The following is a 55,801-nucleotide window of genomic DNA, read 5'->3' as shown; positions in this document are numbered from 1 at the left end:
GTGTGTCCGGCTGTGAGGGGCACGAGGCGTTTCCGGGCCCCGACGCGACCTGCCACACCAATTTTTGAACTAATCAGGTAGGAATTGCATACTTCACCGCGCGTGGCCATCGTCGAGCGAGCGGCGGCATCGCGGTTCGCCGAAGCCCCCGCCGGCGCAGCACGAGGAAGAGGCCCCGAATGCCGCCCACTCCCCTTCACATCAGCGCGGCCCTCGACGGTGCCGGCTGGCACCCCGCGGCGTGGCGCGACCCCGTCCGCCCGCCCGCGAGAGCTCTTCTCCGCCCGCTACTGGACCGATCTCGCCGTCGAGGCGGAGAGCGGCCTGCTCGACTTCGTGACGATCGAGGACTCCCTCGGTCCGCAGTCCTCCCGGTACGAGGGCCCCGACGACCGCACCGACCAGGTCCGCGGGCGGCTCGACGCCGTGCTCCTCGCGGCCAGGATCGCCCGCACTTCGGCCGCCGCGAGTTCCCGGTTCTACGGCCGGAGGACCACGACGCCCCCGAGCTGTCCCGGCACGTGAACGACCTGTTCGAGGAGGCGGCGGACGGGGTCGAGGTCGCGCGCCGCCTGTGGGACAGCTGGGAGGACGACGCCGTGATCCGGGACGTCGCCACCGGCCGCTTCGTCGACCGCGACAAGCTGCACTACGTCGACTTCCGGGGCCGGTGGTTCGGCGTCAAGGCCCGGCGATCACCCCTCGCCCTCCGCAGGGCCAGCCGCTCGTCACGGCGCTCGCGCACGCCTCACTGCCGTACCGCTTCGCCGCACGCGGCGCCGACGTGGTCTACGTCACCCCGCACTACAAGGACCAGGCGCGCGCCATCGTCGCGGAGGTGCGCGAGGCGGAGGCGGCCGTGGGCCGGGTGGGCGAGCCCCTGCGCGTCTTCGCCGACCTGGTGGTCCACCTCGACACCGACGCCCGGGCGGCGGCCGGCCGCAGGTCGCGGCTCGACTCGCTTGACGGGCCGAGCACGTCTCGGACGCGGCGGTGTTCGCCGGCACCCCCGGGGGGCTCGCCGAGCACCACTTCACCCCCGGGGTCGCGAGCTCGGCCCCGGCCGTGCTGATCGCGCTGGTGGCGGCGGCGACGAGCCGCATCCGGGTCGGCTCGGGAGCCGTGCAGCTGGGCCACCGGACCGCGGCGGCAGTGGTGGAGCAGTTCGGCACGATCGACGCCCTGTACCCTGGCCGGACCGACCTCGGTCTCGGCCGGTCGGGGCAGCGGCGGGCCGAGGCCCTCAAGGAGCTGAAGGAGGGCGAGCCCCGCCCCGGGGAGGCACGGCCCGAGGATGCGCGGCCCGCCCGCGAGACGCACGGCCTGCTCATCCCGCCGCCGTTCTCGTTCGCGCACCTGCTCACCTCGCCGCGTTTCGCGCTGTACGCGTCGCTGCTGCAGCAGCCGGGGGCCGAGTCCCCCGACTTCGCCGACAGGTGGACGACATCCTCGCCCTGGTGGCAGGCACCTACCTGTCGTCCAAGGGGCTCGACGCGCAATCCGCGCCGGGGAGGGGGCGATCGCCTTCCCGTCGCCGCGCGAGGCGGCCGCGCACTCCTGGAGCGAGGAGGAACGGCGGCTGGTGGCCGACCGGGTGGACACGCAGTTCGTCGGCGCGCCGGAGACCGTGGTGGAGAGACTGCGCGTGCTCAGGGACGCGACCGGGGCGGACGAGCTCCTGGTGACCACGATCGCCCACGACCACGCCGACCGCGTGCGCTCGTACGAACTGCTCGCCGAGGCCTGGGACCGGGCGGAGGCGGGGCGCACGGCGTGACCCGGGAAGCCCGGCGTGACCGCCGCTTCCCTCGCGGAGTTGGAAGACTGGGCCATGGTGGCGGCATCATGGCATCCAGCACCGACGACCGAGGAGCGGCACGTGACCAAGCGTCCCCTTGTACTGCTGGACGTGGACGGGGTGCTCAACCCGGCCCGGAGGCACTCGCTGTGGCTGAGGCGCCACGACTGCGTGCTCGACGGGCAGACGTACCGCATCCTGCTGAGCCGCAGGCACGGCCGCCGGCTCGCCGCGCTCGCCCGCGACGCGGACGCCGAGCTGGCGTGGGCCACCACCTGGGAGCAGCACGCCAACGACCACATATCGCCGCGCATCGGCCTGCCCTCCCTTCCGGTCATCAAGGTCAACAGCGACCCCGGCAGCCGCGCGGGCGAGCACTTCAAGACCCGGCACGTCGCGGAGTACGTCGCGGGCCGCCCGTTCGTCTGGTTCGACGACAGCCTCGGCACCCCCGACTGGCAGTACCTCAAGGACCATCCGGGCGTGGACGAGTTCCTGCTGGTGGAGGTGGACCCCAGGACCGGCCTGACGGACCGCCACCTCGCCCAGGCGCGTGAGTGGCTGGCCGGCAGGGCCACGCCCGATCTCGACGGCGCGGGCGCCCCGTGACGGCGGTCCGAGAGGTGGCGTACGCCCACCTTTGATCGTTAACTGCGTCGCCACCCCAGGTACAGCTCGTGAGACTTGCGGACGCACCGCCGGCACATCTCAGCCTGCGAATTCTGTTATGAGGGTAGATCGTATCGTTTGAGTCGAACGTCCCCTTTGGGCTTCATGTGGCGTAACGCCGGGTACGAGATGCTTAGTCAAACGCCGCAGTGATCGGAACTCGGAGGTCCGCAGGGCTCAGCCCATCCCACTGGCCGTTCGATCTCGCCGATGCCACCACCCAGGCCGGCGCTCCCGTACCCGCGAGGCCGGAGCCTCGCGCGGCTTCTCCTTCACCGGTCCTCGACTTCTCGCCGGCTGCTCCACGCCCTTTTCCGACCGGATCCCGTGAACGGGAGGTCTCCCAGAACTCTGCCGACCGTACACACCTCAGCGTAGGAGGGTCCATGATCGGTACGGAGTACAGCGACGCGCGAGTCCGCGACCTGGCGGACGTGGAAGAGTTCGCGCACCGGTGCTTTGGCGGCACACCAGGTGACAACATCGGCATCGAGCTGGAGTTCCTCGTCTACGACCGCGCCGATCCCTCCCGGCAGGTCCCGGTCGAGCGGATCGCCGAGGCCCTTCCCCTCCTGCCCGGCGGCAGCGCCGTCACCTTCGAACCCGGCGGCCAGCTGGAGCTCTCCGGCCCGCCGCGAACCCTGCCGGCAGCCGTCTCCGACGCCGCCGCCGACGTGGACGCGGTGCGCGGGGCGCTGCACGACGAGGGGCTCGTGCTCGCCGGGATGGGACTGGACCCGGTAAGGCCGCCGCTGCGCCAGCTCAGGGAGCCCAGGTACGACGCGATGGCCGAGCTGCTGGGCGTGCCGTACGGGCCGATGATGATGTGCCTGACCGCGTCCATCCAGGTCAACGTGGACTTCGGTAAGAACCCCGAAACCCGGTGGGAGCGCGCCACCCGCCTCGGCCCCGTACTCAACGCCGCGTTCGCCAACTCCCCGATGGTCTCCTCCCGGCCGTGCGGATGGATGTCGGGCCGCCAGGCCGTATGGCTGCACCTGGACCCCACCCGGACCCGCCCGCTCGTGTGGGACGGCGACCCGGCCGTGGCCTGGGCGAGGTACCTGATGGACGCCCGCCTCATGCTGGTCGGCGAGAAGTACGCGCGCCACCACACCCCGCCGAGCCGGGCCACCTTCGGCGACTGGATGAGCACCCCCGGCCTGGTCGGCCGCAAGCCCTGCGCGCGCGACCTCGCCTACCACGCGACCACGGTGTTCCCGCCGGTGCGTCCGCGCGGCTGGCTGGAGGTCCGCTACCTCGACGCGCAGCACCCGGGCTCCTGGCCCGCGTGCGTGGCGGTGACCTCGGCGCTCCTGCTGGACGACCGCGCCGCCGACGCCGCGCTCGCCTCCGCCGAGCCCTTCGCCGACCGCTGGTGGCAGGCGGCGCAGGTGGGGCTCGGGGACGCGCGGCTGCGCCGGGCCGCCGAGGACTGCTTCCGCGCCGCCATCGAGGCGCTCCCCCGCCTCGGCGCGGGCCCTGGCCTGGTCGCGGACGTGGACGCCTTCGCCGACCGTCACGTGACCACAGGACGCTCCCCCGCCGTCGACCTGCTGACGCGCGTGCGCGACCCCGGCCCGCACGGGAGCGCCTGGCTCGGCGAGGAGGTCACGGCATGACCGGCCTCAAGGAACGGATCGCCGCCGAGCTGGAGCGGGGCCGGAGCCGCTCGCTCTCCTACACCGACACCGACGACGAGGTGCTGGTCCGCCAGCACTCCACGCTGATGTCACCGCTGGTGTGGGACCTCGCGCACATCGGCAACTACGAGGAGCTGTGGGTGCTGCGCGAGGTCGGCGGCGCCACCCCGCTGCGCCCGGAGATCGACTCCATCTACGACGCCTTCGCGCACCCACGCGCGAACCGCCCGGGTCTGCCGCTGCTCGGCCCGGCCGAGGCCCGCGCGTACATCGCCGGCGTGCGCGGCCGCGTGCTCGACGTGCTGGACGCCGTCGACCTGCGCGATCCCGAGCCGCTCCGGTCGGACGGCTTCGTGTTCGGGCTCATCCTGCAGCACGAGCACCAGCACGACGAGACGATGCTCGCGACCCTCCAGCTGTCGGGGGAACCGGGCCTGGTCCGGGACGGCGAGCTTCCTGCCGGGCGCACCGGCGGCGGCGAGGTGCTCGTACCGGCCGGCCCGTTCGTCGCGGGGACCGGCACCCGGCCCTGGGCGTACGACAACGAGCGGCCCGCGCACCGGGTCGCCCTGCCCGCCTACTGGATCGACCGCTTCCCGGTGACCAACGGCGCGTACGCCGAGTTCGTCGAGGACGGCGGATACGACGACCCGCGCTGGTGGGACCCGGCGGGCTGGCGCTGGCGCGCGGGCAGGGCCGTGGACGCCCCGCTGTTCTGGACCCGCGACGGCGGCACGTGGTGGCGCACGCGCTTCGGGCGGCTGGAGCCGGTGCCCATGGCGGAGCCCGTGCAGCACGTCAGCTGGTACGAGGCGGACGCCTACGCACGCTGGGCGGGCAGGAGGCTGCCCAGCGAGGCCGAGTGGGAGAAGGCCTGCGGATGGGATCCGGCGACCGGGCGGGCGCGCGGCTACCCGTGGGGTGACGGGGACCCGCTGCCCGAGCACGCCAACCTCGGCCACCGGGCCTCGCGGCCCGCGCCGGTGGGCGCCTTCCCCGCCGGGGCGAGCGCGTACGGCGCCGAGCAGATGATCGGCGAGGTGTGGGAGTGGACCGGTTCGTGGTTCCTGCCCTACCCGGGCTTCCGGAGCTTCCCCTACCGCGAGTACAGCGAGGTGTTCTTCGGCGAGACCTACCGGGTGCTGCGCGGCGGATCGTGGGCCACGCATCCCACGGCGGTCCGCACGACCTTCCGCAACTGGGACCATCCGACCCGGCGGCAGATCTTCGCCGGGTTCCGATGCGCGCGCCCGGCCTCTCCGGAGGAGGCCTAAGGTGTGCCGGCACGCGGCGTGGCTCGGCGATCCCCACCCGCTCGCGTCGCTGCTCCAGGAGCCCGAGCACGGTCTGTTCAGGCAGTCCCACGCGCCGCGCCTCCAGCGGTGCGGCACCGTCAACGCCGACGGCTTCGGCATGGGATGGTACGACGCGCGGCGCGGGCAGCCGGTGCGCTACCGGCGCAGCGTCCCGATATGGACCGACGCGAACCTGCCCGGCCTCGCGGCCGTGGCCACCTCGGGGTGCCTGCTGGCGGCCGTGCGCTCCGCGAGCCCGGGCATGCCGATAGAGGAGTCCGCCACCGCGCCCTTCACCGAGGGCAGATGGCTGCTCAGCCACAACGGGAGGGTGGCGCGCAAGGCGGTCAGGCCGCTCGCCGACGGCCGCGACCCCGAGAGCACCTGCGACTCGGCGTGGCTGGCGGCGGCGGTGTTCGTACGGCTCGGCACGGGGATCTCGCTGGGCGACGCGGTCGCCGAGGTGGTGACCCACGCCGGCGTGGACGACCCCGGCGCCCGTCTCAACCTGCTGGTCACGGACGGGGACGCCGTGGCCGCCACCGCCTGGAACGAGACCCTGTTCCTGCGCCGCGGCGAAGGCGCGCCGTTCGCGGGGAGGCCGCACGGCCCGGCCCGGCGATCCACGGGCGAGCCGCGCGGTGAGGGCGTGCTTCTCGCGAGCGAGCCGCTGGACGACCGGCCGGGCTGGGACGCCGTCCCCGACCGCCACCTGGTGCTCGCGACCTCCGGTGGCGTGCGAGTCACCCCACTGTGACCCGCCTTCCGACCCAACACGGATGAACCTTCGACCCGACGACGAACCATTCCGACCCGACACCTCTCAGGAGCCACCGATCCACCGTCACACCAGGAGGCCCGCGTGTCCGTCACCCAGATTCCGCTGCCGTTCCTGTACACGGTCAACCACCTCGGCCCCGACCACCGCCGCAGGGCGCTGGCCGAGGATGTCCGTACCGGGCTGACCTCGGCGCCCAAGTGGCTGCCGCCGAAGTGGTTCTACGACGCCGCGGGAAGCGAGCTGTTCTCGCAGATCACCACGTTGCCCGAGTACTACCCCACGCGCCGCGAGCTCGCCATCCTGCGCGAGAACGCCGCCGAGATCGCCCGGCTCGCCGGCGCCGAGACGCTGGTCGAGCTCGGCTCGGGCACCAGCGAGAAGACCGTCGTACTGCTGGACGCGCTGACCGCGGCCGGGACGCTGAAGACGTACTCGCCGGTCGACGTCGACGCGACCACGCTGGACGCGGCGGCCCACCGGGTCGCCGACGCCTACCCCGGCCTCGCCATCTGGGCGGTCTGCGCCGACTTCGAGCAGCACCTGGCCCGGCTACCCCGGGTCGGCAGGCGCCTGGTCGCGTTCCTCGGCGGCACCATCGGCAACCTCGACCACCAGGCCAGGGAGTCCTTCCTCTCCGAGCTGCGGGCCACCCTGTCCCCGGGCGACAGCCTCCTGCTCGGGGTCGACCTCGTGAAGGACACCGGACGGCTGGTCGCGGCGTACGACGACGCCGCAGGGGTGACGGCCGCGTTCAACCGCAACGTCCTGACCGTCATGAACCGCGAGCTGGGCGCGGACTTCATGCCCCAGGCCTTCGACCACGTCGCCCTCTACGACGGGAAGCTGCACCGCATCGAGATGCGCCTGCGCGCCAGCCGTCCCATGCGCGTGCGCTTCCGCGAGCTGGACCTGACGGTCTCCTTCAAGGCCGGCGAGGAGATGCGCACCGAGATCAGCTCCAAGTTCTACCGGTACCGCCTGGAGGGCGAGCTGATGCGCTGCGGGTTCACGCTGGGCCGCTGGTACACCGACCCCGCGCGGGACTTCGCCCTGGTCCTGGCGTACATTCCCGAAATCCGGCGGCGGGATGGAGAGCGGGCCCACGAACCACGCCGCGTACGCAGGGGCGCACGTGGCAAGGGACCCGGCGACGCCGGATGACTCACGTCGTGGTGCCGCCACGTCAATGAGCGGAGCGCTGGGCCGCCAGGGGGGTGAACGCGTCCAGCGATGCCGGTTCGGCCAGGGTGTCGCGGCTCACGACCTCGGACGGCGCGGCGCCCAGCAGGATCTTCTTCGCCGGCAGTTCGAGTTTCCTGCCGGTGCGGTCGCGCGGGACGACCGGCACGGTGGTGATGCCGTCGGGCACATGGCGCGGGGAGAGGGCGTCTCGCAGGGCCGTCGTGATCGGCTCGCGGCTCCCCTCTGCCGTCCGGCCCCGGGGTCCTTCCCGCACCTGGAACCACCGTGAAGCCCGGCTTTTGACCTCGGGACTGTAGCCGGCACTCGCCTCTGGGCGACATTTCGACGATGCTCGCTCTATTGGGGAGGCTTCGCGCCTCTCCTTCACCCGGTGCGCGTCCCGGCACGGTCGCCGCCGGCCAGATCCGCGTCCCCGGCCGGCGGACGCGTCCCCGCGCGGGGCGACTGCCAGGTGGCGCGGACGGCGGCACGGCCGTTCCTCTCCCGCGTGAAGGCCCCGTGAATCGCGTGCGTCCGTCGAGCTCGCGCCACCCACAAACCAGGAAACACACGGCATTAGCGGAGAAATACGCCGAAAAGTGGAAATATAGTGACTTGGTGAGGGCCCGCCGCCACCGCGGCCGTCGCGCCCGTGAGCGGCCGAGCTCCGGCGTGGCGGACCTTCCCCGCACGGCCTGCCAGAGGGCATCTCAGATCTACTGGTTATTACCAAAAGGCCTATTCATCTGGGCGTTTCCGGGTCACATACCGGGCGCTTTCCGGACACGGCGAAACGTGAGAACCTCGTTCCGCCCCTCGTGGACGGGCCCTCGCCGGGCACCGGCCCCATGAAGCCCGCTACATGCCCGAGATATATGCTTTGGAGATCAATATGGCTTTTGCCGTTGATATCCCCTCACATGCGTGAACCGCGGCTCTGACGGAGGAGGTTTCCAGGTGTCGGCGCAGGAAAGACGGCTCTCGGCGATCGGGGAGGCCGCTGCGGGGGTCCTCCGCCACACCGACTACCACCTCGTCAGGGCCGAAGACGTCGCCTCGGCCGTGCGGCTCTCGCGGGAGGGCCAGAGCGGGCGCCGCAGCGCCGTCTGGCTCTACAACGAGGTCAAGAGCCGCAGGGTCCTGGTCGCCCTCGCCCTCCACCACGCCTTCGTCGAGTTCGCGGACCGCAACGGCCCGCCCGAGCGGCCGGCGACCCCCGGGAGCCTCGTCGAGGCGCGCGACCTGGTCACCCAGGCGCTGCTCCTGGTGGCCCGCTTCCACCGGGCGGAGGCGTTCCTCACCCAGCAGGTCCAGCTCGGCATCGGCGACATCGCGACGTCGGAGAAGCGCCAGTCCGGGCCGCAGGGGCCGCCGAGCTGGCCGGACAGCGCGATGGGGCGGGCCGCCGCCGCGGGCTGGGCCGGCCGCGTCGTCGCCTACGCCGACCACCTCGCCCCGGTGATCTCGGCGGCGGCGCACGCCGTGTGCCTCCCGCCCCTCGGCTGGGCGCGGGCCTGCGCCGAGAAGCTCTCCGACCTCGCCTTCGACGCCCTGACCGACGACCCGGACGGTCCCGTCGACCGGCAGGCGGCGGCCCTGAGCGCCCACTGGTACGAGAGGCATCTCATCCCGCTCGCCGGCACCTGGATCAACGACCTGGACGTGGCGGAGCGGGCCAGGGACGCGGCGCGCAGGGGCGGCGAGGGTACGTCCGCCGAGGCGGACGCCCAGGCCAACGTCCTGCGCTCGCTCCTCGACACCGGAATCCTGCTGGAACGGGCCGCCCGCGAGGCCGGGGAGCTGTCACGGCTGCTCTCGGGCTCCGAGGCCGGCACGGAGACCGGCCTGCGCTCCCGCTGCGACGTGCAGAGCCGCATGGGGCTCGCGCTGCTCAGGTACGGCGACCTGGACGCCGCCCGGGCCGGTTTCGAGTCCTCCCTGGAGATCGCCGAGACCGAGGTGAAGATCAACGACCCCGAGAGCGCGGCCTCCTACGCCGCCCGGGCCCGTCACAACCTCGGCGAGGTGCTCGTGGAGGAGGGCCGCCCCGTCGAGGGCGCGCGGCTCATCGAGGAGGCCCGCTCGGCGCGCGCGAAGGGCGCGGACGCCGCCACGGGAGTGTCGTCGGCGTGGCGGCGTTTCACCCTGACCGCCCAGGCCGCCGCCCGCGCGGCCACGCGCGCCGGCAGGGTGGCGGACGGCCTCGCCCAGGCCGAGGCCGTGGTCGCCGACCGGCAGGCGCGGCTCGGCGACCCCGGCGACATCAACGTGGTCGCGGCGCGGGTGTCCCTCGGCGAGGCCCTGCTGGAGGCCGGTCAGCCGATCGAGGCGCGTCACCTGCTCCAGGAGGCCGGGCGCCAGCGCGCGGACCTGCTCCAGCCGACGGCCTACTGGCCGAACCACGACACGGTGCGGATGGCGCAGGCCGAGCTCGCCCTGCGGGACCCGAGCGCCGTCCTGCGGCTGCTCGAACGCGCGCCGGTGCTCGACGACTGGTTCGCCGCGCACGTCTCCTTCCGCCTGTGGGCGGAGGCCCGCGTCGCGCACGCGCTCGCGACCGCGCTCGGGGAGGACCCCGGCGCCGCGCTGGACGCGCTTTCCGAGCTGGCGGTCCTTCTCGCGGCGGCGCCGCCCGACGCCCTGGTCCTGTCGGTGCGGCGCGCCCTGGCTGAGATCCAGCTCTGGAACGGGGACGCCGCGGCGGCCACCGCGACGCTGAAGGAGGTCCGCGCCGCGGAGACCGACCCCGGAGACCCGCCGGGACGCGCCCGTACGCTCTTGCTGGCCGCCCGCTGCGAGGACGCGCGCGGCGACGAGGGCGCCGCGCGAGGTCACCGCGCCGCGCTGGCCGGCCTGACCGCGAGCGGGCTGGACGCCGCGCACCCGCTGCTCCTCGAAGGGCGTTACGACGAGGCCGCCCACCGGTTCGAGACCGGCCGGTTCGACGGGCTCGACGACCTCCTCGCCCCCCTGCTCGACCGCGCGCCCCTCTCCCACGGCCGCCCGTCGCTCGGGGACGGGCACCCCCTGCTCCTCAGGGCCGCGACCCTGGCCGACCGCAGCGGGGCCGTACGCCTCCCCCGCCCCCCTCGGCAGGTCCTCTGGGAGGACGCCTGACCGGCGGGAACCCGCCGGAGTGCCCCAGAGGACCGCACCCACCGTCAGCGAGTGAAAGCGTGGGCCGTCACCGAAGGGGACCGTCCGCCCTCACCGGGCAGGGCCGGTGGGGCGGTCGCCGCGCAGGGTGATGCGGTGCATGACCCTGTGGGCGGAGCCGTAGTCGCGGTTGGCGTAGTGGGCGGTGGAGCGGTTGTCCCACATGGCCACGTCGCCGGCCCGCCACCGGTGGCGGATCACGTGTTCCGGCTTGGTCAGGTGCGCGTAGAGCAGGTCGAGGATGGCGGGGCTCTCGGCGTCCGACACCCCGGCGATGTGGGAGGTGAACCCCGGGTTGCCGAAGATCCCCTTGCGCCCGGTCTCCGGGTGCACGCGGATGACGGGGTGCTCCACCGGGTCGAGCCGGGTGACGGTCTCGCCCTCCCAGACGTTGCCCCTGCCGCCGCGTCGCTGGGCCAGGTAGTAGCCGAACTCACGGGTGCCGTCGTGCACCGCGGTCAGCTGGTCCACCATCTCCAGGACGGGCGCGGCCAGGGAGTCGTACGCGAGCTGGCTGTCCGCCCAGTTGGTGTCGCCGCCCGACACCGGCAGGCTGACGGCGCGCAGGATGGAGCCCATCGGCGGGCGGGGCATGAACGTGACGTCGGTGTGCCACACGTCGGCGAAACCGTCGTCCGCGCTGTCGGGTCGAGGGTCAGGCCGGTGATCGGCTGCTCGGACGTGTACGTCATCTCGGGTCCTCCGGTCTCGGATGGTTCCGGCCGGCCGGTGGCCGGCCTGCGGGTTCAGGCGGCGGCGCGCACGGCGTGGCCGATGGTGGCGCGCAGGGACGCGTACTCGGGAAGGGCGCGCAGCTCGTCGGGCTCCATTCCGGTCCTCGGCAGGCCGACCTCGACGTCGAGGGCGACCCGTCCCGGGCGGCGGGTCAGCACGACGACGCGGCTGCCGAGGAACACCGCCTCGTCGACGCTGTGGGTGACGAACACCGAGGTGCGGCCGGTGTCCGCGCTCACCTGGCGCAGGTCCTCCTGCAGCCGCTCGCGGGTGAGGGCGTCCAGCGCGGCGAACGGCTCGTCGAGCAGCAGCAGGGGGTTGTCCGCCGCCAGTGCCCTGGCGATGGCCACGCGCTGTTGCTGGCCTCCGGAGATCTGCCAGATCCTCCGGTCGGCCACATCGTGCAGGCCGACCTGTTCGAGCAGTTCGGGAACCCTGCGCAGGCGTTCCTGGCGGGGCACCCCCGCATAGCGCAGGGCCAGCTCGACGTCGCCGCCGACGCTCCTCCAGGGGAAGAGCCGAGGCTGCTGGAACACCAAACCGGCGCCCCTGCCAGGCACCGGCTCGACGCCGCCGATGCGCACCGATCCGGAGGTGGGCGGCTCGAACCCGGCGACGAGGCGCAGCAGGGTGCTCTTGCCGCAACCCGACGCCCCGACGAGCACCAGGAACGCGCCTCGCGGAACCGTGAGGGACACCGGTCCGAGCGCGGTGACGGCGGCCTGGCCCCGGCCGTACACGTGCTCGACCTCGCGCACGTCCACGGCGGCGGCCTCCGCGGTCCGCGCGGCCGGGTCCGCGATGTCAGGAGAGCGCACGCGGAAGCCCCTTGTTGTAGCTCGCCTTCTGTACGGTCGCGAGGTCGGGCACCGCGTCGATCTTCTGCTGCCGCTTGAGGAACTCCGCGGCGCTGACCAGGTTCCGCGCGAGCCCGCCGACCTGGTCCGGCGTGCCCAGCCACTCCTGGCTCGACAGGTCGGCAGGCGAGAGGAACACGCCCTGGCCGAGCTGGTTCGCGGCGTCCGCCGGGCTGATGTTGAGCTCCGCGCCGACGGCGGTGGCCGCGGCGTCCCTGTCGGTCGCGATCAGCGTGAGCGCCCGGGCCTCGGCCCTGCGCCAGGCGTCGACGGCGTCGGGGTGGGCCTCCGCGAAGGCTGTGGAGACCACGCCGAGGTCCAGCGTGGGGTTGCCCGCCGTGGCGAGCTCGCGGCTGCTGACGAGCACCTTGCCGTTCTTCTTGAGGGTGTCGAGCGCGGGCAGCCAGACGTACGCCGCGTCGATGTCGCCGCGCGTCCAGGCGGCCAGGATGTCCTGCGGCTCCAGGTCGACGACGGTCAGGGCCGACTCGGGGACCTTCGCCCTGTCCAGGGCCGCGAGCAGGCTGTAGTGGGCGGTGGAGGCGAACGGGGTGCCGACCTTCTTGCCGCGCAGGTCCCCGACCGACGAGATGCCCGCGCCGTCGCGGGCGACCAGCGCCTCGTTGTCCCCGGCCACGTCCAGGATGAACGCCACCTGGTAGGGGATGTTCAGCGGCGCCGACAGCCCGCGCGCCACCGGGCTGGAGCCGATGGCGGCGATGTCGCCCGGCGTGGTGCGGGAGGGAGGGAAGCGGCCGGCGGCTGGCGCCCTTTACCGGCCGGGGGACGCGGTCAGGAGCGGCAGGTCGTACCCCTGAGGCGGCACAGGTCGACGTGAAGCCGCCGGACCAGCGACGGACTCGTAAACATACCTATTTCCTACCGTAAATACAGGGATTATGCAAGCCCACCTCCCACCCCCAACCGTGCGCCCGTCCCCAGCGCCCTTCGCGGACGCTCAGTGCTCGTCGCAGTGGCCGTCGTGGACGCTGTGGCGGTGCCCGTCGTGGATGTAGTCCACGTGGTCGCCGTGCGGCACGGACACGTGCCCGCAGCCGCTCCCGTGCTGGTGCGTGTGGCCCTCGTGCACGACATGGCCCGCCGGTTCGCACTCGTAGGCTTCCATCCCCTCGACCCGGTGGATGCACCGGTCGTGGACGTAGTCGACGTGGTCTCCGTGCGGAATCGCCACATGGCCGCACCCGGCCTGGTGGACGTGGTCGTGGTCAGTGTGCCGGCGTCGCTCGGTGGACACTTTCACCCTGTCTCCCCCCGTTGATGTCCTCGGGGCACCATGCGCCTCACCCCCGATCACCTGCACATATACCCATGCGGGCGAGATCAACCCCGCCCCGGGAACCCGGATCGCCGATCATGGCCGATGCATCACCGACCCCTGGCATTCCCTCGGGGCATCCAGCGCCGGCACTGGGGAGGCGTCAGCGGGAGGGGGCTTCGGAGAGGGTGGCCCGGAGGCCGCGGAGGGCGCAGTCGACGCGTGCCAGGGCGTCGTCGCCTGCCGGTTCGGGCTGATCACCGGTCGGGCGGCCGGCGCGGACGCTGTCGGCGATGTCGTCCAGCGACTCGGCTGCTGCCTGAACCGCCTCCTTTGAGGGGGGCGGCGCACCGTGGTCGGTGCGGGCGACGGTGGCGGCGGTCGCGTCGGCCACGTGTTCCAGCGCGGTCATCGCCGGCATCCAGGTGGTGATGCGCCTGCTGACCATCGGGGGCTCGGTCAGGGCCCGCTGGAAGACCGTGCGCAGGTCCGCCAGGGCGTCGAACGCCTCGCGGTGGAGCAGCGCGCGTCTCGGATCGTCCCGGTCGAAGGCGTGCCGCAGGTAGCGCGCCGTCGCCGACACCGCGTCCGCGAAGCGCGGCCCCACCGGAGCCTGCCAGTTCGCCGGCCACGGCAGGTAGCCGAGGAGCAGGACGATGGCGCAGCCGATCAGGGTGTCCACCAGCCGGATCTCCGCCAGCTTGGGGCCCGCCCCGGTCAGCAGGTCGACGAGCAGCACGACCAGCGGCACCTGGAACGTCGACATCAGCCCCCAGTTGCGCTGCTGCCCGTACGGCAGGAGGGCGGCGAAGATCGCGATGGGGATCAGGATCGCCGGGCCGTAGGGCACCACGGAGAGGATCACGGTGCCGATCACCGCGCCGACGACGGTGCCGATCCCCCGTTGCATGGCCCGCGCGAAGACCGAGCCGAAGTCGGGCTTCAGCACCAGGGCGACGGTCAGCATCGTCCAGTAGGAACGCTGGATCCAGTGCAGCTCGCTGATCGCCGCCGCGGCTCCCATGCACAGCGCCAGCCTGATCGCGTAGACGCGGGTCAGGTGCCCGTACCGCATCCGCTCCCACACGGACCTGAGCCGCGTGCCGTACCCGACGCGCTCGTAGGGCAGTTGCTCGGCCGCCACGTCCGCGCCGGACACCAGCTCGACGGCATCCTGCACGGCCGAGCACAGCGCCCGCAGGGCGGGCGAGTCGGCCTCGCACCCCGGCAACCCCGTGGGGGGCGCACCGCCGCTCAGGGCGTCGGTGATCGCCCGGACGGTTCCGGCGATCTCCGGCGGCGGTTCGCGGTTCTCCTGGTTCAGCGAGACCAGCGCGTGGCGTATCTGCGAGGCCTGGTTCAGCAGGGCGATCAGCCGCGTACGTTCCGGATCGGGCCCCGCCGCCGACGAGCGGGCGCCGAACACCGTCTCGTAGGCGTTCTTGAGCGTGGTGTCGAACGCCGACAGGGCGACGGCCCGCTCCGGCCCCGGTTCCTCGAAGAGGCGGCCGAGCTCGCGGTACACCTGCGCGACCGCCGCCTCCTCCGCGGCGCGGGGACGCAGGGGCCAGGCGGCCACCGACAGCACCAGCGCCCACGCGGCCCCCAGCAGGTAGGCCAGGGCGCCCGCGAGGGACGTCTCCGGGTAGGGCACGCCGATGCCGAGCACCGTCATCACCAGCAGCTGGAGCGCGCTCAGCGAGCCCGCCGCCCCGCTCGTGCTGATGAGCGCGGAGACCACCGAGACGACGACCACGACCGGCACCGTCCACCAGCCGAGCCCGCGGACCGCGTGGCCGATCATGTACCCCGCCGCACCGCCGACCGCGGCGGAGGCGATGCGGATGATCCGGGCCCGGTACGAGCCGCCGCGGTCGGCCAGCGCCGCCGCCATGGCGCCCATGGCGGGCAGCAGGCCCATCGTGATCCGCCCGGCGGCCAATCCGACCACCAGCGGGGTCGTGACCGAGGCCGCGACCCGGGCCATCGCCCCCCAGCGGGGACGCACCTGGACCGGCCGTACCGTCTCCAGCAGCCAGCCGGGGGCGACGTCGGCCAGCCGGTCGGCGGGGCGCCGGAAGAGCCCGGTCATGCTCCCGCCGCGTTCAGCGCACCAGCTTGTCCAGGCGGATCGGCAGATCGCGGATCCGGACGCCGGTGGCGTGGTGGACGGCGTTGGCGATGGCCGCGGCGGTGCCGACGATGCCGATCTCGCCGATGCCCTTGGAGCCCATGGGATTGAGGTGCGGGTCGTCCTCGTCCACCCAGTACGCCTGGATGTCGCGGATGTCGGCGTTGGCCGGGATGTGGTACTGGGCGAGGTCGTGGTTGAGGTAGTCGCCGAACTCGCGGTCCATGATGCTCTCCTCCAGAAGGGCCATGGACAGTCCCATGGTCATGCCGCCGACGAACTGCGAGCGCGCGGTCTTCGGGTTGAGGATCCGGCCCGCGGCGAACACGCCGAGCAGCCGCAGCACCCTGGTCTCACCGGAGTCCACGTCCACGCCCACCTCGGCGAACTGCGCGCCGAACGCGTGCCGCGCGAACTTCGCCTGGTCGCGGATCTCCTGCTTGGTGTCGGCGATGGACTCAAGGCCGGTGGGCGGCACGACGCCGCCTCTGCGTTCCAGCTCCTCCACGAGCATCTCGCAGGCCCGGACCACGGCCGTGCCCCAGGAGGCGGAGCCCATGGACCCGCCCGCCAGGGAGGCCCTGGGCAGCTCACTGTCGCCGATCTCCACCTCCACCATGCCGGGGGACGTGCGCAGGGCGTCGGCGGCGATCTGGGTGAGGATCGTCCTGGCGCCGGTTCCGATGTCGGCGGCGGCGATCCGCACGGTGTACCCGCCGTCCGGCTCGGCCCGGGCGGACGCCATCGAGGCGGCGCGGTAGACGGGGTAGGTGGACGCCGCCACCCCGGTCCCGACCAGCATCCTTCCCCTGCGCCGGATCCCCGGCTCGGGGTCGCGGCCGCTCCAGCCGAAGCGCAGGGCGCCCTCGCGCAGACAGGCGACCAGGTTCCTGGAGCTGAACGGCATGCCGGTCTCGGGGTCGACGGCAGGATCGTTGCGTATGCGCAGCTCCACCGGGTCGACGCCGCACGCCGACGCCAGCTCGTCCATCGCCGACTCCAGCGCGAACATGCCCGGCGCCTCTCCGGGCGCGCGCATCCACGAGGGCGTCGGGACGTCCAGCCGGACGAGCCGGTGGGTGGTGCGCCGGTGCGGTGCCGCGTACATGATCCGCGTGGCCACGGTGCTCTGCTCGGCGAACTCCGAGAGCGTGGAGCTCTGCTCGTACGCGTCGTGCGTGATCGCGACCAGCCGCCCGTCGGCCTCGGCGCCGAGCCTCACGCGCTGGATGGTCGGCGTGCGGTACCCCGTGACGGCGAACATCTGGCGGCGGGTCACCGCCAGCTTGACCGGGCGGCCGACCTGCTTGGCGGCGAGCGCGGCGAGGACCACGTGGGGATGGGCGCGGCCCTTGGCCCCGAAGCCGCCTCCGACGTACGGCGAGATGACGCGCACCTGGGCGGGCGGCATGCCGAACAGCGGCGCGACCACCATGCGCAGCGCCGAGGCCCCCTGGGTGGAGTCGTAGAGCGTCAGCCCGTCGCCGTCCCACACGGCGACCGTGGCGTGCGGTTCCATGGGGTTGTTGTGCTCGGCCGGCGTGCTGTAGGTGGCGTCGACCGTGACCGGCGCCGCGGCCAGCGCGGCGTCCGGGTCGCCCTGCTGGAGGTCGGTCGGGAGGTTCGGGTTGACGTGCTCGGGACGGTACATCCTCGGGTGGCCGGCCAGCAGCTCGACGTCGTGCTCCTCGGCCGCGTACTCGATCTGCAGCAGCCCGGCGGCCTCCCTGGCGTCCTCGTAGGTCTCGGCCACCACGACCGCGATGTACTGGCCCCGGTACGCCACCCGCCGCGACTGCAGTACGGCCAGCTCGGCGTCGTCGGAGGGCGCGAGCCGGGGCGCGTTTCCGTGCCAGATCGCCGCGATCACGCCGGGCTGCTTGAGCACGCCGTCCACGCCAACGTGGATGATCTCCCCCCGGGCGATGGTCGACTGGACCGGGTAGGCGTAGACCAGATCGCGCGGGTTGTTCTCGTAGGCGTACCTGGCCCGGCCGGTGACCTTCTGCAGGGCGTCCACCCGATCGAGGGCCGTGCCGACATACCTCGTGCCGGTGGTGGTCATCGCATCTCCACGAGATCGGCGAGTACACGGATCAGAACATTTCGGGCGAGCGGCACCTTGAACCCGTTGAGCGGCAACGGCCGGGCCCGGGCCAGCTCGATGTCGGCCGCGCGGGCGAACTCCGCCTCGGTCGCGGGCGCGCCGCGCAGCGCGGCCTCCGCGGCCTCGGCCCGCCAGGGCACGTGCGCGACGGCACCGAGGGCGATGCGGCAGTCGCGCACCACCCCGTCCGACACCTCGAGCGCCGCCGCCACCGACACCACCGCGAACGAGAACGACGCCCGGTCGCGCACCTTTCGGTAGCGGGACCGGGCCGCGAACGGCAGCGCGGGCAGCTCCACGGCCGTGATCAGGTCGCCGGGTTCTAGCACGGTGTCTCGGTCGGGCCGGTCGCCGGGAAGCCGGTGCAGGCCCGGCATCGGCACGCTCTTCGGACCCTCGCGGCCCTCCACGTGGACCACCGTCCCGAGGGCCGCCAGCGCGACCGCCATGTCCGAGGGGTGGGTAGCGACGCAACTGTCGGAGTGGCCGAGGATCGCCAGGTTGCGGTGGTCCCCCGTACGGGCGGGGCAGCCCGAGCCGGGGCTGCGCTTGTTGCACGGCTTGGTGACGTCCTGGAAGTAGGAGCAGCGGGTGCGCTGGAGCAGGTTGCCGCCCACGGTCGCCATGTTGCGTATCTGCCCGGAGGCGCCCGACAGCACGGCCTGCGCGAGCATCGGGTAGCGCCGCCGTACCAGGGGGTGCGCGGCGAGGTCGCCGTTGCGGACCGCCGCGCCGACGCGCAGGCCGCCGCCGGGGGTCTCCTCGACCGTGTCGCCGGCGACGCGGGTGACGTCGACCAGCGTGCCGGGCGACACCACACCCAGCCGCATGAGGTCGACCAGGTTGGTGCCCCCGCCGAGATACATGGCGTCCGCGACGGCGACGGCCGAGTCCACCGCCGCTCGCGGGGTGGAGGCGCGCTCGTAGGAGAAGGGCCTCATCGCGCCACCTCACCGATGGCCGCGACGATGCCGGGGTAGGCGCCGCATCGGCACAGGTTGCCGCTCATCCGCTCGCGGATCTCGTCGTCGTCGAGCTTCATCGGCCCCAGCTCGGCGCCGATGTCGGGGGTGACCGCGCTCGGCCAGCCGTCCGCCGCCTCAGCGAGCATGCCCACCGCCGAGCAGAGCTGCCCCGGCGTGCAGTAGCCGCACTGCAGGGCGTCGTACTCGATGAACGCCTCCTGCAGCGGATGCGGAATGCCGTCCTTCGCCAGTCCCTCGACGGTGGTGATGTCCCTGTCGTCCACGGTGACCGTGAGCGTCAGGCAGGACTTCACCCGCCTGCCGTCGACCAGCACCGTGCACGCCCCGCACTGGCCGTGGTCGCAGCCCTTCTTGGACCCGGTGAGGTCAAGGCGCTCCCGCAGCGTGTCGAGGAGCGTCTCACGGTTGTCCACCGTGACGGGATGCCGGCGGCCGTTGACGGAGAGCCTGAGGTCGGCGGTGATCCGAGCCGGTGCGGCGTCACCCTGGGTCATGTTAGCTTCGCCCTTCACCCGCGCTTCCCTACCCCAGCTTCCACCTGCCCTATCCCACGAAACGTTCATCCCTGCCCCTTCGACCGGCAGCGCGCGGGCGGGCTGAACCACCACACCGGAACGGTTGCGGAAAGCCCAGGTTGGCACGGGGGCGCCGCCTGTTGTGAAATATGTAGGGCTGGACCACAAAGCGCGGCCGCGCCGCTCGATCGAGGAGGGCTTTCCGGTGGGCACCTCGGAGCAGCAGGGCCGCGACTACCGCGAGCGCCGGGACGCGGTCGGCGCCCGGATGCGCCGGTTCCGCAAGGAACGCGGCCTGACCCTGCGCGGCCTGTCCACCCGTTCCGGGCTCTCGATCGGATTCCTCTCGCAGGTTGAGCGCGGCATCTCGTCCATCGGCCTCACCGCGCTGAACGGCGTGGCGGCGGCGCTCGACCGGAGCGTGGCGGAGTTCTTCGACGACGACCAGCAGGCCGACGGCGAGCGGGCGACGGTCGCCAGGCTGCCGTCCCACTTCACGCTCACCCGGGCCGCGACGGCGGCCACCGAGTACGTCTCCGGCCAGCAGACCTACCGCATGCTCTCCGCCCGGGGGCCGAGCCTCGTGCTCGAACCGCTGCTCGTGCACATCGCCCCCGGCGGGCGGCGCGAGGACGCCTACGGCCACGCCGGCGAGGAGTTCGCCTTCGTGCTCGACGGCGAGCTTCTGTACGAGGTGGACGGGGTGGAGCACCGGCTGCACGCCGGCGACAGCGTCCACCTGCGTTCCACGGTGCCGCACGCCATGTACAACGACACCGACCGCGTGACCACCGTGGTGTCGGTGGTCACGCCCCGTCTGTTCTGACCCCTCCAGCACAACGTTCTGTTACGTGGGACAGAACACCATGAACACCGCCGCGCAGGCATTTTCCGGTGTGAACGCGCAGTTTTCCGGCGCGTACGGGTGTGAGGACGCGCGTCCCGAGCCGGGGCCTCGGAGCGGGCTCACATCACCGTGCGGGCCGACCACAGCTCGGGGAAGACGTCGCGGCGCAGGCTCCGCTCCAGCCAGCTCAGGCCGCTGGACCCGCCGGAACCGGGCTTGGCCCCCATCGACCGGCGCACCGCCATGAGATGCCGGTAGCGCCAGTCGGAGAAGCGCTCGGACAGGTCGGTCAGCGTCTCGCCGAGCGTCCACAGCTCGTCGCCGGGTCCGCGCCCGGCGTAGATCTCGACCCAGGCCGCCTCCACGAGCGGGCTCGCGGCGTACTCCGCACCGGGGTCCCCCACCTCCGGGATCTCGAACCCGCGCCTGGCGAGCAACGCCAGCACACTGTCGTACAGGCTGGGGCGCTCCAGGGCCTCAAGAAGCTCGCGATAGACCTCTGGGCTGCGCCGATGCGGCCTGGTGAGCGGCTCGGACTTGTTGCCCAGCAGGAACTCCAGGTGCCGGTACATGGCCGACTGGAAGCCGGACGCCTCGCCCAGCGCGCCGCGGAAGGAGTTGAACTGCGCGGGCGTCAGCCAGCTCAGCGCCCCCCAGGCGGCGTTCAGGCCTTCGAAGTAGCGCACGCTCCGGGCGAGCACCGCGGTCGCCTGGACCACCTGGTCGGCGTCCAGCATCCGCTGAGCCAGCCGCCACTCCGAGCGGATCAGCCCGAAGTAGAGCTCCATGATCTGAGTGGTCACCAGGAACGCCCGCTCCTCGGGCACGTCGGTGATCGGCCGCTGGAGCCCGTGCAGGACCTCCGCCGCCACGTAGTCGTCGTAGGGGGTGCCGGAGGTGAACTCCAGGGTGGGTGAGCCGTGATCGGCCGCCACCCGGGAGGCACGCTGCCGCCCGCCCACCGCCCGTACCCGTGCACCGCCGGCCCGCCGCCTGCTCGTCATGGCAACTCCTCAGTTCACCTCCATGTTCACTTAGATAGAATTTTAGTGAAATGATGAGGCAATGGCGATTCGACCGTTTCACTTTCGGAACGGAAGGTGCAGGACGGTTTCGGTTTGCGGATAACGGAGCGTGACCGTGGACGCGATGGACTGGGCCCTTCTGGCCGAACTGCAGGCCGACGCGAGATTGTCCTTCAGCGAGCTGTCCCGGCGGGTGCACCTGTCGGCGCCGGCCGTCGCCGAGCGCGTGAGGCGGCTGGAGGAGGCCGGGGTGATCGCCGGCTACCACGCGCGGGTGGACCTGGCCCGGGCCGGGCGCAAGGTGAGCGCGCTGATCCGCATGTCCTGCTACGGCGTGCGCTGCGTGCTCAGGGACGAGCAGGCGCTGGCCTGGCCGGAGATCGTGGAGGTGCACCGCGTCACCGGCGACACCTGCTGCCTGCTGCGCGTGGCGACCACCTCGATGGGAGCCTTCGAGGAGCTGATCGACCGCCTGGCACCCTACGGCCAGCCCTCCAGCATGATGATGCTCTCCAGCCCCATCCCCTGGCGCCCGCTCACCCCCGCCGACGGCTGATCCTCAGCGCCGCGCGCCGAGGCTTGAGTCCATCGCGTCCGCGGTGGCTCGCCAGATCGGCGCGGCCGGGTCGATGACGTCGAAGTGGTCGCCGGGGAGTTCCAGGTAGAACGCCTCCTGCCCGGCGGCCCGCGCGTACCTGCGGCCGGAGTCCAGGAGGTCGGGGTCGTCGGAGGCGCCCTGGACGACGATCTGCGGCATCCCGAGCGGGAGCCGTTCCATCGGGCTGGACGCGGCGTACACCTCGGGGATCTCCTCCGCGGTGCCTCCCAGCGCGTCGGCGACGGCGCCCGCGCCGACGCGCCGCCGGTCCGCCTCCACGAGGTCGAGCACCCCGGCCAGCGACACCGCGAGCGCCACCCGCGGGCTCCCTGCCCCTTTCGGCCCCATGCCTTCCCCAGACCACCGGGTCTCCGCCGCTTGAGGTGTGTCAAGCGCTTGCGCCGTGTCCGCGGCGACGCGGAGGGCGAGCTGGCCGCCGGCCGAGTGGCCGATGACCGCGATCCTGCCGAGGTCGAGCGGGGCGTCGATCTCGGACAGCGCCGCCACCCCGGCCGCCACGTCGGCGGTGGTGGCGTCCCAGCCGTGCAGGTCGGGGCGGCGGTACTCCATGTTCCAGGATGCGTAGCCGCGGTCGGCGAGGTCGATCGCCAGCGCGTCCATGAGGTCCGCCTCCCAGATCGACCGCCAGTACCCGCCATGGATCAGGACCGCGACCGGCGGGGGCGAGCCGTCCGCCGGGGGCGGCAGCCGCAGCTCCCCCCACTGGTCGGCGTGGCCGCCGTACGGGATGCGCAGGGCGGGCCGTCGCAGCCGGTGCACCGCGTGACGGATGGCCCAAACCAGCCCGAAGACGCCGCGTCCCCGCAGGTGCGCGGCCCCTCCCGCCGCCGGGAGCGAGCCCACGCGGGCCAGGTCGAGCCAGACCGTACGAGGTGAGAAGGCCTCGGGGGTCTCGACGAGCCGCCTGGCGGCCGGGTCAGGACCGGGCAGGGCCACGACCGCGCAGTCTTCCTGCGTCCCGTCGAGCTCGGCCCGAAACGAGGTGGCGTCGGCCGCGACCGTGAAGCGGCCAGGGACCCCGAGCGCGGCGGCCTCGGCCGCCGTCAGGTCCTCAAGGAGCCCGGGGTCCGCCACCAGGCCGGGACCCGCCACGACGAGCACCCGCATGCCTCAGACCTCCAGTCCGTGCCTCGCCCGGCCGCCCACCCTCGCCGCGCCGTACGGGCGCGCGTCGTCCCAACGGTCCGGGACCTGCGCGGTCGCGCCGGATGAGCGGTCGAGCATGGGAAGGACGGCGGCGCCGAGCAGTTCCACTCCCCGGTCGTCGTCGAGGCCGTGGGGGGTGCCGAACTCCACCCGCCGCACACCCGCGTCGATCAGCGTCTGCGCCTGCGCGGCCACCTGCTCGGGGGTGCCGGAGAAGGCGAACAGGTCGAGCAGGTCGTCGGGGATCAGGCCCCCGGCGGCCCGGTCCTGCCCCGCCTCGACCAGCTCCCTCACCCGCGCGAGCAGGTCGGCCGGGATGTCCACGGTGGGGTCCAGCTCGGCCACGACCGCGAGGTACATGGCGACCTCCGTGCGTGCCCTCGCCCTCGCGGCCGGGCCGTCGGTGGCGACGACGGTTACCGCGCCGAGCACGATGCCGATGTCGCCGGGGTCGCGACCGGCCTGCTCGGCGCCGGCGCGGACCCGCTCGCGGATCACCGGCACCATCGCGGGGTTGGCACTGCCGCCCACCTTGATCTCGTCGGCGACGCGCCCGGCCAGCGCCGCGCCCTTCGGCCCCCAGGCGCCGAGCAGCAGCGGCGGGCGCGGGCGCTGGACGGCGTAGCGCAGCCGCGTGCCGGGGGCGAGGCGGAACACCTCCCCCTCATACCCCTCCGCGTCGCCGCCGAGCAGCCGGTAGACGACCTCGGCCGCCTCGGCGAGCGCGGTGAGCGGCCGGGGCTGGGCGATGCCCACCTCGCCGAGCCAGGTCCCCCGGGCGAGGCCGAGGTAGGCGCGGCCTTTGGAGGCGAGGTCGAGGGTCGCGAGCTGGCCCGCGATCTCGTACGGGGCGAGGGAGTAGGGGTTGAGGCAGGCCGCGCCGAGCCGTACGCGTTCGGTCGCGGCGGCCATCTCCAGCAGGGGGAAGATCGGCGGCTGGTACATCAGGTCGCCGAACACGGTCAGCGCGTCGAACCCGTGCCGTTCGGCCCGGCGCGCGAGCCGGGCGTAGTCGCCGGGCCGCTTGTCGCTCTGCAGGCCGAGCCCGATCTCGGCAATGTTCATCGGAATCCTCCCGGATTCATCCATGTGGGGAGCACGCCGACTCCCTTCATCCGTATGGGGAGCACGTCAACCGCCCGGGGTCAGGTCAGGTCGGCGGAGTTCATCCGGCGGCGGCGGGTGCGCTCCACCCGCATCACCAGCCGCTCCTCCGAGTCCGGGCAGGCGAACAGCGAGTCCTGGGCGAGCCAGTCGCCCGCGGCGAGGTCGCGCTGCTTGGCCGCGAGGAACGGCAGGACCGCGGCGAGCGCGTACACGCAGAAATGCTCGCCGTCGGGCAGGCGCAGGTGCGCGCTGTGCTCCAGTTCGAAGCGGTCGCCGACCCGCATGCCGCAGACCGACCTGCCCTCGATGCGATCGACCACGACCCTCAGGTCATACAGCTCCATGTCCCCGGCCCCGCCCTGGGCCTCTCCGGGAGCGGCCTGCTCGCCGCCCATCTCAGGTTCACCGGTTCTCCCGGCTCCCCCTGTCTCCTGCGGGTCTCCTGGGACGGCCTGCTCGCCGCCCGTCTCGGCCTCGGCGGCTCCCTGCCGGCCCCCGGCCTGCGGTCCTGCCACGGTGAAACCCTCCTCCGGATCATCGCGAACGTGATCGCGGCCGCAGGCCTCGCGTGTCACGAGCCCGGCCGTCCGGCGAGGTCGTCGCGGACGACCTCGCCGCCCTTCATCACCCACCGGACCGTGCGGAAGGCCGAGGTGTCCTGCAGCGGGTCGGCGTCCATCGCGATCAGATCGGCGTACCGGCCGGCTTGGACCGTGCCGAGGTCGGCGTCGGCGCCGAGCCAGCGTGCCGGGCCCAGCGTGCCCGCGTGAAGGGCGCGGGCCGGGCCGAGCCCCGCCTCCGACATGTACTCAAGCTCCCGCACCGTCGCGTTCGTCCCCTCGAACTGCCAGAACGGCGGCATGTCGCTGCCGAGGAGCACCTGGACGCCCGCGGCGAGCGCCATGGCGTAACTCTCCAGGTGCCGCGGACCCGCGCCGAGCGAGCGGCACTGCATCCACTCGGGCACCCCGAGCTCGTCGAAGAACTCCTTGCACCGCGTCACGAGCAGCGTGGGCACCAGGGCGGTGCCGCGTTCGGCCATCGCCGCCGCGACCTCGGGCGTGAGCTCGTAGCCGTGCTCGACGCAGTCGAGTCCGAGCTCCACGGCCTGGGCGACCACCTCGGCGGGGCCCGCGTGCGCGGTGACCTTGCGGCCCCACGCGTGCGCGGTCGCCAGGACCGCCGCCATCTCGTCGGCGAACAGCTGCGGCGTGTCGATACGCTCGTGCTCGCCCGCGATGCCGCCCGAGATCATGACCTTGATCAGGTCGGCGCCCGCCTTGATCTGGGCGCGAACGCCCCGCCGGAACTCGTCGGGGCCGTCGCACTCCAGGGTGTCCGTGCTGTCGTGCCCGTGGCCGCCGGTGCAGACCAGAGCCCTGCCGGCCGTGAAGACACGCGGCCCGGCAGCCCTGCCCGACTCGATCGCGCGCCGTAGCGCGAAGTCCGCGTGGTCCTTCTCGGCCACGCATCTCACCGTCGTGACGCCGCAGTGCAGCGTGCGGCGGGCACCGTCCGCCATGTACAGCGCGAGGTCGTGCGGTCCCATGGCCCTGACGCTCTCCCCGCCCTGGCCGGGCAGCGACAGCGACAGGTGGGTGTGCATGTTGACGAGGCCGGGTGTGACGTAGGCGCCGCCGAGGTCGACGCGCCGGAGATCCCCCGCCCGTTCGAGGATCTCCTCGCGAGGCCCTGCGGCGCCGATGCGGTCCCCCTGGACCAGCACCGCCGCGTCACGGAGCGGGTCCAGGCCATCGGCCGCCCTGCCGTCGACCACCGTGCAGTTGACGATGACCATGTCGCCCATCGGCCGGCCTCGATCCATGAGATGACCCGAAGTTCATGAACAAGAGCGCGGCTTGTTCACCCGTAATATAGCCGTCCGCCCACGATGTCCCACGCCACCCCCACCTCAGGGGCTCCACCGTGTTCACTAAATTTCACGACATAGGCCATATGTCACCTTCGCCCGGGTTTACGACCCCCGACGCCGGAGCCCGGAGACAGGCGATGGCAGGCCAGGCGTAGCGTTCCCCGGCAGGGAGCGGCCCCGCACGCCCGGCACGATCGGTTCAGCCGCAGCCCTCGAACTGGGGGACGGTGAAGCTGAGGGCCAGCCCTGACTTGGCGAACCACTTCTGCAGCAGCTTCTTGGCCGTCCCGTCCTGGTACATCTCGGTGATCGCCTTGTTGACCGCCTCGCAGCCGTCGACGTCCCCCGTGCGGATGCCAACGCCGTACCTCTCGTCGCTGAACGGCGCGTTGACGATCTTGGTGCCCGAGGTGGCGAACCCCGCGAGGATCAGGTCGTCGGTCGAGACCGCGTCCACCGTGCTCGCCTTGAGGTCGCGGACGCACTCGCTGTACGACGCCGACTGCACCAGCGTGACCGGGATCTTGCGCTCCTCCTTCACCCGGCGCCAGGAGTTGGACCCCGTCACCTGGCAGAGCTTGCGGTCACGCAGGTCGCGCACGTTGGTGACGCCGCTCTCGCCCGCCCTGACCAGCGTGTCCTGGTGGGCCACGTAGTAGGGCCCGCCGAAGGAGACCTTCGTCTTGCGTTCAGGGGTGATCGAGTAGGTCGCGACGACGAGGTCCGCCGAGCCGCCCATGAGCATCTTCTCGCGCTCGGACGAGGGCGCCGCGACGAACGTGGCCGGCTTGCCGAGCTTGCGCGCGATGTAGGTGGCGACGTCGATGTCGAACCCGCTGAACTTGCCGTCCCGCGCCTTGACCCCGAGCCCAGGCTGGTCCGGCTTCACGCCGATGACCAGCGAGTCCTTGTCCAGGATGGACGTGCCTGCGGCGCAGGCCGAGGCGAGCGGGATCGCGACCGCCGCGACCAATGCCACGGCGGCGGCGCGCCGCGGCCGACCGTTCCCGCGCCCCGCGCGGCGCTTCCGAGTGAGCGTGACCATCAAGACGTTCCCTTCAGCGGTACTCGGCGAGCCGGGGCCGGACACCGATGAGGATCAGCAGGATGGCGGCCAGCGCCGCGACCGGCGGCACCACGTTCCACCCGCCGAGCGCGTCGTCCCCGTCGCGTACCGCGGAGTCGAAGGCCTCGCGGTGCAGGGCGGTGAGCTGCACCAGGGCGTCGTCGTACGCGCCGAACGCGGGCCCCATGGCGTCGCCGATGGCGTTCCGCCGCATCCCGCCCTCGGCCGAGCGCCGTATCCGCTGGTCGTTCTGCTGGAACGCCTGGTACAGCTTGAGCACCTTGCCGATGGCCTCCCGCTGCCCGGGCAGGGTGACGTGGGCGGCCTCCGAACCGTAGAAGCCGAGGAAGTCGGCCTTCCCCGGGTAGGCGGCTAGCCCGGCGTCCACGGCGGCGTAGTACTTGTCGAGGTTGCCGCCGGGGACGTAGAGCACGGCCTGCGACTTGTCGAGGTACACCTGCTCGTAGGTGTCGGCCCGCTGCGGGTCGAGCAGGTACCTGCTCTCGTCGCCGTGCATGGTGTTGCCGATGGCGCGGGCACGCGACAGCGCGAGCACGGAGTTGAAGCCGTTCTCCTTGGCGTCGGTGAGCACGCCGCCCTCGTGTTGCAGCACGACCACCGCGGCGACGGTCAGGGCGCCGGTGACCAGCGTGGCGATCAGCAGCGGCAGGTTGAACGTCCGCCGGAACCCGCGGCTCAGGAAGACCTGCAGCACGATGAGGATCGCGAGGGCGAGCGCCCCGGCGAGGCCGACCCAGACACGCCCCATCTGGACGGCGGACAGCTCGGCGAGGTAGGCGTGCCTGACGATGGTGCCGCTGTCGAGCGTCAGGTTGTACGCCTTGGGCAGCAGGTCGAGCCGCATCAGGTCGGTGGCCTGGCGGTACACGTCGAGCACCGCCTGCGGGGGCGGCCCGGCCTCGTGGCGCGACTGCTCGTCGAGGACCAGCGCGCGTGAGGCCAGCTGCTCGTACCGGCCGAGCCCGTCGAGGAGCGCCCGTACGGTCACCTGCTCGGTGGCGTCGCCACTGGCCAGGTCGGCGGCCTGCAGCACGGCGCGGTCGGCCTGCGAGCGGCGCTCGTCGTAACGGTCGAGGGTGGCCTGGCGGCCGGGGCCGAGCCCGGCGCTGCGGCCGGTGAGCAGCAGGTTCGCGACCTGGGCGTCCATGTCGCTCAGCGCGAAGTACAGGTCGGCGGTGGCGACGACCTGCGGGCCGGCCGTGTGACCGATGGCGTTCAGGCCGTCCTTCGCGTGCCCGATCGCGAGCGCCACCGTCGCGAACAGCAGCAGGACGGCGGCCACGGCGAGGGCGGCGAGCAGGCGGATCCGCCCGGGAACCGTACGCACCCTCCTGATCCGGCGCAGGGGCGTGAAGCCCGGGGCCGGTGCGGGAGGCGCGGCGGGGCCTGGACCCGTGGCAGGAGCGGGTGCGGTGGGGGCGGGTGCGGAAAGTGTCATCTCAGGCCTTCCGCACCGTGATGACGGTCCACGCGCCGACGTGCACGCGGTCGCCGTCGGCGAGGGGAACCGGGACGTTGACCTCCACAGCCTTGCCGTTGACCAGCGTGCCGTTGGCGGACCCGGGGTCGACGAGCTGCCAGGTGCCGCCCGGCTGGGCGAGCAGCACGGCGTGCAGGTGCGAGACGCCGGGATCCTCCGGCGGTTCGGACAGGTCGATCTCGGGCACCATGGGCCGCGACTGCCTGCGCCGCCCGATGCGCATCTCGGCGCCGCTCAGGTGGACCAGCCGCTCCGGGCAGTAGGGCGGGAACGCCACCCATGCCGCGTCGGGACCCCCCTGGGCGATCATCGAGTCGTAGTAGGCGCGGTCGCCCGCGATCACCGCGACCCAGCCGCCGGTCGGGGCCTGCCCCGTCCCGCCGGAGGCCGCCTGGGACGCCGGCGGCTGGACGGGCTGCGCGGGCTGCCACGATCGCGGGGACTCGACGGGCTGGGCCGGCTGCCAGGACTGGCTAGGCCCGCCGGGCCGCACCGGCTGCGGGGGCTGCCACGGCTGGGAGGGCGGGGCGGTGCGGGCGGAGGTCACGGGCCGCGAGGGCTGCACGGCGGCGGGCTGGGCCGTGCGGCCACCGCCGCCGAGCACGAAGTCGTAGCCGCACGTCTCGCAGAACCGGCCGCTGGGCGGCGCCCCGCAGTCGGGGCACGCGCCGGGCTGCCCGGAGCCGCCCGGGGCACCGGGAGCCGCGGCGGGACCGGCGGACGCCGGGCCGGGTGCGGGCACGCCCTGGGCCGGGGTGCCCGACATCAGCGCGCCGCAGATGTCGCAGTATTCCTCGTCGGAGGAGTCGTGCCCTACGGGGCAGGTGGCCATCCTCAGTTCTCCGGGTCCTTGCGCATGCGGACTGTGCGGACAGAGCGGGTGTCGAGCGCGATCTCGTCGGCCTTGTCGACGGTGCGCTTGAGGCGGGCGGTCCCGGTCTCGGGATCGACGTCGACGACCTTGTCGAGCAGCTTGGCGGTCTCCTCGTTGCCGGCCTTCTCGGCGATGCCGCGCGCCTTGCCGAGCCGGGCGGTCGCGGTCTCCAGGTCGCCGTCGTTGCGCGCCTGCAGGCCCTCCTGGATCAGCGAGGCGAGCTCCTGCTGGCCGGTGTAGTGGGCGACCCTGGGGTTGATCCTGGTGGACTGGACGGGGTCGTCGCTCCACTGCGCGAGGATGTTCCCGCTGGCCAGCACCTCTCCCGTGCCGGGCAGCACGAGCTTCACCAGGCCCGCGCGCATCTCCTGGCCGACGGTTCCTGCGGGCACCCGCACACTGACGTGGTACTCACGCGACTCCCCGCCCCAGGCGCCGGTCGGGTAGTCACCGGTCAGGGCGTCCACCTCGGTGCGGCGGCCGGTCAGGTCCTCAAGCGCCGGGGACACCTGCTTGACGAAGTTCAGGGTCGCCGCCCGGGGGGTCCACACGCGCAGCGCGACGTCGGCGACGGTCTTGCCCATGGCCGCCTCGGTCATCGCCCGGAAGTCGGCCTCCAGCTCCTCGGGCCTGCGGACGTCCATGACGCTGCCGAGCAGGGTGGAGCCGATCCTGCGGACCTCGGCGACCACCCAGTCGGTGCCCACGCCGCGGCAGTCGCAGACGAACTTGCCCGAGCAGTAGGTGAGGTTGGCGTCGAACTCGGGGGCGGGCTCGTGCTCGTTCTTGCCGTCGGTCAGCAGGATGGCGTGCCTGATGGCGCCGGGGTGGTTCACCTGGTGGGCGCTGAACAGGTCGGCGGCGCGGCGCAGCCACCGTCCCATGGCGGTGCCGCCCTCGGCCCGCAGGCGGGAGATGGCGTCCTTGGCGGCGTGCCGGCTTCCCGGGTCCGCCGGGACGAGCTGCCCGTTGCCCGGGAAGATCACCTCGGCCTGGTGGTTCCCGGAGATCACCGCGAAGTGGACCCCGTCGCGGAGCGTGTCGACGGCGGCCTGGGCGGCCTTCCGGGCGTCGGCGATCTTGCCGTACGACATGGAGCCCGAGGTGTCGACGATGATCACCTCGGCCGCCTCGGCGACGGCGGCGCGTTCGACCGGGCCGCTCGCCTCGACCGTGATGATCCCGTGGACCTCCTGGCTCCCCGCGGGCAGGTACTTGTTCTGGTCCACGCGAATGGTGAAGTCAGTCACTTCTCTCCTTCGGGAATGCCACCGTGGCGTCGGCCCGCTCCCCCTGTCCGAACGGGATGACGGCGACGGTGATGTTGTCGTGCCCGCCCGCCTCGTTCGCCAGCCGTACGAGCCGCCGCGCCGCCGCGAGAGGGGTTTCGTTCAGGGCCGTGGCGGCCAGCGCCTCCGGCTCCGGGTAGTAGTTCCACAGGCCGTCGCTGCACAGCAGCACCACACCCGGCCCGTCCGTGGTGAAGGTCCGGATGTGCGGCACGACCTCGCCCGCGTCGGCGCCGAGCCACGCGGTAAGCATGTGCGTGCCCGGGGTGGCGTCGTCGGTGGTCAGCAGCGCGCACTGCGAACCGAGCCAGTACGCCCGGCTGTCGCCCACCCAGCCCACCGTGACGTGCCGCCCGGCGACCACCGCGGAGACGTAGGTGCAGGCGGGCGAGTCCTCCCCTGGCCTGGCCGAGGCGGCGACCGCGTCGGCCGCCAGGCGTACGGCCTCACGGGTGGCCGTCTCGGCGTCGTCGCCGTCGGCGAGCCTCTTGGCGATGGTCGCCGCCGCGAGGTCGGCCGCGGCCTGGGACGCCTCGTCCGGGCGGGGAGAGGTCGACACCCCGTCGCAGACCACGGCCGCGACCGATGCCGGCCCCAGGGTGAGCAGGGCCATGGCGTCCTCGTTGCGGCTGTGCCGCAGACCGCGGTCGCTCACTGCCGCGGAGGTCTCCAGCTCGATCTCGACGTGGTCGCGCCCGGTGGGCTGGAGCATGCCGCAGTTCTCGCAGTAGCCGTCCGCTCCCACGCTCGCCGACCCGCACGCCGTGCAGGCGACGCCGGCCGCCGAGGACAGGTCGTGGCCGCACCCCTCGCAGAACGCCTCGCCGGCGAGGACGCGCGTCCCGCACCGGGGACAGGAGCCGCTCACCACATCGTCCTCGGGCGCACGGAGTTGGCGCGCCCGATGAGGGCGTGCCGGGCCTCGGTGGAGCCGGCCGACCTGGCGAGCGCGCGGTAGACCCGTTCGAGCTCGCCGCGCACACCCTGCTCGTTCAGCGGCGTGCCGAGCAGCGTGCCGCCGCCGGGCGCCGACTGGCCGGTGACGAACCTGGCGAGCGCGCTCTCGAGTACCTCCGAGGCGAGCCCGTCGCGGTCGCGGGAGTCCAGCTTGAGGGTGCGCAGCCGCTCGCCGGCGGCGACCAGCTCGGGCTCGGCCGGTGCCTGCCCCCGCACGGCCACCGCCACCGCGGCCACCTGGGCGGCGGTGCGGTGGATGGAGGTCGGGGGCACCTCGTCCAGGGCGCGGGTGGCTCCGGCGCGGTCGTGCCCGGCGAGCCGGATGCGCGCGAGGCCGAAGCAGGCGCTGACGAAGGAACGGTCGGTCTGCCAGATCGCCGCGTAGTGGCGGGCGGCCTCGGCACCGGCCCCCGCGGCCTCCAGGGCGAACGCGAGGGCCAGCCTGGCCGCGCTCTCTCCGGGGAACCACGAGTAGAGGCCGTCGAAGTACCGCACGGCCATGCCTGCGTCGCCGGAGGCCAGCTCGGCGACCCCCCGGTACCACCACAGCCGCCAGTCTCCCGGCAGGTCCTTGCCCGCCGCCGCGTACAGGGCCTCCGAGACGGGACGGCCGAGCTCGCTCAGCACCCTGATCAGCGCGAGCGAGGTCTCCGGGGTGGGAGGCGCGGACTCCAGCACCGCGATCAGCTCGTCGGGGTTGCCGGAGGTGAGTCCCGCGAGGAAACCGGCCGCGGGGTCGAGCGGGTCGACCAGGGGGACGGGCAGCGCGGACGCGGCGTCCGGCCGGTTGAGCTCCCCGAAGACCTGGCCGGTGGTGGCCGGGGCCAGGTCGGTGCCCACGGCGGTGCGCTCGGGGCCGAAAACGCCCGACTGGGCGGGGTGCGGAACGCCCTCCTCGGCGGCCCTGGTCTCCCTGAGCACGCCGACGAGCTGGTCGGACATCTCCCCGGCGTTCTGGAAGCGCCTGCCGGGGTCGGGATCGGTCGCCCGCTGCAGGAACCGCTGGTAGGACTCCCTGCCGGGGCCCATGTCGGGCAGGGGAGTCGTGTTGCCGCCGCTGGCGGGGCTGAACGGGAAGCTCAGCACGGCGAGCGTGCGCCCTACGGTGTACAGGTCGGAGGCGACCGAGGGCCCGCGGGAGGCGATCTCCGGCGCCTGGTAGCCGACGGTCCCGTAGATCGCGCTGTCGGGGTCGTCCACGCGCCGCACCGCGCCGAGGTCGATGAGCTTGAGCTGCTCCTCCACCTGGATGACGTTGGCGGGCTTGAGGTCGCAGTACAGCATGCCCCGGTCGTGCAGGTAGCCGAAGGCCCGAAGGATCTCCAGCCCGTAGGCGATGACCTGGGACAGCGGGAGCGCCTCGCGGTTCTCTGTCTCCCTGAGCCTCGTGCGCAGCAGGTCCTGCAGGGGCTCGCCGCCGACGTACTCCATGACGATGTAGCCGACCATCGTCCCGGTGCCGGGGTCGGGGTGGTTCACGAAGTTGAAGATCTTGACGATGTTCGGGTGGTCCATCGCCGTGAGGTAGCGCCGCTCGGCCTCGGCGGCGGCGAGCGCCTCCAGGTCGCCGGTGTCGAGCAGGCCCTTCATGACCACCCAGCGGCCGTCGAGGTTGCGGTCGGCGGCCAGGTAGATCCAGCCGAGGCCACCGTGGGCCAGGCAGCCCTTGACCTCGTACTGCCCGGCCACGAAGTCGCCCTCGCGGAGCTTCGGCGTGAACGAGAAGCGCTGGCCGCAGTGCGGGCAGAACCCCTCGGGCCTTCCCGGCTGGCCGTCCCTGCGGCGGCCCACCGGCTTGCCGCAGTCGGGGTTGCCGCAGAAGCGCCGGTCCTCCGGCACCACGGGGTCGGCGAGGACCACCGCCGAGGGGTCCCGGTAGGGCACCGGGGGCACCTCGACGAGTCCCATGCCGAGCATGCCCCTGCGTGCCCGGGTGCTCGTGCGCCGGGAGCCGCCGCCGAAGCCGGTGGACGCCGTGCCGGCCGAGCTGGTGACGCCCGTGCCGGGCACGCCGATGGACGGCCTGGTCATCGAGCCCTGCGGCACCGCGCCGGAGGCCGGCCCTCCCGCCGAGGGCCAGGCGGGCGCGGGACGGCCCGGCGCACTCGGCGGCGGCGTGCCCTGGGGAGGCGCGACCACCCCGGACGGCGAGGAGGGCCACGCGGTGACCGGCCGGCCCGAAGCACCGACGCCGGGAGGACCCAGCGGCGCACCCTGGGGCCACGCCGTCCCCGGCCCGCCGGGCGCGGGCCCGTTCTGGGATCCGCCGTTCCCCGGCCCGCCGGACGCCGGCCCTGACGGGGCCCGCGCGGGCTCGGGCGCGGGGGCCATTCCGCAGGTGTCGCAGTAGCCGTCCACCACCGTCCCGGCGCATCCGGGTTGCGTGCACTTGGTCATCCGGCCGCTCCGATCCGAGTGATGGCCCGCTGGTACTCCGCGACCGCGACGGTCGCCCGCCGCAGATCGCACGGCGCCGACCACAGAAGGTCGCGCGCCGCTCCGTACAGCCCGGCGAGCGTGACGTCCTCCGCGTGGCCGAGGCGCACGGCCTTCGCCTGGTAGGCGGAGAGCCGGCCGCGAAGCTCGTCACGGCGGCCGATCAGTCCGCCGATCGACTCGGCGACCCTGCCCGCCTGCGCGAGCGCCTCCTCGACGCCACGTTCGAGCCCGGTCAGGCGCTCGACCAGCTCCAGCCAGCGGCCCTCGACCGTGCCGAGCGCCCCGAGCCGGTCGCGCAGCGCGGGCGCCTGGTCGGGGAGCTCGGGAAGCGCGGGTGAGGCGATCTTGAGCAGCACCGTGTCGCGGATCCGGCGGACTTCGTCCTCCGCCTCGGCGACGCGCGCGATGCGCTCGCCCAGCAGGCGCGCCCGCTCGGCGTACTCCTCGCGGACCCGCACGGCCTGCTCCAGCGCGCCGCGGCGGGCGGCCACGGCGGCGGCCGTCGCGTCCAGCTCGGCGCGCAGCGCGAGGGAGCCCAGGGGGTCGGTGGTGACCGCGGCGCGGAGGCGGGCGGCCTCGGCGTCGAGGCGGTCGAGCGCGGGGTCGGGCGTGCCGAGCGCGCGCGCGAGGTCCCTCGCCGCGCGGCGGCCGGCGTCGGCCTCGTCGAGCCTGGGCAGCAGCGCGCTCCAGGCGGCGTCCACGGCCCCGATCGTCTCGGCGACCTCGCGGTACGCCTGGTCCATGCGGGCGAGGACGACGTCGAGGGTGATCCACTCGCCGACGGCCCGGAGCAGGGAGCGCTTCTCGACGGGCACGTCGTCGGGCTTCAGCTCCACCGAGGGACCGGTGAGCAGCGTGGTCAGCGTGGCGATGTCGGGCCTGTTGACGGCCCTGATCTCCTGGGCCCGGTCGAGCACCCGGCGATAGGTGTCGAACAGCCACCACAGGGTCACGAGCCTGACCTGCGCCTGCTCCCAGCGCCGCCCGGTCTCCCCGGTGGGGGTCAGGCCCTTGAGCAGCTCGTGGCTCGGGTGCCCGTCGAGGTCGAGCAGGTCGCCGGCGATGCGGTCGCGCTCCTCCATGCGGCGGCGCAGGGCGTGGTCGATTCCCTCAAGGCTCATCGACGGGCCGGCGGCCCCACGCATGCCCAACGCTCCGCGCCTCCCCCAGGTGTCGGACGGACCAGTCCATCTACATACACATTCTTTCCACATTTTTTAGGCGCGCGTGCGCCGGGCGGGTCCGTGAAGGCAGGTATTCGATCACATACCGGTCACATCGCCGTTACGCGAGGGAGGCCGGCGGCATGTGGAAGGCGTCTTCGCACGTCGTACGGGCACCGCGCCGCGGCAGAGGGAGCGCCGGGAGCGTCCGGGGTCACCGCGTGACGAGCCAGTTCCAGATGCTCCTGACGACGTCGAAGCCCACGTCGGCGACGACGCCGAGCCGCCGGGTGACGGCCTGCTTGATGAGGTGCTCGATAGCGGCCTCGTCGCGGTACTGCACCGCGTAGTCGAGCCGCGTGAGGTATTCGGCGTCCTCCCGGCGCCTCGCCTCCACCGCCTGGTGGATGTCGTCATCGTCGATCATGGCTGGTCTCTCGCATCGGCGGGACGGCGGTTCCGGCGGGCCGCCGGTGGGGTGTCACAGGGGGAACCGCGCCGGGTCCGCGGCCCTGACGCCGCGGACGCCGTCCCAGAGCACGAAGTTGCCGTACTCCCGCATCGCGGAGACCGGCACGCCCGCCAGCTCGGCGGCGTCGTCGAGCACCCGCTGGAACCGGAAGACGGCGGTGGGTCCCAGCTTGTTGACCACGCTGACCATCAGCCGCGCGAGGTTGAAGCGGAACAGCGCCGAGCAGGGCAGGACGCGGTGGTTGTCACGCAGCCGGGAGAAGACCGCGGCGTGCTCGGGGTGGGCGGCGGAGTACCTCTCACGCACCCGCTCGGAGAAATGGCCCCGGTAGTGGACGGCGTGCCTGTCGAAGCTCAGCCTCTCGTCCGACACCGTGAACTCCCCGGTGTTGAACGTGCCGGCGCGCAGCAGCTCGCACCATGGTTCGATGACCGTCTTCTCGACGTAGTCGGCCTTGCGCTGCAGCCGGGCGGCCAGTGCCGGGCTGGGGACGAACGAGCCGTGGCGCCCGCGCATGTCGAAGATCCACGGCGGCGGGGTCAGCATGTCGGCCTTGGTGAGGACGAACGTCAGCTTGCTGACGACCTCCCTCCGCAGTTCCGGGCCGGCGCCCTTCAGGATCCGGTCCAGGTGGCGCGTCTCCTCGGCCGTCGAACGGCTGTCGGCGTGAACGGCCCATATGACGACGTCGGACTCGGAAAGCCTGTCCAGGTACATCGACCTGTACGCGAGATCGGCGCCCGCCGACTCCCCCATTCCAGGCATATCCCAAAATGTCAGCATATGACCAGAATTACCGGGGACTGAGATGGCGTGCGGCTCGCGGGTGACCGGTTTCAGGTCGCCCACCGGCAGCTGCGTGCCGAACAGGGCATTGAGCAATGACGACTTTCCAACACCCGTTTGACCCATTATTGCTACACTTAAAGGCCTATTAGCCTCGACGTCACGTTCGTGACGTACGCTCTGCCTGACCTCTTCGAGCTGGTGCTCGTCGAGCGCGTCAACCGAAATTCGGTCGATCCTTGCCACGCGCTCACCTCACGTCATAGCGTTAACAAGTGTTTACGGCTGTTTTCTGCCACCGGCCCCATCGTGGCCATTGATCCTTGCGATGACCTTGCGGGGAAGGCCGTCGATGGAGAATCGCAAACCGATCCCCGGCGGTGAACGTGGCGAGATTCGATATCAGACTGCTCGGCGAGGTCTCGATCCTGGTGGACGGAGCGCCGAGGAAGCTCCTCCCGCAGACGGCCAAGGCCCTCGCCATGCTCGTCTCGGCCAAAAACCCGATCCCGCAGAACAACCTGGCCGCCGCCCTCGGGCAGGGCCCCGACTGGCCGGTGCCCGACGTGGCGCCCCCGCTGTCACGGCTGCGGCAGGCCCTCGCGGGCAGCGGGCTCGACATCCCGCCCGCCAAGTGGTCCCACGCGTACGAGCTGGTGGAGAAGCGGCAGGGCCACCTCGCGGCGACGCTGGACGCCTCCCGGTTCGAAAGGCGGGTGCGCGAGGGGCGGGAGCTGTACGAACAGGGGGACCTCACCGCGGCCATGGCGGCCCTGCGCGCGGCGGCGGGCGAGTGGAGGGGCGCGCCCTTCGCCTCGCTGGCAGCCGGCTGGAGCCTGCCGTGGGTCTGCGAGACCTACCGCGCCAAGCTGGATGAGCAGCGCAAGGAGCTGGTGCGGCTCGTCGCCAGGATCGCGCTCCAGCAGGGCCGCTACGAGGACGCGGCCTTCCTCGCCGAGGGCGTCGTCGCAGAGGGGCAGGACGACACCACGGCGGTGTGGCTGCTCCGCTTCCTCACCACCCTGCGGGAGGACGGCGGCGCCGCGGCCGGACGCCTGGTCGAGCGGCGCCGGCCGCTCTCGCGGGGCGACGAGGCGGTGCGCCGCGCCGACGACCTGCTGGCCCTGCACGAGCACGGCTTCGACGTGCGGGCTCCGCTCGGCGCGGGCGGGGAGTCCGGGGAGCAAGGCGGTCCCCCGGTCCTGATCGGCCGCAGGCGGGAGGTCCTGGAGCTCTCGCGCCTGGTCGACCGGCTGGGCGGCGGCGACGCAGGGGCCCTCGCGGTGTGCGGCGTGGGCGGCATCGGCAAGACCCGCCTGCTGAGGGAGGCCGCCCACCTGGCCGCCCGTACGCGGGTGCGCATGGTGACCGTGATGTGCCAGGAGCTCGACGGCCTGCAGCCGTGGCGCGAGCTGTCCGGGGCGCTCTGGGGGCACCTGCGGCGCGACCTGTCGAGCCCCGCCGAGCCGATCAGCGCCCAGGAGCGGGACACCCTGGCGAAGCTCATGTCGGCGGGCGCGCTCGGCGACTCCCCCGTGCGGCCCGGGCACGAGCGCGACCCGAGGGAGCTGACCTTCCTGCTGACGAGCCTGCTGCGCCGGGCCGCCGGCGACGGGCTGCTGGTCGCCTTCGACAACGCGCACCTGCTCAGCCCGTACGCCGAGGAGCTGCTCCAGCACGTCAGGAGGGGGCTCGGCCCGGCCCCTGTGGGTTTCGTCCTCGCCACAAGGGCGGAGGCGGCCCACTGGAAGGAGGTGATGGACACCGTGACCGTGTCCCCACTGACCGTGGACGAGGTGGGGCAGTGGCTCGGCCAGGTGTGGGGCAGGGAGCCGACTCCGGACGAGACCAAGGAGGCCACGCACGTCACCGACGGCCTGCCGCTGGAGCTGTGCGAGCTGTCCGAGCCGTCCGAGCGTGGCGAGCCGCGCCCCGCCGGCGCCCGCACCGGCCCCGCCTTCCACTGGCTCGCGGCCGCCGCCATCACCGCGCTCGGCCTCGACATCGACACCGCCCTGGTGACACGGATGCTGGGGCTCTCACCCGGCGAGGCCGACCGCAACCAGGCGCTGGCCGCGGCGGGAAACGCCATCAGGGGCCACGACCGGGTGTGCTTCCCGCACGACCGCTCGCGCGAGGGCGTGCTCGACGACCTGAAGCGCGATCCCGCCCTGGCCAGAGACCTGCACCGCCGGGCCTTCGAGGCGCTGTCCGAGCGTATGGCCACCACGGGCTGGGTCGATCCCGCCCTGCCGGTGCGCATCGCCCAGCACGCGCGGGCCGCCGGAGCCGGCGTCCCGCAGGAGCGCGCGGCGACGGCCTGCCTGGACGCGGCGCGGGCCGAGCAGCGCGGGTTCGGCGTCGAGAGCGCGGTCGCCTGGGCGCACATCGGGCTCGGGCTCCGGTGCGACGCCGCCACCCGCGCCGGGCTGCTGATCACGCTCGGCGACGCGCTCAGCGACGGCGGCGACATGGACGAGGCGGGACGCCGCTACCTGTCGGCCTACCAGACGGCCGAGGGGCTGCCGAGGCTGGCGGCCGCGGCGGCCGTCCGGCTGGCCCGCAGGTGGTCCGCCCCCGGCCAGGTCGACCAGCAGCTCACCCACCTGCTCCAGGCAGCCATCGCCGGGCTCGGCGACGACTCCGGCGAAGAGGCCGTGGGGCTGCGCCTGCAACTTCAGGCACACCTCGCCAAGAAGCGGGCGATGGCGGTCGGCCAGAGCGCCGGCGGGGTGCCGGCGGGGGTGGAGCTCGCCCGCGCCACGCTGCTGGAGCTGCCGGTGAGCGGTGACGCCCTTGTGCGGTGCGAGGTCCTCGACGAGTGCCGCTGGGCGCTGTTCGACCACGCGCACCCGGGCGAGCTGCTCGACATCGCCGGGTGGCTCCACGACGCGGGGATCCAGGCGGGGTCGGCGTACTTCCAGAGCGAGGCCATGGTCGCCCTGGCCGTCGACCAGCTCAGGCTGGGGCTGCTCAGCGAGGCGCTCGGCAGCGTGGACAACCACCGCAGGCACGTCGCCCGCAACCCCCGCGCGCTCGGCCCCTGGCTCCAGAACACCCTGGACACGGTGATGGACCTGTGGAACGGCGACTTCCAGCGCGCCGAGGAGCGCCTCATGGGCGAGTCCCTGCGCATGGTCGAAGAGCTGTCCGCCGACCAGGCCGTCCCCGCGGAGACCCTGCGGCAGACCTGGATGGGGCAGTACTACTGGCTGCTCCACGAGCGGGGACGGATGGGCGAGCTGTTCGGGTCGGGGCTGGCCCGGCAGATCGAGCAGCACGGGTACTTCCCGATCTGGCGGGCCGCGCACGTGCTCGCCCTGTGCGAGGCCGGGCAGCACGACGAGGCCGCCGACCGGCTCGCGGCCATCGTGCGCGAGACGTCCGGCCTGGACGCGCTGCCGCCCCACGGGTGGACGGTGCCGACGCTCGCGGTCCTGGCCGAGGCGTGCGCCCTGATCGGCGAGGCCGGGGTCGAGGGAGCCGAGCTGGAGGCCCACGTGCCGCTCCTGCGCGACCGGCTGGCCGCCTATCCAGAGGAGATCGTGCTCGCCGGGTGGCCGACCGCGCTGCTCGGGCCGACCGCGCGGTTCCGCGGGCTGCTGGCCATGATCTCGGGCGACGCGGCCGGGGCGCTGCGCTGCTACGAGGAGGCGACGCGCATGGTGTCGGGCGCGCCGCCGCACATGGCGAGGATCCAGCTCGACCGCGCCAAGGCGCTGCGGCTGCTCGACCGGTCCGACCCGACGGGCGAGGCGACGCGCCTGCTGCACCGCTCGCTCCGCGTGGCCGACCGCCTGGGCATGGCACGGGTGGCCGCCGAGGTCCGCTCGCTCCTGGCGGAGAGCTGACGGCCGGGCCGGCTCCCCCGGAGGCCCCGCGCGGGGCGATCGCCGCGGGGGCGGGCCGGACGGCCGCGGGTGGCCCATAATGGGCGCATGTCCACGCAGGTGCCGAGCCGCTACGACGACATCGCCGACCGGGTGCCCAGGTCCCTGTCCGACCTGCGCGGCCCGGCGACCGGCGAGGTGCCCCTGCCCCTGCACCTGTGCTGGTCGGGGGTGCGCGAGTTCGACGTCGCCAACCCCGCGATCCGCCTCGGCATGTACCAGATCGTGATCGCCGAGGGCATGCTCCCCGACGTCGAAGGTTTCCTCGACGCGCGCCTTCTCACGGAGATCTGGCCGAAGCTGCGGCGGCTGATCAACTCTGCGGCCCGTGTGGAGTGGGAGTCGCGGTTCCCCTCGCTGGCCGAGACGGCGAGGGCCCACGAGGCCGAGGTGCGGGCGGAGATCCGCCGCGCCCGCGAGGCGATCCGCGCCAGGGCGGCCTCCTGATGGACATGCCACCGTTCCACCGGCGCATCCTGTCGGCCGCGCTCGACGTGTGCGACGCGCACGGCCTGGTGCTCGCCGGCGGGTACGCCATGCGGGCGCACGGGCTGGTGGAGCGGCCGAGCCAGGATCTCGACTTCGCCACCGTCGCGTTCACCCCGCTTGAGGAGATCACCGAGGATCTGGCGAGGGCCCTCGAACGCGACGGGCTGGAGGTCGAGCAGCAGCGTGACAGCCCCCGGCTGGCCCGGCTGACGGTGAGCGATCCGGCGGCCGAAGGGCAGGTTCACTCTCAGGTTGGGGGATGACGGACCCGCGGGGACGGCGAAGGATGAAAGACGGCCGTCCGAGGCGCCATCGCCGGAAGGAGCCGCGATGATCGGCATCGACATCCCCCTCTGGGCCGCGCGGCTGCGAGCGTGGCGGCGGGGCAAGCTCTGGAGCCGTGAGGATCTCGGGCAGCGGCTCGCCGGCGCGGCGGACGAGGACACCCGTGACCGCCTGCCCGCCGGGGAGGAGCTCACGGAGACCTTGCGCTCGTGGGAGACCGGCGAGCGGCGGCCGGACGAGCGGCAGGCCGAGTTGCTCTGCCGCGTGTACGGCGCGGGCGAGGGCGAGCTGTTCGGCGGGGAGAGCGGGGAGCCCGCCGGCACGGCGCTCTGGCACCACCTGACGGGGATTCCGCTGGTGCCGGGCCGGTTCACGCCCGAGGAGGAGGAGCGCACCGGCCGCGCCATCGAGAACCCGGCGCGGGCCGACATCGAGACCGTCGCCTACCTCGAAGCCCTCCTCGACGCCTGCGCGAGGCCCGCCCGCCGGCCCGCCGACCTGGCCGACGTCCTGTCCCCGGTCTTCGTCCTGATCCAGGGCTTCCGCGGCGACGCCAGGCCGTCCGTCCGCCGGGCCCTGATCACACTCTCGTCGGAGGACGCCGAGACGATCAGCCGCATGCGCTACGAGGCGGGCGACCTCGACGAGGCCCTGCGCTGGTCCGACCGCGCCCGGCGCGCCGCCGGCCAGTCGGAGGACGAGGGGCTGGTGGCGTACACGCTGGCCAGCCGCGCGGGGCTGACAGGGCCGGGCAGCGATCCCGGCGAGGTGGTGGAGATCGCCGTCGCCGCCCGCGAGCGCCCGGTCAGGGAACACGCGGCCCCGTCTCCGCGCCTGGAGGCGATGACCCGCCTGCGCGAGGCGCAGGGCCACGCGATGGCCGGGGAGGAGGACATGTGCCACCGCCGCCTGGAGGAGTCCGCCGAGCCGCCCGAGGCCGAGCCTGAGGAGCGTACGAGGTACACGTTCGGCTACTCCCCCTCGCTGCACGACGTGCTCGCGGCGGAGTGCTTCCTCGACCTCGGCCATCTGGACGACGCGATCGAGATCCTGGAGCGGGAGCTCACCTCCGCCCAGGTGAGCACCGCGACCGCCTACGACCTGGCCCGCCTCGCCCACGCGTACGCCGACGCGCACGAGAGCGAACGCTCCGCGCAGGTCGCGCGCCGCGCACTCGATCTGGCCAGGCAGACCGGCGCGGCGCGCGCCCTGCGCGAGCTCCGCCTCACGCGAAGCGGTCTGCTCCCCGGCCCGCGGCGGCGCCGGCCGTGGAGGCCGGGAACGCCGGGGGCACCGGGAGGACCGCGCTGGGCGACATGAGCGCTCCCGCGGCTAGGCGGTTCAGGCGGTTCTTGGGCAGAGCCGTTTCAGTTGGTCAGGCGGGCATCGACGTACCGAGCTCCAGCGTGGAGGGCAGCTCGGCGCGGCTGGTGATGTCCAGCTTGCGGTAGGTGCGGGTCAGGTGCTGCTCGACGGTGCTGACCGTGACGTACAGCTTGTCGGCGATCTCGCGGTTGGTGTAGCCGGCCGCGGCCAGCACCGCGACCCGCCGCTCGGCGTCGCTCAGGATGGCCGTCACGTCGGCCACCTCCGTGGCCGAGCCCGTCACGGCGGCGCCGCCGCCGTCGCCGTCCCGCGTGAGCGACCGGCTCAGCGGGTCTGCGTGGCACTCCTGCGCCACCGCGCGGGCCCGGCCGCCGATCATGCCCGCCCGCCGGTACTCGCCGAGCGAGTGGAAGGCCTCGGTCAGGTCGACGAGCACGCGCGCCAGCTCGTACCGGTCTCCCCCGGACTGCAGGAGGTCACCGGCCTGGCGGAGAAGCATGGGACGGTGACGGGGCTCGCTGGTGGCCGACAGCAGGCGCATGGCGATCCCGTGCACGCGCGGCGCGCCGGTCCCGCAGCGCCTGATCTGCTCCTCCACCAGGCGGCGGGCCTGGTCGGGCCTTCCGAGGCGCAGGCACGCCTCCGCCGCCTCGGTCCGCCACGGGATCAGCCAGGGCACGTCGAGGTCCCACCTGCCCATCAGCTCCCCGCACCGCTGGAAGTCCCGCAGCGCGAGCTGCGCGTGGTCGGTGGCCAGGCTGTAGCGGCCACGGGCGTGCAGGTAGTGCAGTCCCCACCGGGTCTGGAACATGGCGTCCGGCACGGGCTGGTCGAGCAGCTCGTTGACGGCGTCGTGGTTGCCCATCGCGGTGGAGGCGATCACGAGGCTGGACAGCGGGCCGCCGACCGCGACGCCCCAGCCGCTCAGCGGGATGATGTCCAGGGCGAGACGGCCGTGGAACTCGGCGCCGAGCATGTCGCCCTGGCGCAGCGCGATCTCCGCCCTGATCGCCGACAGCCGTGCCCGCCTGCTCGGGGCGTGCCTCGACGAGGCCTCGTCGATGAACAGGTCGCACCACGGCGCCGCCTTGTCGGGCCGCCCGCCGTAGGTCAGGGCGAGCAGGGCGCTCTCCACGGTGTCCATCGACATCTCGTCGAGGCGGGAGCTGCGCAGGATCCGCTCGACCACGGCCACGATCTCGTCGCGCGGCCCCCGGGTCAGCACGGCGGCGAGCGTGATCGCCGACTCGAGGCGCCGGTAGGCCGCCACCGACAGGATGGCCGCGCGGGACTGCTCGCCGGTCACCTGGGGGAGCTGGGAGAGGAACGGGGTGTAGGAGCAGCGCAGCCAGGGGCGGGTGACCACGAGCTCGGTCACCGTGTCCGCGTCCAGCTTCTCGCCCGACTCGCTGAGGTGCTTGAGCACATCCTGGGCGTCGTCGAACTTGCCGTGCCACAGCAGGGCCTTGGCCAGCACGACCGCGTCGCTGCCCCGCAGCTGTCCCTTGTGGAGCGCGTCGGTCAGCTCGGGGAAGTGCCCGGTGGGCGTGCTCGGGTTGATCCGCCACTCGGCCCGCATGAGCGCGGTGGTGATCCTCACCCGCTGGTGGTCGTCGGTGCTGATCCGGCAGGCCAGGCGGAGGTACTCCACCGCGGGCGCCACGCGGCCGTCGCGCAGGGCGTGCCGCGCGGCGTCCTCCAGGACGTCGACCGCCCAGTGATCGTCGACGCGGCTCGCGTGCAGGAGGTGCTCGGCGATCACCGTGGTCGAGCCGCCGCTGTCGTACGCCAGCTCCGCGGCGCGGCGGTGCAGCGCGCCCCGCTCGCCGGCGTCGAGCTCGGCCAGTACGGCCGCGCGGGCCGCCTCGTGGCGGAAGCGGCCCATGGTGAGCAGCCCGGCGGTGGCCAGTGCCTGAAGCTCGCGGGACACGAACTCCGGGCCGACCTTCAAAAGCCGGTCGAGCGAGGCGGGCTCGCCGAGGATGGCGAGCCCCCACGCCACCTGCAGCATCTTCGGGTCGGCGCGGTGCAGGCAGGAAATGACGGCCTGCCCGTATCCGTCCCCCGGGACCAGCTCGGCGGGTGGCTCGCCCGCGGCCCGCGTGGCCGCCTGGTAGTCCTCCACCAGCCCGGCGGTGAGCAGTGGGTTGCCGCCGCTGAGCGCGTACCACTCGCCGGCGAACCGCTCGGCGCTCTGGGTCCCGAGCTGCTCGGCCACCAGGCTCATCACCCCCGCCTGTGACAGCGGTGTGAGCTGGATGCGGCGGCAGTGGGGCTGCCGGAGCAGTTCGGTCGGGAAGGAGGTCTCGGCGTACCGCCCGTGGGTGGAGTGGCTGAACACCGCCACGATCGAGGCGAACCGCACCCGCCGCGACAGGTAGGCCAGGCAGAGCAGCGACGCCCGGTCGGCGTGGTGCACGTCGTCGACCACGATCATCAGAGGGTAGCGCTCGGACAGTTCGAGCAGCACGGTGCAGAGGGCGTGCACGATCTGCGCGTCCACCTGCTTCAGGGTGTCGGTCTCGGGACCGGAAGACATGACGGTGCGGGCCCCCTCCCGCAGGAGGGCCATGGCGCGTTCACGTTCCTCCAGGACAAGCGGGGCGTCCTGGATCAGCTGGCCGAGGACGCCGAGCGGCAGATCCCTCTCGGCCAGGGAGCCCGTCGCCGTGATGGGCAGCGCGCCCAGCTCGGCGGCCTGCTCGGCGAAGGAATGCAGCAGCTCGCTCTTACCGGTGGCGACGGTACCGCTTACCAGGGCGACCCGGCCCTTTCCCATGATGGCGCTGGCGAGTAGGCCCTCCAGGGAGGCAAGTGCCTCCTGTCGTTCGATCAGGCTCATGACGAGCCTCCCTTTTTCCCGACGAATTCCACATGTCGCCGCGGATCAGAAGCGCAGCGCGAGAGATGAACGGTCGTGTGCGCGGATCCAATGAATCGCGTACACGCCGTTTCCCCGCCGAACTCGCCGCATGATCGGGGCGCCTTTCCGATTGTCCGTACTTGTCCGTTTTTGGTGACAATGGCCACGCTAAGCTTCGGCGCCTTCCAGCTCTTATCGGGCGGCTATCGTCGCGAGGCCATCGTCGGGCGGGACGGACGGGACGGACGCGGAGCGGGCACGCCGAGGTCGCCGGGCTCCCCCGCCTGCGCGGGAACGGCGCCCGCCTCGGGCCGGGGCGTGGGGGGCGCCGGCTCGAGGCGGGCACGGGTGACGGCGGAACGCACCGCCGACAGCGAGGCCGCCTCCACGTCGCGATCGACGCCCGCGCCCCAGAACGTCCTGCCGTCGACCCGGCACTCGGCGTAGACGACCGCTTCGGCACCGGCCTCCCGGGGCACGGCCGGGGCGCACGCGCTGCGGTGCAGGGCCCGTACGTCCACGCCCCACCGCGCGAGCGCGCCGCGCACGCCGCGGACCGACTCCGACCGCGCGCCGCCGACGTCGAACGGCTCGCCGTCGATGTGGAGCTCGGCCGTCACGGGCTCGCCGGTGAAGACGAGCGGGAGGGGGAGCAGCGGGTACTCCACATACCGCCGGTCGAAGAGCCGCCTGACGCCGTCGGGCGTGATCTCCCCGCCCTCGGCGTCGGCCAGTTCCTGGACCACGCCGACGAAGTCGACCTGCAGCGGGCGCGGCAGGTTCATCCCGTGCCGGGCGCTCATGACGTAGGCCACGCCGCCCTTGCCCGACTGGCTGTTGATCCGGACCACCGCCTCGTACGTGCGGCCGACGTCCCGAGGGTCGAGCGGCAGGTAGGGCATCTCCCAGGGAAGGTCTCCCGCCCGCACCCCCGCCTCGCCGGCGGCGTGCTCCATGGCGTCGAAGCCCTTCTTGATCGCGTCCTGGTGCGAGCCCGAGAAGGACGTGTAGACCAGGTCGCCGCCGTACGGGTGGCGGAGGTGGACCGGGATCTCGTTGCAGTACTCCACCGTGCGGCGGACCCCGTCCAGGTCGGAGAAGTCGATGCCCGGATCCACGCCGTGGGTCAGCAGGTTGAGCCCGAGGGTGACCAGGCAGACGTTGCCTGCCCGCTCCCCGTTGCCGAACAGGCAGCCCTCGACGCGCTGCGCCCCGGCCAGCAGGGCCATCTCCGACGCCGCGACGCCCGTGCCGCGGTCGTTGTGGGGATGGATCGACAGGCAGACGTGCGGCCTCCGGGAGAGGTTGCGGTCCAGCCACTCGATCTGGTCGGCGAACACGTTCGGCAGCGAGCGCTCGACGGTCGTGGGGAAGTTGAGGATGATCTCGCGCCCGGCCTCCGGCCGCCAGACGTCCATCACGGCCTCACAGACCTCCAGGGAGAAGTCGAGCTCGGTGTCGTTGAAGAGCTCGGGCGAATACTCGAAGCCGAGGTCGCACCCGCTCAGCAACTTGTCCGCGTATTTCATGACCAGCCGGGTGCCCTGTACCGCGAGGTCCTTGCATTCGTCGCGGTTCATCCCGAAGACCACGCGCCGGAACAGCGGCGACGTGGCGTTGTACAGGTGGATCGTGGCGCGCGGTGCGCCTTCGAGGCTCTCCACCGTGCGCCTGATCAGCTCGTCGCGCGCCTGCACAAGGACCGAGATGCGCACGTCGTCGGGGATCAGGTCGCGCTCGATCAGCCTGCGCACGAACGCGAAGTCGTCCCGGCTCGCCACCGGGAACCCGACCTCGATCTCCCGGTACCCCATGCGCACCAGGAGGTCGAACATCGCCATCTTCCGATCGGGGGTCATGGGGTTGGCCAGCGACTGGTTGCCGTCGCGCAGGTCGGTCGAGAGCCAGCGCGGAGCCGAGGTGATGGTCCTGTCCGGCCAGAGGCGGCCGGGCAGCGCCACGGGCGTGAACGGGTGGTAGCGGGCGGCCGCGGGCCTGCCCGCCTTCGGGGTGTGCGCGAGGTGCGCCGCTCTCGTGGTGCCGGGGGTCGTCACTGTCGTGTTCCCTTCTCCGCCTGGACCGGCCCGGGCACCGTGCCTCGCTCGGGACGGCGGACGCCGGGACGGGCCACAGCACGAATACCGTCGATCACGCGATCCTGAAATGCGTCGAATACGAATACGGGGAGAGCATCACCTGAATCTGGTAGGCATCGGCCTCGTCCTGCATGCGGAAAGTCACGATTATCTCGGGATACGCCGCGCTAAGCCCCAGGCCGACGAAATAGTAATCGCTGTCGAACCTGATGCGATAAAGGCCGCGGTCGAGTTTCTTGTCGCGCCATTCGCATATCCGGCCCTCGCTGTCGGTCTCCGCGCCGGCCAGGTCCTCCCAGCCTCCGTGGGCGTCCCGTTCCAGGCGCGCACGTACACCGGCGGCCGAGCGGCCGTAAACGCCGTCCAACGCTTGCGCAGTAATACTCATGTCAAGAACACCTATCTGCCGGCCCGCCGAGACGGACAGCTCCAAGCGCCATCGCGGTCGGCGCGCCGGTCGTCCCGGCGCCGTCCGCGCGACGCGCGCACGAGCGGCCCGGCGGAGGGTCGTCCACCCGGCCCGCCGTCCCCGGCCCGACGTGCATGCGTATCCGGGGGGCAGGAAGATGCCGGTGGCACCGGCCAGTCCCGGCCTGCGCGTCAGAGTGCCGCAGGCCGCTATCGGTTCACTTTCGCCCGGCTATTCACGGCTATCACTCGACGCCGCCCCGGAGCATCTCGTCGCAGGTCATACCGCTATCGCAGGCTTCCCGCGACCGTGGCGGACCTGCCGTCCGGCATATGCGCGAAACATAAGAAACCGCCGACTGCCCCCGCGACCTGGACAGATGCCAGCCGAGAAGCGATCCGATAAGAGCCGAATGGTGGCGCTATCTACGTTGAGGGGGTTCCAGCCGATCGGCTGAGGAACACCACCGCGACACCACGAAGAGGTCAGCGAAGATGAGCGCCCACAACAGCCGCCGCGCCTCCCGATTCGTATCCGCCGTCGGCGCCACCGGCGCCTCCCAGAAGGCGGCCCCGGCCCGTGCGGGATCCTCCTCGTTCACGGTGTCCCCAGCAGGCACGAATGCCTCGCTGCCCCCCATGCGGGCCGCCGGCGGCAACACCCCGTGGGGCTGACCCGGCCGGCGCGATGCTGCGGCTCCGTGTCCACATCCGGCCTCGCCGGAGCGCTCTCCACCGGGTCACCAGGTTTACCGGGTGTCCTGACCACTACATAAATCTACCTATATCAGGACATATCACAGTTCGGAAGCGTGCTCGGCGGGCCTCGGATGGTTGCACGCGCAAATAAGTATGCGGATTCAGAAAGTATTCGTAGACTCTCTATAGATCCGAACCTCGTATAGTAGTACGATCCAGACATAAGTGACATCGCCATATGTGACCAGCTCGCGCCCGACAGTATCTGCGCACGGTGTCATAGACCGGCCAATGCCGATGTTTACTACGGGGTGGATCTGCTGAACCACGCACCTGGTACCTCTCGGTACCTCTCGCATCGGAGGGTGAGCGAACTTCCGGAATGGGCCGCGAGCTTTCATGCGAGGAGATGCAGGGTGGAATTCGGGATTCTGGGAGCTCTCGAAGCGTCTGAGGCAGATCGGCGGCTGGATCTCGGGGGAATCAGGCAGCAGATCGTGCTGGCGGTCCTCCTGCTCGACGTGAACCGGGTCGTCACCATCGGCCGGCTCATGGAGGCCATCTACGGCGACGAACCGCCGACCACGGCCCGCGCGCAGGTGCAGATCTGCATTTCATCCCTTCGCCGCCTGTTCTCCGCGAACGGCAACCCGGACATCATCTCCACCCAGTCACTGGGATACGCGATCCGGGTCGCCGCCGACCAGATCGACGCCCAGCGATTCGAGAGCCTGACGCTGCGGGCGCGGCACGCCCGCGAGGCGCGCAACGTCAACGAGGCGATAAAGCACTATCGCGAGGCCCTGTCGCTGTGGCGCGGGCCCGCCCTCGACGGGATCGACAGCAGGCTCGTCCAGTCGGCGGCGAGCAGGCTCACCGAGAACCGCGTCACGGCCAATGAGGACTGCATCCAGCTGGAGCTGGATCTCGGCCGGCACCACGAGCTGGTCGGCGAGCTGACCGAGCTCACCGACGAGTACCCCCTGCGCGAACGGCTTCGCGGCCAGCTGATGACGGCGCTGTACCGATCAGGGCGGCAGGCTGAGGCACTACAGGTCTACCGCAACGCCCGCCGCACGATGATCGAGGAGCTGGGCATCGAGCCCAACGAGCGGCTGCAGCAGCTCGAACACGCGATCCTCACCTCCGACGAGAGCCTGGACCCGCCCCCGCCGCCGGTGCAGGAGAAGGTGGTGATCCAGTCGCCGCCGACGGTCCCGACCATCCCGGGGATGCTGCCGACCGACATCGCCGACTTCACCGGCCGCACCAAGCAGATCGAGGACATCCGGCAGCGCCTGATGCTCGCCACCGAGGACCGCTCGCGCTACGCCGTGCCCATCATCGTGATCGTCGGCAAGCCCGGGGTCGGCAAGACCACCGTCGCGGTCCACGCCTCCCACAGCGTCGGCGAGCGCTTCCCCTACGGCCAGCTCTTCGCCGACCTGCACGGCGGGGCGTCCCGCCCCACCAGCCCCATGCAGGTGCTGGAGCGGTTCTTGCGCGTACTCGGCGTCTCCGGCACCGCGATACCCGACGGCCTTGAGGAGCGGGCCGAGATGTACCGCGCGATGCTCGCCGACCGCAGGATGCTCATCGTGCTCGACGACGCCGGCAGCGAGAGCCAGGTGCTCCCCCTGCTTCCCGGCAATCCGTCCTCGGCGGTCATCATCACGAGCCGCAGCCGTCTCGCGGGGCTGGCGGGCGCCGTCCACATCGACCTGGAGACCTTCGACTCCGACCAGTCGGTGAACCTGCTCTCCCGCATCGCCGGGATCGAGCGGGTGCAGTCGGAGATCGAGGCCGCCGAGGCCCTGTCGGAGCTGTGCGGCCACCTGCCGCTCGCGCTGCGCATCGCCGGGGCGCGCCTGTCGGCCCGCCCCCACTGGAGCATCGAGCAGCTCGTCAGCCGCCTGGAGGACGAGACGCGCAGGCTCGACGAGCTCAAGCACGGCGAGATGGGCATTCGCGCCAGCATCTCCGTGACCTACGACAGCGTCGGTGAGGACGCCCGCCGCCTGTTCCGCCGCCTGACGATCCTGGACGCCCAGATCTTCTCCGCCTGGGTCAGCGCGGCCCTGCTCGACCAGCCCCTGTCCACCGCGCAGGACCTGCTCGACGATCTGGCCGACGCGCAGCTCATCGACACCACGGGCGTCGGGTACGGCGTGCACAGCCAGTACCGCTTCCACGACCTCATCCGCGTGTTCGCCCGGGAGCGCCTCGCGGCCGAGGAGTCCGCCGCCGAGCGCAACGCGGCGCTGGCCCGCGTCCTCGGCGGGCTGCTCTTCCTCGCCGAGGCGGCGCACCGCCGGGAGTACGGCGGGGACTACGTCCAGATCCACAGCCCCGCCCCGCGGTGGCCGCTGCCCGCCAAGCTGGTCGACCAGCTGGTGGCCTCGCCCCTGCAGTGGTACGAGCGAGAGCGCTCCATGCTCGTGTCCGGCATACGGCAGGCGGCGCAGGCCGGGTTCGTCGATCTGTGCTGGGATCTGGCGATCAGCTCGGTGACGCTCTTCGAGTCGCGGGTCTACCTGGACGACTGGCGCGAGACCCACCAGATCGCGCTGACGGCCACCCGGCAAGCGCAGGACAAGTGCGGGCAGGCGGCGATGCTCTACTCCCGGGGCTCGCTCTACATCACCGAGCAGCGGTTCGGCGACGCGCGCTGCGACTTCGAGGCGGCGGTCCAGCTCTTCGAGAAGATCGCCGACCGCCAGGGGACGGCCCTGGTCATCCGCAACATCGGGTTCCTCGACCGGCTCAGCGGGAGGTTCGCCGACGCCGAGGCCCACTACCGGCGGGCCCTTGAGATCTTCCGGGGCAACGGGGACCAGGTCGCCTCGGCGTACGTGCTGCACAACCTGGCCCAGTTGCGGCTGGAGTTCGACGACCTCCCGGGCGCGCAGCGGCTGCTGTCGGAGGCGCTGGAGTTGAGCCGACGCAGCGGCAGCAGGAGGGTCGAGGCGCAGGTCCTGCACCGCATCGGCCACACCTACCTCCAGTCGGACCAGCCCGCGCTGGCGGTGGAGGTGTTCGAACAGGCGCTCAACGTGGTGCGCGACATCGGCGACCCCACGGGCGAGGCGTACGCCCTGCACGGGCTCGGCATCGCCCGGCTCCGCCGCAGGGAGCTCCCCGAGGCCGAGAGCGCGCTGCAACGCTCGCTGATGCTGGCGAGCACCTCGAGCGAGCACCTCGTGGAGGCACGGGTGCAGCTCGGCCTCGGCGAGCTGGCCAAGACCCGCGACGACTCGCCCCAGGCGGTGATCCATCTGGAGCAAGCGCTTACCTTGTTCAGGCAGATGCACATGCCGCTCCAGGAGGCCCGGACGCTGATCAGGCTGGGCGACGCGCAGCAGGCGGCCGGCGACGGCGACGCGGCGCAGGACTCGCTGAGCCAGGCGCTCGCGCTGACCGACAAGATGGACGCCCCGGTGGCCCAGCAGATGCGCGGGCATCTCACCCAGCGGCTCGCCGAGCAGAGCCTCAAGGACTGACGCACGCCACGGGCACCCTGCGCGAGCTCATCGTCGAGGGAACGCTCGAAGGACTCGCCTCCGCGCGAGCTCGCGGCCCAGTCGGTGGCCGGCCGCGGTCGCTGGACGTCGATGGAATCGAGACGGCCCGAGCGCTGTACGAGATGAAAGGCCAGGACGGCAAGCGCAAGTACACCGTCCAGCAGATCGCGGACCGACTCGGCGTCGGCCGCGCAACCATTTACCGGAACCTCGACTCCGAGCCAAATAAGAAGCATCGGCAACGCCGAACCCGATCGAGCCGGGAGAGTGGTCTGGCTCAGCGCCGAGCATCAGAGCGGCCTCCTGCTGCTCTATGCGGGGACTCGGAGTTCCTGACGTACGCGGTGACGAAACTCCCTCGCGCACGTCTCGGCGTTCCATGGCTTCAACGCCTGCAGGAAATGACTGACGTAGGTGAGGGAGCGGGTGGAGGCGACGTGGGACAGGATGTCCCGGCGGCGCAAGCACTGACCCGGTGCTCGATCTCCGCTCACCCTGAAAGCAGGCTGCGGCCTGCGGTAGTCTCAGCCCTTTCCTTCCCCTTGGCGGGACGTGGCCGGAGGACGCGCTGTCCTCCGGCCCGAGGGATAGAAAGGGCGAAGCGGACGTATGGCGGCTGGCCGATGCACCCACAGCCTCGACATTCGTGACGACGTCGTGGTCAAGCGCTACACCTCGTGGGAGCGAGGAGAGCCCCGCCGGGAATGGGCGGCGCTTACCCTGCTCGCCGAACACGCTCCTGACCTGGCGCCCGCGCCTGTGGAGGCCACGCTGGAGGCTCATCCGCCAATGATCGTGATGAGCAGGCTGCCCGGCCGCATCCTGCGGGGCGAGCACGCCACCGGCGAGCAGCTCACGGCCATGGCCGCCGCTCTGAACCGATTGCACCAGATCCCGGCTGAGGTGGTGCGAGCCGTGGAACCCGCCCCCTGGGGGCCCGCCACCGCAGTGGACAAGACCCGCGCCTGGGCCGACAAGCAGCCCGACCTCGGCGACAACCCGCTCGTGCAGGAGGCGTTCCGCGCAGGGGTCGCTTGGCTGGCCTCCACCGCCCCCGACCAGCTCGTCACGAATCCTCTGCCGCCCGTCCTCGGCCTGGCGGACGGAAACCATGCCAATCTCCTGTGGGACGACCACGAGGGCCGTGTGCGACTGATCGACTGGGAAGACTCCGGCCGCAGTGATCGCGCCTTCGAACTCGGCGAGATAACCGAGCACATCTCCCGCCACGACGGCGCCCTGGACGCAGAGCAACTGCTGGCCTGCATCGACCTGGCCCCCGGCGAAGCCGAGCGGGTGCGCGATTTTCGTCGCCTGATCGCACTGGGCTGGTTTCTCCAGCTCGGCCCCGACGGGCCGGCGACACCCCACAACCCGGTAGGCACCCTGGAACGCCAGGCCGAAAGAGTTCTGCAACTGCTCAGCTGAGCGTACGCGACGGACTTCGAGTCCGCACCGGGCCAAGCCGGGTTTCGGCCCAGAGAACCGGCGTGGGCGAGATGGCCTCGCCTGTCGGACTGGCCTGCCAGTAGGAGTGGAACGGCGAACCGGGTTTAGCGTCACATCCGTTGACGCTGTGGATCCGGCTTAGCCAGGTGCAGCTGCGCCGAACCCTCTGTCTCGAACCAGCCGATCTTGCGGCCCGGGTTCCTCAGGCCGCCAGCGCCCGTACCTTGGCCGGCGCGGTGGAGCCGCGGACGACGAGCTCGGGCTCGAAGAGCAGCTCCTCGGCGGTCGCCGGCGCGCCCTCGATCTGGTTGACCAGCAGCGTCACCGCGGCGCGGCCGACGGCCTCGATGGGCTGGCGGACCGTGGTCAGCGGGGGGTTGGTGCAGTTCATGAAGGCGGAGTCGTCGAAGCCGACGACCGAGACGTCCTGCGGCACCGACAGGCCGAGGCGGCGCACCGCGCGGATCGCGCCGAGGGCCAGCGGGTCGCTGGCGCAGATGATGCCGGTGATCCCCTCGCGGACGAGCCGCGTGGCCACGGCCTGGCCGCCTTCGAGGGAGAACAGGCTGCGCTCGACGGCCCCCGGGGCGATCTCCAGGCCCATGCGCCGCGCCGCCAGGGTGAACGCCTGCAGCTTGCGCCGCGAGGGGACGTGGTCCTCGGGGCCGAGCACCAGGCCGATGCGCTCGTGGCCGAGCGAGATCAGGTGGCTGAACGCCTGCTCCACCGCGACGGCGTCGTCGGTGGACACGCGCGGGAAGTCGAGGCTGTCGGCCGCGGCGTTGACCAGGACGACGGGCAGCCCGAGCCCGAGGAGCCGGTGATAGTGCTCGTGGGGCGCGTCGGCCTCGGCGTAGTGCCCGCCGGCGAACACCACCCCGGAGACCTGCTGCTCCAGCAGCATCTCGACGTAGTCGGCCTCGGAGAGCCCGCCCGCCGTGCGCGTGCAGAGCACGGGGGTGAAGCCGCGCTGCGCGAGGGCGCCTCCGACCACTTCCGCGAGGGCGGGGAAGATCGGGTTGCCGAGATCGGGGAGCACGAGACCGACCAGGCGGGCGCGCTCGCCTCTCAGCTGAGTAGGCCGCTCGTATCCGAGCACGTCCAGTGCGGTCAGCACGGCCGCACGCGTGGTATCGGACACCCCGGGCTTGCCGTTCAGCACACGGCTGACCGTGGCCTCACTGACCCCGACCTTCTTAGCAACTTCCGCAAGTCGACGTGTCACGCCGCAAGCATACTGTAAAAAACGACGCAAGCCGCTGACACCATAGCCGTCGGCTATGGGAGTGCCTTGTCAGCCCCGCTGGCGAGCCCCGGCTCGGCGATTTCCCGGACCGCGACCCATCACCACAGCTAGAGACCGACGAAGCTCGGCGGACGCGGAAAACCGGGCGCCACAAGGGATCCCTCGCCGCGTCCGGCCCGTCCGACCGGCGCTACCGGGTGACGGTTAACACTCCGGCAATATTGCGCAATCTCGTCGACTTATTGCGAGATCGATAGGTGACACGCGTCTCATTCGCTCGGACGTTCGGGCCGCCGGGTCAGCGGTCGCAGCCGGTTGAGGCGCAGGGCGAGCTGGATCTCCAGGGCGCGTTCCGGTGCCTGCCAGCCGTCGCCGAGCAGCCTGCCGACCCGGTCGAGGCGCTGGGTCACGGTGTTGACGTGGATGTGCAGGCGCTCGGCCGTGCGCGACAGGGTCGATCCGGCGCCGAAATAGGTGTCCAGGGTCTGGACGAGCGCGGTGCCGCGGCGCCGGTCGTAGGCGAGGACCGGCCCGAGCGCGGACTCAAGGAATCCGGCGACGTCCCGGTCCTGGCCGATGAGCAGGCCGACGAAGCCCAGCTCGTCGCAGCCGGCCCCCTCCCCCGCGCGCCCGAGCGCGAGCATGGCCTCCGCGCAGCGGCGGGCCTCGCGGTAGGCCTCCGCCACGGCGGCCGGGCCCTGGACCGGGCCCGCGGCGCCCGCCGTGACCGGTGTCCCGAGGGATCCGCCGAGTTCCTTGGCGACCCGCTGGGCCGCCGCCCCCGGTTGGATGCCGGGCAGCAGCAGGATGGTCTCCTCTCCCCGGGCGGCGACCAGCCCGTGGCGGGAGGCGGCGTCGGAGGAGGCCCAGAACGCCGTGCGCTGGCGGGGTCCGGGGTCCCCCGCCCGATGCCTTGCGACGACCAGGATGTGCGGCGCGTCGAGGTCGACCCCGAGCAGCCGCGCCCTGCCGTACATGGCGTCGGAGTGAACGTCCCTGCCCGTGAGGAGGTCGTCCAGCAGCTCTCCTCGCACCCTGCCCTCGGCCGCGGCGGCGGTGCGGCGGAACAGCAGGATCAGGGCGGTGACCAGCGCGGCGCGTTCGAGGATCCGCTGGTCGGCGTCGGACACCTCGTCGGGGGTGCGCAGAACCAGCGTGCCGAGGATCTCGGCGCCCGAGGCCACCGAGGCGACCCACAGGTCGCCGCGCTGGACGGTCCGGCCGAGGCCCCCGG

Annotated in this window: 48 protein-coding genes and 1 pseudogene; 21 read left to right on the top strand and 28 right to left on the bottom strand. The window is 72.5% G+C overall.

Annotated elements, in window-relative coordinates:
- Nucleotides 1–219: 219 nt before the first annotated feature.
- The 9 genes and pseudogenes from AB0O34_RS18430 (at nt 220) to egtD (ending at nt 7,347) form a co-directional block, all read left to right on the top strand.
- Nucleotides 220–525 (top strand): hypothetical protein, encoded by a 306-nt coding sequence (locus AB0O34_RS18430; protein WP_363916688.1) that lies wholly within the window; start codon nt 220–222, stop codon nt 523–525.
- A 145-nt stretch (nt 526–670) separates the two neighbouring features.
- Complete coding sequence (locus AB0O34_RS18425) at nt 671–1,072, top strand: LLM class flavin-dependent oxidoreductase (RefSeq protein WP_363916686.1); 402 nt, start codon at nt 671–673, stop codon at nt 1,070–1,072.
- Nucleotides 994–1,179, top strand: a pseudogene (locus AB0O34_RS18420) (LLM class flavin-dependent oxidoreductase); the annotation flags it as partial. The gene AB0O34_RS18425 and the pseudogene AB0O34_RS18420, both read left to right, overlap by 79 nt.
- Nucleotides 1,180–1,582: 403 nt before the next feature.
- The gene (locus tag AB0O34_RS18415) at nt 1,583–1,777 is read left to right on the top strand and encodes a hypothetical protein (RefSeq protein ID WP_363916684.1); all 195 of its coding nucleotides are present in this window, start codon (nt 1,583–1,585) and stop codon (nt 1,775–1,777) included.
- A 15-nt stretch (nt 1,778–1,792) separates the two neighbouring features.
- Nucleotides 1,793–2,407, top strand: a complete 615-nt coding sequence (locus tag AB0O34_RS18410) for an HAD domain-containing protein (protein WP_363916682.1) — start codon at nt 1,793–1,795, stop codon at nt 2,405–2,407.
- Between the two features lie 446 nt (nt 2,408–2,853).
- Nucleotides 2,854–4,089: an ergothioneine biosynthesis glutamate--cysteine ligase EgtA gene (gene egtA / locus AB0O34_RS18405; RefSeq protein ID WP_363916680.1), complete on the top strand. Its 1,236-nt coding sequence runs from the start codon at nt 2,854–2,856 to the stop codon at nt 4,087–4,089.
- Nucleotides 4,086–5,384, top strand: a complete 1,299-nt coding sequence (gene egtB, locus AB0O34_RS18400; RefSeq protein WP_363916678.1) for an ergothioneine biosynthesis protein EgtB — start codon at nt 4,086–4,088, stop codon at nt 5,382–5,384. The genes egtA and egtB overlap by 4 nt, the downstream gene beginning before the upstream one ends.
- A gap of 1 nt (nt 5,385) precedes the next feature.
- The gene (gene egtC / locus AB0O34_RS18395; RefSeq protein WP_363916676.1) at nt 5,386–6,162 is read left to right on the top strand and encodes an ergothioneine biosynthesis protein EgtC; all 777 of its coding nucleotides are present in this window, start codon (nt 5,386–5,388) and stop codon (nt 6,160–6,162) included.
- 135 nt (nt 6,163–6,297) lie between these two features.
- Nucleotides 6,298–7,347: an L-histidine N(alpha)-methyltransferase gene (gene egtD / locus AB0O34_RS18390; RefSeq protein WP_363916698.1), complete on the top strand. Its 1,050-nt coding sequence runs from the start codon at nt 6,298–6,300 to the stop codon at nt 7,345–7,347.
- Nucleotides 7,348–7,369: 22 nt separating this feature from the next.
- On the opposite strand, the gene AB0O34_RS18385 is transcribed toward egtD, so the two are convergent.
- Nucleotides 7,370–7,642, bottom strand: a complete 273-nt coding sequence (locus AB0O34_RS18385) for a hypothetical protein (RefSeq protein ID WP_363916674.1) — start codon at nt 7,640–7,642, stop codon at nt 7,370–7,372.
- A gap of 683 nt (nt 7,643–8,325) precedes the next feature.
- On the opposite strand from AB0O34_RS18385, the gene AB0O34_RS18380 reads away from it, so the two are divergent.
- A complete protein-coding gene (locus tag AB0O34_RS18380) occupies nt 8,326–10,485 on the top strand; it encodes a hypothetical protein (RefSeq protein ID WP_363916672.1) in 2,160 nt (719 codons plus the stop codon).
- Nucleotides 10,486–10,575: 90 nt separating this feature from the next.
- Here the strand turns inward: AB0O34_RS18380 and AB0O34_RS18375 are convergent, their stop codons facing one another.
- The 8 genes from AB0O34_RS18375 to AB0O34_RS18340 all read right to left on the bottom strand — a co-directional run bounded on the left by AB0O34_RS18375 (nt 10,576) and on the right by AB0O34_RS18340 (nt 19,110).
- A complete protein-coding gene (locus tag AB0O34_RS18375; RefSeq protein ID WP_363916696.1) occupies nt 10,576–11,238 on the bottom strand; it encodes a TauD/TfdA family dioxygenase in 663 nt (220 codons plus the stop codon).
- Nucleotides 11,239–11,270: 32 nt separating this feature from the next.
- Entirely contained in the window at nt 11,271–12,077 is an 807-nt protein-coding gene (locus AB0O34_RS18370; protein ID WP_363916670.1) for an ABC transporter ATP-binding protein, read from the bottom strand.
- Entirely contained in the window at nt 12,064–12,813 is a 750-nt protein-coding gene (locus AB0O34_RS18365; protein ID WP_363916668.1) for an ABC transporter substrate-binding protein, read from the bottom strand. The genes AB0O34_RS18370 and AB0O34_RS18365 overlap by 14 nt, the downstream gene beginning before the upstream one ends.
- A 261-nt stretch (nt 12,814–13,074) precedes the next feature.
- Nucleotides 13,075–13,377, bottom strand: coding sequence for a hypothetical protein (locus AB0O34_RS18360; RefSeq protein WP_363916666.1), 303 nt, complete (start codon nt 13,375–13,377; stop codon nt 13,075–13,077).
- A 178-nt stretch (nt 13,378–13,555) separates the two neighbouring features.
- Complete coding sequence (locus tag AB0O34_RS18355; protein WP_363916664.1) at nt 13,556–15,484, bottom strand: FUSC family protein; 1,929 nt, start codon at nt 15,482–15,484, stop codon at nt 13,556–13,558.
- A 13-nt stretch (nt 15,485–15,497) separates the two neighbouring features.
- Nucleotides 15,498–17,588, bottom strand: coding sequence for a xanthine dehydrogenase family protein molybdopterin-binding subunit (locus tag AB0O34_RS18350; RefSeq protein ID WP_363916662.1), 2,091 nt, complete (start codon nt 17,586–17,588; stop codon nt 15,498–15,500).
- The gene (locus tag AB0O34_RS18345) at nt 17,585–18,571 is read right to left on the bottom strand and encodes a xanthine dehydrogenase family protein subunit M (RefSeq protein WP_363916660.1); all 987 of its coding nucleotides are present in this window, start codon (nt 18,569–18,571) and stop codon (nt 17,585–17,587) included. Before AB0O34_RS18345 ends, AB0O34_RS18350 begins: the two co-directional genes overlap by 4 nt.
- Nucleotides 18,568–19,110 (bottom strand): 2Fe-2S iron-sulfur cluster-binding protein, encoded by a 543-nt coding sequence (locus AB0O34_RS18340; protein ID WP_363916694.1) that lies wholly within the window; start codon nt 19,108–19,110, stop codon nt 18,568–18,570. The genes AB0O34_RS18345 and AB0O34_RS18340 overlap by 4 nt, the downstream gene beginning before the upstream one ends.
- Before the next feature lie 226 nt (nt 19,111–19,336).
- Between AB0O34_RS18340 and AB0O34_RS18335 the strand changes: the two genes are divergently transcribed.
- Nucleotides 19,337–19,957, top strand: a complete 621-nt coding sequence (locus tag AB0O34_RS18335) for a cupin domain-containing protein (protein WP_363916658.1) — start codon at nt 19,337–19,339, stop codon at nt 19,955–19,957.
- 140 nt (nt 19,958–20,097) lie between these two features.
- On the opposite strand, the gene AB0O34_RS18330 is transcribed toward AB0O34_RS18335, so the two are convergent.
- Nucleotides 20,098–20,982, bottom strand: a complete 885-nt coding sequence (locus AB0O34_RS18330) for a tryptophan 2,3-dioxygenase family protein (protein WP_363916656.1) — start codon at nt 20,980–20,982, stop codon at nt 20,098–20,100.
- Nucleotides 20,983–21,127: 145 nt separating this feature from the next.
- Between AB0O34_RS18330 and AB0O34_RS18325 the strand changes: the two genes are divergently transcribed.
- The gene (locus AB0O34_RS18325; protein WP_363916692.1) at nt 21,128–21,559 is read left to right on the top strand and encodes an Lrp/AsnC family transcriptional regulator; all 432 of its coding nucleotides are present in this window, start codon (nt 21,128–21,130) and stop codon (nt 21,557–21,559) included.
- 3 nt (nt 21,560–21,562) lie between these two features.
- Here the strand turns inward: AB0O34_RS18325 and AB0O34_RS18320 are convergent, their stop codons facing one another.
- The 10 genes from AB0O34_RS18320 to AB0O34_RS18275 all read right to left on the bottom strand — a co-directional run bounded on the left by AB0O34_RS18320 (nt 21,563) and on the right by AB0O34_RS18275 (nt 33,466).
- The gene (locus AB0O34_RS18320) at nt 21,563–22,729 is read right to left on the bottom strand and encodes an alpha/beta hydrolase (protein WP_363916654.1); all 1,167 of its coding nucleotides are present in this window, start codon (nt 22,727–22,729) and stop codon (nt 21,563–21,565) included.
- Nucleotides 22,730–22,732: 3 nt separating this feature from the next.
- Nucleotides 22,733–23,833 (bottom strand): LLM class flavin-dependent oxidoreductase, encoded by a 1,101-nt coding sequence (locus AB0O34_RS18315; RefSeq protein ID WP_363916652.1) that lies wholly within the window; start codon nt 23,831–23,833, stop codon nt 22,733–22,735.
- Nucleotides 23,834–23,913: 80 nt separating this feature from the next.
- Nucleotides 23,914–24,390: a TIGR04076 family protein gene (locus tag AB0O34_RS18310; protein ID WP_363916650.1), complete on the bottom strand. Its 477-nt coding sequence runs from the start codon at nt 24,388–24,390 to the stop codon at nt 23,914–23,916.
- A 56-nt stretch (nt 24,391–24,446) separates the two neighbouring features.
- On the bottom strand, nt 24,447–25,682 hold the full coding sequence (locus AB0O34_RS18305) for an amidohydrolase family protein (RefSeq protein WP_363916648.1): 1,236 nt from the start codon (nt 25,680–25,682) through the stop codon (nt 24,447–24,449).
- 265 nt (nt 25,683–25,947) lie between these two features.
- Nucleotides 25,948–26,793 (bottom strand): glutamate ABC transporter substrate-binding protein, encoded by an 846-nt coding sequence (locus AB0O34_RS18300; protein WP_363916646.1) that lies wholly within the window; start codon nt 26,791–26,793, stop codon nt 25,948–25,950.
- A 13-nt stretch (nt 26,794–26,806) separates the two neighbouring features.
- Nucleotides 26,807–28,162, bottom strand: coding sequence for a hypothetical protein (locus tag AB0O34_RS18295; protein WP_363916644.1), 1,356 nt, complete (start codon nt 28,160–28,162; stop codon nt 26,807–26,809).
- A 112-nt stretch (nt 28,163–28,274) separates the two neighbouring features.
- A complete protein-coding gene (locus AB0O34_RS18290) occupies nt 28,275–29,147 on the bottom strand; it encodes an FHA domain-containing protein (protein ID WP_363916642.1) in 873 nt (290 codons plus the stop codon).
- Nucleotides 29,148–29,149: 2 nt separating this feature from the next.
- A complete protein-coding gene (locus AB0O34_RS18285) occupies nt 29,150–30,439 on the bottom strand; it encodes a VWA domain-containing protein (RefSeq protein WP_363916639.1) in 1,290 nt (429 codons plus the stop codon).
- Nucleotides 30,432–31,346 (bottom strand): protein phosphatase 2C domain-containing protein, encoded by a 915-nt coding sequence (locus tag AB0O34_RS18280; RefSeq protein WP_363916637.1) that lies wholly within the window; start codon nt 31,344–31,346, stop codon nt 30,432–30,434. Before AB0O34_RS18280 ends, AB0O34_RS18285 begins: the two co-directional genes overlap by 8 nt.
- Nucleotides 31,343–33,466, bottom strand: coding sequence for a tetratricopeptide repeat protein (locus AB0O34_RS18275; RefSeq protein ID WP_363916635.1), 2,124 nt, complete (start codon nt 33,464–33,466; stop codon nt 31,343–31,345). The genes AB0O34_RS18280 and AB0O34_RS18275 overlap by 4 nt, the downstream gene beginning before the upstream one ends.
- Here AB0O34_RS18275 and AB0O34_RS18270 point away from each other — a divergent pair.
- Nucleotides 33,435–33,785: a hypothetical protein gene (locus tag AB0O34_RS18270; protein ID WP_363916633.1), complete on the top strand. Its 351-nt coding sequence runs from the start codon at nt 33,435–33,437 to the stop codon at nt 33,783–33,785. The genes AB0O34_RS18275 and AB0O34_RS18270 overlap by 32 nt on opposite strands.
- Nucleotides 33,786–33,828: 43 nt before the next feature.
- Here the strand turns inward: AB0O34_RS18270 and AB0O34_RS18265 are convergent, their stop codons facing one another.
- The 3 genes from AB0O34_RS18265 to AB0O34_RS18255 form a co-directional block, all read right to left on the bottom strand.
- Entirely contained in the window at nt 33,829–35,019 is a 1,191-nt protein-coding gene (locus tag AB0O34_RS18265) for a hypothetical protein (protein ID WP_363916631.1), read from the bottom strand.
- A 232-nt stretch (nt 35,020–35,251) separates the two neighbouring features.
- Nucleotides 35,252–35,464: a hypothetical protein gene (locus AB0O34_RS18260; protein WP_363916629.1), complete on the bottom strand. Its 213-nt coding sequence runs from the start codon at nt 35,462–35,464 to the stop codon at nt 35,252–35,254.
- 54 nt (nt 35,465–35,518) lie between these two features.
- Nucleotides 35,519–36,541, bottom strand: coding sequence for a GTPase (locus tag AB0O34_RS18255; protein WP_363916627.1), 1,023 nt, complete (start codon nt 36,539–36,541; stop codon nt 35,519–35,521).
- A gap of 140 nt (nt 36,542–36,681) precedes the next feature.
- On the opposite strand from AB0O34_RS18255, the gene AB0O34_RS18250 reads away from it, so the two are divergent.
- From AB0O34_RS18250 to AB0O34_RS18235, 4 genes are all read left to right on the top strand, one after another.
- Nucleotides 36,682–40,146 (top strand): AAA family ATPase, encoded by a 3,465-nt coding sequence (locus tag AB0O34_RS18250; RefSeq protein WP_363916625.1) that lies wholly within the window; start codon nt 36,682–36,684, stop codon nt 40,144–40,146.
- A gap of 87 nt (nt 40,147–40,233) precedes the next feature.
- Nucleotides 40,234–40,632 (top strand): hypothetical protein, encoded by a 399-nt coding sequence (locus tag AB0O34_RS18245; protein ID WP_363916623.1) that lies wholly within the window; start codon nt 40,234–40,236, stop codon nt 40,630–40,632.
- On the top strand, nt 40,632–40,937 hold the full coding sequence (locus AB0O34_RS18240) for a nucleotidyl transferase AbiEii/AbiGii toxin family protein (RefSeq protein ID WP_363916621.1): 306 nt from the start codon (nt 40,632–40,634) through the stop codon (nt 40,935–40,937). Before AB0O34_RS18245 ends, AB0O34_RS18240 begins: the two co-directional genes overlap by 1 nt.
- 67 nt (nt 40,938–41,004) lie before the next feature.
- The gene (locus AB0O34_RS18235) at nt 41,005–42,279 is read left to right on the top strand and encodes a hypothetical protein (protein ID WP_363916619.1); all 1,275 of its coding nucleotides are present in this window, start codon (nt 41,005–41,007) and stop codon (nt 42,277–42,279) included.
- A 55-nt stretch (nt 42,280–42,334) separates the two neighbouring features.
- On the opposite strand, the gene AB0O34_RS18230 is transcribed toward AB0O34_RS18235, so the two are convergent.
- From AB0O34_RS18230 to AB0O34_RS18220, 3 genes are all read right to left on the bottom strand, one after another.
- Nucleotides 42,335–45,127, bottom strand: a complete 2,793-nt coding sequence (locus AB0O34_RS18230) for an AAA family ATPase (protein ID WP_363916617.1) — start codon at nt 45,125–45,127, stop codon at nt 42,335–42,337.
- A 224-nt stretch (nt 45,128–45,351) separates the two neighbouring features.
- The gene (leuA, locus tag AB0O34_RS18225) at nt 45,352–47,202 is read right to left on the bottom strand and encodes a 2-isopropylmalate synthase (RefSeq protein WP_363916615.1); all 1,851 of its coding nucleotides are present in this window, start codon (nt 47,200–47,202) and stop codon (nt 45,352–45,354) included.
- Nucleotides 47,203–47,296: 94 nt separating this feature from the next.
- Nucleotides 47,297–47,632, bottom strand: a complete 336-nt coding sequence (locus tag AB0O34_RS18220; protein WP_363916613.1) for a hydroxyisourate hydrolase — start codon at nt 47,630–47,632, stop codon at nt 47,297–47,299.
- Nucleotides 47,633–48,147: 515 nt separating this feature from the next.
- Between AB0O34_RS18220 and AB0O34_RS18215 the strand changes: the two genes are divergently transcribed.
- From AB0O34_RS18215 to AB0O34_RS18200, 4 genes are all read left to right on the top strand, one after another.
- A complete protein-coding gene (locus AB0O34_RS18215; RefSeq protein WP_363916611.1) occupies nt 48,148–48,327 on the top strand; it encodes a hypothetical protein in 180 nt (59 codons plus the stop codon).
- A 440-nt stretch (nt 48,328–48,767) separates the two neighbouring features.
- Nucleotides 48,768–51,851, top strand: coding sequence for a BTAD domain-containing putative transcriptional regulator (locus tag AB0O34_RS18210; RefSeq protein WP_363916609.1), 3,084 nt, complete (start codon nt 48,768–48,770; stop codon nt 51,849–51,851).
- Nucleotides 51,848–52,522 (top strand): helix-turn-helix domain-containing protein, encoded by a 675-nt coding sequence (locus tag AB0O34_RS18205; protein WP_363916690.1) that lies wholly within the window; start codon nt 51,848–51,850, stop codon nt 52,520–52,522. Before AB0O34_RS18210 ends, AB0O34_RS18205 begins: the two co-directional genes overlap by 4 nt.
- On the top strand, nt 52,482–53,300 hold the full coding sequence (locus AB0O34_RS18200) for an aminoglycoside phosphotransferase family protein (RefSeq protein ID WP_363916607.1): 819 nt from the start codon (nt 52,482–52,484) through the stop codon (nt 53,298–53,300). Before AB0O34_RS18205 ends, AB0O34_RS18200 begins: the two co-directional genes overlap by 41 nt.
- A gap of 223 nt (nt 53,301–53,523) precedes the next feature.
- On the opposite strand, the gene AB0O34_RS18195 is transcribed toward AB0O34_RS18200, so the two are convergent.
- Nucleotides 53,524–54,546, bottom strand: coding sequence for a LacI family DNA-binding transcriptional regulator (locus AB0O34_RS18195; RefSeq protein ID WP_363916605.1), 1,023 nt, complete (start codon nt 54,544–54,546; stop codon nt 53,524–53,526).
- 290 nt (nt 54,547–54,836) lie between these two features.
- Nucleotides 54,837–55,801 (bottom strand): helix-turn-helix domain-containing protein (locus AB0O34_RS18190; protein ID WP_363916603.1); only part of this gene is annotated, 965 nt, incomplete at its 5' end.

Source organism: Sphaerisporangium sp. NPDC088356, assembly GCF_040685555.1.
In the GTDB taxonomy this organism is placed as follows: Bacteria; Actinomycetota; Actinomycetes; order Streptosporangiales; family Streptosporangiaceae; genus Sphaerisporangium.
This window is presented reverse-complemented; position numbering and strand designations above follow the sequence as displayed.

What these genes read in the sequence shown, in the direction of transcription:
- AB0O34_RS18315 (WP_363916652.1), bottom strand. Translation starts at nt 23,833, where the DNA reads ATGAACATTGCCGAGATCGGGCTCGGCCTGCAGAGCGACAAGCGGCCC.
- AB0O34_RS18330 (WP_363916656.1), bottom strand. Translation starts at nt 20,982, where the DNA reads ATGACGAGCAGGCGGCGGGCCGGCGGTGCACGGGTACGGGCGGTGGGC.
- AB0O34_RS18290 (WP_363916642.1), bottom strand. Translation starts at nt 29,147, where the DNA reads ATGGCCACCTGCCCCGTAGGGCACGACTCCTCCGACGAGGAATACTGC.
- AB0O34_RS18215 (WP_363916611.1), top strand. Translation starts at nt 48,148, where the DNA reads ATGAGCGCCCACAACAGCCGCCGCGCCTCCCGATTCGTATCCGCCGTC.
- AB0O34_RS18320 (WP_363916654.1), bottom strand. Translation starts at nt 22,729, where the DNA reads ATGCGGGTGCTCGTCGTGGCGGGTCCCGGCCTGGTGGCGGACCCCGGG.
- AB0O34_RS18260 (WP_363916629.1), bottom strand. Translation starts at nt 35,464, where the DNA reads ATGATCGACGATGACGACATCCACCAGGCGGTGGAGGCGAGGCGCCGG.
- AB0O34_RS18275 (WP_363916635.1), bottom strand. Translation starts at nt 33,466, where the DNA reads ATGACCAGGCCGTCCATCGGCGTGCCCGGCACGGGCGTCACCAGCTCG.
- AB0O34_RS18240 (WP_363916621.1), top strand. Translation starts at nt 40,632, where the DNA reads ATGGACATGCCACCGTTCCACCGGCGCATCCTGTCGGCCGCGCTCGAC.
- AB0O34_RS18355 (WP_363916664.1), bottom strand. Translation starts at nt 15,484, where the DNA reads ATGACCGGGCTCTTCCGGCGCCCCGCCGACCGGCTGGCCGACGTCGCC.
- AB0O34_RS18350 (WP_363916662.1), bottom strand. Translation starts at nt 17,588, where the DNA reads ATGACCACCACCGGCACGAGGTATGTCGGCACGGCCCTCGATCGGGTG.
- AB0O34_RS18200 (WP_363916607.1), top strand. Translation starts at nt 52,482, where the DNA reads ATGGCGGCTGGCCGATGCACCCACAGCCTCGACATTCGTGACGACGTC.
- AB0O34_RS18245 (WP_363916623.1), top strand. Translation starts at nt 40,234, where the DNA reads ATGTCCACGCAGGTGCCGAGCCGCTACGACGACATCGCCGACCGGGTG.
- AB0O34_RS18325 (WP_363916692.1), top strand. Translation starts at nt 21,128, where the DNA reads ATGGACTGGGCCCTTCTGGCCGAACTGCAGGCCGACGCGAGATTGTCC.
- AB0O34_RS18265 (WP_363916631.1), bottom strand. Translation starts at nt 35,019, where the DNA reads ATGCGTGGGGCCGCCGGCCCGTCGATGAGCCTTGAGGGAATCGACCAC.
- AB0O34_RS18300 (WP_363916646.1), bottom strand. Translation starts at nt 26,793, where the DNA reads ATGGTCACGCTCACTCGGAAGCGCCGCGCGGGGCGCGGGAACGGTCGG.
- egtB (WP_363916678.1), top strand. Translation starts at nt 4,086, where the DNA reads ATGACCGGCCTCAAGGAACGGATCGCCGCCGAGCTGGAGCGGGGCCGG.
- AB0O34_RS18345 (WP_363916660.1), bottom strand. Translation starts at nt 18,571, where the DNA reads ATGAGGCCCTTCTCCTACGAGCGCGCCTCCACCCCGCGAGCGGCGGTG.
- AB0O34_RS18230 (WP_363916617.1), bottom strand. Translation starts at nt 45,127, where the DNA reads ATGAGCCTGATCGAACGACAGGAGGCACTTGCCTCCCTGGAGGGCCTA.
- AB0O34_RS18340 (WP_363916694.1), bottom strand. Translation starts at nt 19,110, where the DNA reads ATGACCCAGGGTGACGCCGCACCGGCTCGGATCACCGCCGACCTCAGG.
- AB0O34_RS18305 (WP_363916648.1), bottom strand. Translation starts at nt 25,682, where the DNA reads ATGGGCGACATGGTCATCGTCAACTGCACGGTGGTCGACGGCAGGGCG.
- AB0O34_RS18235 (WP_363916619.1), top strand. Translation starts at nt 41,005, where the DNA reads ATGATCGGCATCGACATCCCCCTCTGGGCCGCGCGGCTGCGAGCGTGG.
- egtA (WP_363916680.1), top strand. Translation starts at nt 2,854, where the DNA reads ATGATCGGTACGGAGTACAGCGACGCGCGAGTCCGCGACCTGGCGGAC.
- AB0O34_RS18220 (WP_363916613.1), bottom strand. Translation starts at nt 47,632, where the DNA reads ATGAGTATTACTGCGCAAGCGTTGGACGGCGTTTACGGCCGCTCGGCC.